Source organism: Chryseobacterium tructae (assembly GCF_030409875.1).
GTDB classification, from domain to species: Bacteria; Bacteroidota; Bacteroidia; order Flavobacteriales; family Weeksellaceae; genus Chryseobacterium; species Chryseobacterium tructae.
The window spans coordinates 1,960,831-2,018,501 of record NZ_JAUFQR010000001.1; the positions used below are offsets into that span (position 1 = coordinate 1,960,831).

The following is a 57,671-nucleotide window of genomic DNA, read 5'->3' on the forward strand; positions in this document are numbered from 1 at the left end:
AAAGAATTTAATTTAGGTTATATGAGATCATATGTTTTTGATCCTTTTATATCAAACATGGAAGAAATCAAAAATAAAAAAGCAAAAGAAATTTTTATTACTAATAAATCAGGTAAGAGAAAAGTAGGATTCTATGACGTTTACGAAATTCCTGGAGATAATTGAATAATATTTTATATAATCAATCTCACAAAACGATAATCATGATTAAATATAATTCCGCCGAAAATAATAATGTTTTGGATATTCCTCAATTAAGTAAACTATGTCTTACAAAGACTGAATACATTAGAAAAAAAAGTGATTCCCAATTAAAGAATAACTATTATCAAGCGGTAAAAAGTTTTTTTGACTGGTATACAACCTACTGTGATTCTATTCTTAAAAAAAAATATACAAATGATAAAATTGCGGAAACCTTATTTGTGTTAACATCAAAAAATCAACAACATTGGAAAGAATATCTAATTAAAAGTATTTATGTGTCAAAAGATTATGTAGAACATTTAAATAGTAAAATTACAAAAGATAATATTTCTATTTACGAACATACATTATCAAGTTTAATAACTGATTTGGAATGGTTAATAGCTAATTATGAAGTAAATTGTAAAAATTAGTGTCAAGTATTTCACTTAAGCGTTGGAGAAGAACTGATTTAAGTCCAACTGACATTTATTCTGCAGCAAGAACTCTTTTTTTTATTGAAGAGTTTAGTAATATTGAAGATTTATATTTAAGAGATTTAAAACCAAATGTGATGTTTCAAATAAGACAGTTGCTTGAAATTTTTGGAAAAAATATTGTAGGCTATTACTCTATAACACATAATAATCAACCAGTAAAAAAGTTTACTCAAATTGCCTGGGATTTTATAGATGAAGAATGTAAAAAAGATATATCAAGAATTAAATTACCTTTCGAAATAAAAACTATTACACTACTAAATTCTTGGGCAAATGATTTTGTTCATACTACCTTTTTGCATAATAGTTATATACAGTATTTTGCTATAAAAATGTTAAATGTATTGTTTTCGTCTTCAACTTCAACTTCAACTTCAACAAAAGGTATAACCATTTACAATGGTTGTAAAATAGAAAAATACGACATTGCAGATATTACTATATCTAACTACAACTCATTAAAAGATGATTTTAAAAATTTCTTATTAACAAAAAAACAAGGAATTGAAATAAATTGGATGCCGATAGATAAGGTAGGTGCATATATATTAAGTGTATAAAATATTATTCTCAAAAAACGATTCAATGGAGAAAAAAAATATCAAAATGTGTTCTTATTGTAACCTTTTACCGCTACGCTAAGATTCTTGACAGTTATACTAATGAAGAAGTAAAAAAATGGGAATTAAAAAATAATATTTACGCAAATAGATTGCGTAATAGGTATGTATTTTTGTCTTAATATTTATCAAAGTAAAAATTTATATTAATAGAATGGCTTGCGAATATCATATAGTTTGAATTGACGAAATGCATTTATTTAAAAGTCAACACAGAATAAAAAACATATCTCAAATTAAATGAATACACTAAAAATGGATGAATGGACTGAAGGAGAAAAGGCAAATAATAATTTTTTCGGCAATGCTGTTGGAATTGATATGCAACTTGACGAACTGAAAATATATCTTAAAGAAGTTCACAATTTTATTGAAATCACTCACATAAACCTTCAATCTGACAGAATGCAGGGTTTGGATAGCGAGACACTAGAGAATTTAAGTTATCATTTCGAGCACACACAAGGAGAAATTTTAAGAAAATCAATTATTATATCGATAGTTATTTTATTGGAAGCCGAAATCGATACATACTGTGAAGACTTTAGGAAACATAAAAAATTATCAATAGGTTACAATAATTTTAAAGGTGACTTGCTTGACAAATTCAAGACATTTACTTCCAAACTATTGCAGTCTGACTTCGACTTTCAAGGAATACTTTGGCAAGACATTGTTGGACTTTATGAGATTAGAAATTCATTAGTTCATAACTGCGGACTTGTTTCAGACTTTGGAAAAAGAAAGACAATCGAGAATTTTATTTGTAGAAACAAATCATTTGAAATTGATGACAACGAGAGAATAATTATTTCGCACCAAGCCTGCCTCGACAGTATCAAAATTGTTGAGACATTTTTCAATGAAATAACAGACTTTGCTTTGAGAGTATTTCCGGACAGACATCACTATATTGACAATGGAACAGAACCTTTTTAGCTTTGCAAGAAAACCTACCGCTACAGGCATTTGACAAAAGTGGTGGTTCATTGTCCGCATACAGTTTTTATGGTTAATCAAAGTTTGGTTCCGCACATCAACATCTATGATGAAAATCCCAACTTTCGCCAAGCGTCGAACTATTATAATTGCGACTAAAATCTCAAAAAATGATACAAATGAAGAAATAAAAAACATGGCAGTTAAAAAATAATTTTTAAGTAAATAGATTGCGTGGTAGGAGCGTATTTTTGGATTAAATAAATTATATAGTATTTAACCAAATTGTAGGTAACAATTTAATTACTAGTTTAGCAGACGCACCATTAATTATCGAAAATTTTATTAATCAGTAGATGAAAGCTTTGAATCATAATAAAGGAAAATCAATAAATTCAATTCCTGATTTGTCAAATTCAGAAAAATTTTCTTTAATGATTGAATCTAAAAATTCAACAGGTATCACTGTTCCATATCCTAAATTATCATAATTACCTTCGCCAGTTGGTAAATATGATGAAATGCCAATAATTTCTCCCTTATTATTAATTACAGGTCCTCCACTGTTACCAGCTCTAATTTTTGCTGTTATTAACATGAGATTTTCCTTTAACCAAAAATCTTGCGCTATTGCAGCAACAGTTCCTACTGAAGGCGTGTATCTTGAAGATATAGTAGCAACTTCACTTGTTTGAAACGAATGAAAACCTGGAACATTTGGAAATCCAATTGCAAGTACTTTGTCAAGAGTCTCTCCCTTACCGGACATTAAAAATGTTTCTGAAAATTGTAGATGGTTATCATTAAATTGAATAAATACTAAATCAATTTCCTTTTTTTTGTGGACATAAAATGTAGATTCTTTTAATTCTTCTTTAGAAACATTCTTTATTGCAATCTTTCTTGCTCCGTCAAAACAATGTTTAGCAGTGGCTATACCATTATGATAATTAAATGTAGTGCCTATAGACTGGTCTCCATTTTCAGTTATATTTAGTAATGGTTGTACTTTGTTAGAGGCATATTTATTAACATATGAGAACCAAATACTAGAGAATTATATGTTATATTGATAATATCTTTTGAAAGCGCAACCCTCAAATTAGCAAGAGTTTCTTCTACATCAAATGGCATAAAGTAGTACATATCTTCACTTGGAGGACCATATCCCTTTCTATTTAAATTCAGTACGTGATTTTCAGTAAGTATTTCACAAATTTTTGCAATGAAAATAGGTTGTGGAAATTCTGTAGGTTTAAACTTATCTTGGTAATATGTGCAAAATTCAAAAACCTTACGTGGTTCTATAATTCTGGTATTTCCCTCAATTTTGTAATTACAAAAAAATAAAAGCATTTCGCTAATCAAATCAGGATAAAAATCAGGATATTTATGAAATGGTATCATTAAATTAAAATTGTTTTTTATAAATGTAGATTAATCACTAATGATTGTTAACTACCTAACGCTTGAAGAGTACAATATTTTTATCTTGATGATTTTTATCACTCATCGATTTTATATTTCTTTATATCGAAATCAAAGTCAAAAAGTTCTTTTGGTGAAATACCAAAAGCTGAAGACATTTTTAACATTGTTTCTATTGTGGGATTACCTTTACCATTTTCAAACTTATTATAATTACTTGAATCAAATGTCGAATTTTGTGCTACTTCATCCATCGAATTGTACTTGGCAGCACGAATCCTTTTTAAATTTTCTGAGAACTCTAGCATAAATAATCTTAAAACTTCTTTGCTATCCATAATTTAACTATTAAAAAGCAATTTTGGATTTTTGAATAGAAAATTCATGGTAATATATTACCATATATTAAATTAAATCAATATATTTGTAAAATAGGTTACAATAAATGTAACTTTGCGATACTTCAACGAAATATTAGAAGCTATTGCTTAGAATCTCTAACTGAAACTGGTACTTTAAAGCAACGAGACGATAAGCAGGAAGCTCACGACCTAGGCGTGGGCTCTCTTATCTGTTGCACGGTATACCAGTACCTCAGTTTGGATAATGTAGAGTCCCATGCCGTTTTTTTAATGCAGTTCTGCTTTTCTACAATTATCTTTTTATTCTAAGCCGCTTTACAAAATAGAGGTATACTGATACGGTACAATGGGGTGTACAATCCATTGCGGCTTTAGGGCTTTCACGGGAACACAGATTTCATTCATATTCATATTTGACCTTGTAAGGAGGGGCTTTATGCTTTGTCCTGGGTTCCTCCTACATGGTTTTTGAAATGGGTATTTACACTAAAAAACATTGAAAAATAAAGAAATGGCTGTTGAATCGGGTAGGATGAAGGGAGGTAATCTACAGGGTATTGAGGAATTCTTTCAGAGTAACGATCTAATTGCAGTGAAAGGGATGCTCAGTTTCATAATGCAATATGCGGTAAATGGGAAAGACTGGTTGAAGGAAGAACCTTCTGTCGTTTTGAAGTTTTATGAATCACTGCGCTTATTGATCCATGAAGGTGATAGGATAAGCAGGAAGGCAGGGAAATGGAAAGTGAAGGAAGGGGAAGGAGTGGGCTCATTACTAATGATGGGTGCTCTGTCTCACGAAGAATATGAAAATCCACTCTTGGTTTTTGAAAGAGCTTTTGAGGAATATAATGTTCGGGAGTTTGATTACTTTATTTCCGGAATTGTCTATTACTCACTTAGAGTCTATAGATATGGGCCGGAAGGGAATCTGGTTGGACCTTATATCCATTTGAATAGAATGCTTGATGCGGCATATATTATTCTTCAGAGAGGAATTCAGAAGCGTAAGAATGGAGGGGGAAAGAATAAGAAACGAAATAAAAGGAAATAGAAAGGACAATTTAACAGCAGGAAGTAAAGACAAAAAAATAGAAAAATAAAACCATAGGAAAATGAAAAAGCCCTTTCCATAAAAGTTGACCGCTTGGCAGGAAAGAGCATTGTCTAATAAATTAAACTTATTCAAAAGTATGAAAAAAAACTTTTGCAGCCTGAGTCATGTTCAAATGGCTTTTGGGCTGGTATTGCTGATGTCTTGTTCAGCAATAGGACAGGTACGTGAGATTTCAGGTACCGTCATAGGGAAATCAGGTGCTTTAATCGGGGTTTCAGTATTTCAGGAAGGAACGGATCAGAAAGTTGTAACGGGTAGTGCAGGTGGCTATACAATAAAGGTTACCGGTAAAAATCCGGTACTGGTATTCAGGTATGATGAGTATCCGCTTAAAAAGGTGAAACTGGAAGATAGCGATGGTGTGGGTGAGGGAAATCGTATCGGTGAAAATAATACGCAGGGAAAGAAGATAATTAACGTTACCCTTAGCGGGAATTCTGAAGATACGTCTTTTGATAAAACCCAGGTAACAGGAATTGGAGAGATCGTGCTGAATGCGGGGTATTATAAAGTGAAAGAGAAGGAGAGTACAGGAAGTATTGCAAGGGTGGGAGCTAAGGAGATCGGAAATCAGCCCGTAACCAATGTCCTGTCAGCAGTACAGGGAAGAGTGACAGGAGTAAGCATTACCCAAAGCTCGGGAGTGGCAGGAGGCGGGTACGATATCCAGATCCGGGGTAGAACAGTTTGCGGAATCTGACCAATAGTGTGGTGGATGGCAATCAGCCTCTTTACGTAATTGATGGAGTTCCCGTAGGAGGGCAGTTGAACTCAGCTTTTTCGGTGGGGGTAATTCCACTGAAGAATATCAGTCCGCTGAATGCCATCAGCCCTAATGATATAGAGAGTATTGAAATCCTTAAAGATGCAGATGCAACAGCTATTTATGGATCGAGGGGAGCTAATGGGGTGGTGCTGGTGACAACTAAAAAAGGAAAGAAAGGGAGACTGGGCGGGATGATCAGTACTGCATACAGCATAAGCAGTGTGGGAAGCCGTATGAAAATGATGGATACAGAGCAGTATCTTGCTATGCGCAGAGAGGCCTATATGAATGATGGAATATCGGGATTTCCTGCCAATGCATATGATGTCAATGGAGTATGGAATCAGAGCAGGTATACCAATTGGCAGAAGGAACTGATAGGGAAGACAGCGGCAGGAAGCACCACTCAGGCAAGCCTTAGTGGCGGGACAGAAAATAGCAGTTTTTTAGTAAGCTTTTCCCACAATGACCAGACAATGGTATTTCCCGGTGACTTTCACTATAAGACCAATATATTGAATTCCTCATTCAGTCACAGCTCGGTGGATAAAAGATTCAGGATAGAGGCTTCCAATATGTTTTCATCACTTTCCAATAATGTCGTCAATACAGATCTTACATTAAAAGCACTAAGCCTGAGTCCCAATGCTCCGGCGCTTTATACAGCAGGTGGGAGCCTGAACTGGGAGAACAATACCTTTACCAATCCATTAGCGGCTTTGGAGAGTACCTATTCGAATAAAGTATTGCAATGGAACTCCAATGTGAATCTGTCATACCGGTTTGGAAAGACTTTGTATTGAAAGCCAATGGCGGGGTTAATTATCAGAATCTGGAAGAGCTTTCCTTACAGCCCAGTAGCATGTACAATCCTTCTTATGGAATGACTTCAGCAAATTCCTCTGCTTCCAAGAGCAGCAATACCATGTTCTCCTATATCATAGAACCTCAGCTTTCATGGGCGAAAAAGCTAGGACATCATGAGCTTGATATTCTGATAGGAACTTCTTTTCAGCAGACAACAACAAAACTGTCTTCAATGACAGGGGTAGGTTTTGCAAGCAATGCCCTTATTGGAAACATTGGGGCTGCTTCAACGAAGATCATCTCCAATCAAGTAGTGAATCCCTATAAATATGCGGCCATCTATGCCCGAATCAATTATAAATGGAAAGATCGGTATATACTGAATATAACCGGACGGCGTGATGCATCAAGCAGGTTTGGGCCTTCGAACAGGATCGCGGATTTGGAGCGGCGGGTCTTGCCTGGTTATTTACAAAAGAACCGATGTTTAGCTCATGGAAATGGCTGAGCTCAGGGAAGGTACGGGCAAGCTATGGGGTCACAGGAAGTGATTTTATAGGGGATTACCAGTTTTTGAATACCTACACGATAGGGGACTCGAATTATGACGAGGTAACAGGGCTTTATCCGTCAAGGCTTTATAACCCTGCTTATAGCTGGGAAAAGACAAGAAAGCTGGAAACAGCTCTTGAGCTGGGATTTCTAAAGGACAGGATCATGTTGACCACAGCTTTCTACAGGAACCGTTCAACGGATCAGCTGGTAGGAATTCCCCTGCCATCTATAACAGGTTTCTCAAATGTGACGGCCAACCTTGGTGCTACCGTTGAAAACAGAGGCTGGGAGCTGTCGCTTAATGTCAATGTTTTGAGATCAGCTCTTGTAAGATGGGAAACCGGATTTAATCTGAGTATTCCGGAAAACAAGCTGATCGCATTTCCGGGACTGGAAGGTTCTACCTATGCCAATACTTATAAGGTAGGGTATCCCACCTCAATGGTACGGGTGTTTGAGTATGAGGGGATTGATCCGGTTACGGGCCAGTACAGCTTCAAAGACTTTAATGGAGACGGGAAGATAACAGCCCCGGCAGATGCACAGGCCATAGAAAACATAGGCATGAAATATTACGGAGGCTGGCAGAACCAGATCTCCTATAAAAATATAAGCCTTTCGTTTCTGCTGTATTTCGTAAAACAGAGAAACTGGAACTATATACGGGGGATGGCCGTACCGGGCACTATGAACAATATGCCTGTTGATTTTCTGAATGTATGGTCAGCGGATAACCCAGGAGGAATGATAATGCCTTACTCAGCAGGTGGGAATGCAACTGTTAACGGACTGACAGCGAATCTTAGAAATAGCACGGCAGCCATAGGGGATGCCTCTTTCATCAGGCTTAAAAACGTGCAGCTTAATTACAGAATAGAGGGGCGGGACAGTTTCTTTAAGGATGCAGTACTCTATGTACAGGGGCAAAATCTCTGGACATGGACTAAATACTTTGGATTGGACCCTGAGTTCAGTGTAGCGGGATATCTTCCGCCGCTTAAAACCTTTGCTTTTGGGATACAGTTTAACTTTTAAATATCAAATCATGAAATACAATACTCATAGAATAATAGGGGCAGGACTCATTTTTCTGATATTCCTGTCCGGTTGTGAAAAACTGGTGGAAATTGATCTGCCCATGGACCAGATCAATACCGCTGCTGTGTTTGAAGATACCCACACAGCAGAGGCTGCATTGGCTAATTTGATGGCAGAAATAAGGGATAACTCCATGTTTTCGGGAGGAAGTAACGGCCTCGCAGCCTTTTTATCAAGCTATACTGATGAACTGGATGCCTACTTCATCAATAATATCAATGCAGCCCAGGATATTTATCATAACCAGCAGCTTTCAGGGAATATCAGCGTGGAACTGATATGGCGCAATGCCTATAAAGAAATTTATACCGCCAACTCCATTGTTGAGGGGCTGGAGAGGTCTTCATCCATACCGGTGAAGGACAGGCAGCGTATTGCCGGAACGGCTCTCTTGGTGCGTTCAATGATCTATTTTAATCTTCAGCGTTTATTTGGAGATGTACCTTACACGGAAACAACTGATTTTACAATCAATAAAAGCCTTCAGAGGATGCCGGAAAATCAGGTGCTGGATCACCTTGAAAAGGACCTTCTGAAATCTGCAGCTATGCTGGATGATGAGTATACATCAACAGAAAGGCTATATCCTAACCGTAAAGTGGCACAGCTGGTTTTGGCTGAAGTGTATCTGTCCCGACAAAAGTGGGCGGAGGCAGAACAGATGGGGAAGGAGGTGATCAACAGCCCAATGTATAGTTTTGAGGAGGATGTAAAGAAAGTGTTTTTAAATACAGGGAAACATATCCTTTGGCAGATGAAACCTCAGAATGAAAATGATGGCACCGCAGAGGCTTTGCAGTATTATTTTACCAATGCTGCACCTTCTTCCTATGCGCTTTCCGCGGATCTTATGGCCTCTTTCTCTGATGCAGACCTTAGAAAGCAGTTCTGGACACTTCCTGTGAGTTTTAACGGAAAGACATGGAACAGGGCCTATAAGTATAAAAACCTCGCCCCCAATACGACAGAGTATTCGGTTCTTTTCAGGTTGGAAGAGGGATATTGTATTCTGGCTGAAGCGATGGCCCGGCAGGGAAAACTCGCAGAAGCCACTGTTTATCTTAACCGTATAAGACAAAGAGCAGGTCTTGCTGCTGTTACAGCAGGGCTAACGCAGGAAATGTTTCTTAATGAACTCCTGGAGGAAAAGCGGCGGGAATTCTTTACGGAGAAAGGACAACGGTTCTTTGATCTGAAAAGAATGGGAAAGCTGCAGAAGCTTACCGCCCTAAAATCTAACTGGAAGCCTTACCACAGGCTTTGGCCCATACCCCTTAATGAACTCTTACTCAATCCTAATTTAAATCCTCAGAATGAAGGCTATTAAACTATTATACATCATGATCCTGCTTTTTTCTATAGACGCGATCAGCCAGACGGTTAAAAAAGACAGGTTTAATCCAAGGTATCACAATCTCCGGTATACGATAATGTTTCCGGAAACATCACCCGACGGAAAGTGGACCGCATTCCGGAAGACCTATGAGGAAAGCAGGGACACCATTGTTTTGGTAGATCGTAAAAAGCCTGAGAACGTGAAACAGTATGCAGGGGTAACCAAATTTCATTTTACAGGCCGTTCAAATCTTCTTTAATAAGAAAGGGCAGTGCTGAAATGATTAATCTTAATTCAGGAGTGAGTAAAAGCTGGAATCAGATCGTCAGTTCAGAATTTGTAAAGTCTCAGAATACATGGTTGGTATTACGGGGAACTTCATCTTCAGGGGCTGATCTGGAAATCTGGAAGGAGGGAGATCTGGCAGACAGCTATAAAAATGTTACAAGCTTTTTTGTAAATGGGAGTGATGTGTTTTTTGTGAAAAAGGAAGCCGGGAAAAACATGCTGTATGATCTGCGGAAGCCGGAAAAAGCAATCTATTCAACTGATCAGAAAATACTGGATTGCAGATGGTCGGACAAGGGGGGCAGTGCATGGATTACAGAAAAAAATGGAAAAACGGATCTGGTTTATATTAGCAAAACCCAAGAGGCATTTCATCTGAGCAGTGATAAGAGCCGGGACTTTAAAGCGGCCACAATTTCCCGGCTGGGAACCGGAGAGCGTTTTCTTGTCAGGCTCACCTATGGTGATGATCCAGATAAGCTTCCCGGTAATCCTGACATATGGAATGCGGATGATCATAAACTTGAACTGAAGTTTCATGGTGGGGAGTCGGAAGAAATAGCAGTCTGGGATCCGAAGCTGCACAGTCTGAGAATGGATACTGATGATAAAGCGCTGGAGAAATCAATATTGGAGACAGTACTTATGTTATCAGTTATAATTACTATAAAAATCAGGATTATGTACACCAGTACCCTGAGTTTGATTTGTATCGTTATGAAGTAGGGAATGGAAAACAGCAATATATCGGGAAGGGAGGGTATATCCTCTATTACGGATCTACAGGAAGATTTATACTGTCTAATCCCGGCAATAATTGGGTGCTTTATGATTTGTATACACTGGCTGAAAAAGAGTTGAAAATAGCGGATACGGGAGATCCCTATTTCTCAGAAGATGATCAATATATCCTGTTTGAAACAGAGGGCGGGTTGTTGCGGTATCAAACAGATACTGGTGATTTGGTGAAAATTTCCTTACTGGATGGGTTCCATTCTACCATTGTAAATCCAATTCAGGGAGAGGGTATAAGTGGTTATCCTAATGGAGGCCAGAATCTATATAATAGTAAGGAGCCCCTGATTATAAAAATGTATGATAAAAAGAATGATCAAACTGCCATCCTTTCGTATTCTTGTCAATCCGGGAAAAGGGTAATGCTGCAGGCTCCTACAAGAGAACGGATTGATAAAATAGAACATAAGAATGGCATCCTGCTGGAGGCTTGTATTGAGGATTACAATGTTCCTGCCTATATTAAAGTATTTAACGGCTCGAAAGCAAAAATCATTTATAAAAGCAACCGGGAGGACATGGAGGTTGGAAGGATTCGTAGTGAGAGGATAAGCTATAAAAGTTCTGAAGGAGTAGACCTTACCGGTATTTTGTATTACCCTTTGGATTTCACAGATCTAAAGCGTTACCCCATGATCACTATTGTCTATGCGAAACAAAGCCACTTTGGTAATCAGTATCTGCGAGATGGGTTTTTCGAACGTACGGAGGGTCTGAACATACGTTCTTATCTTGAGGGTGGGTATTTTGTGTTTCTTCCTGATATTGTTTTTGACAAAAGAGGGACTGGATTCTCGGCTCTGGATTGTGTGAACAGGGCTCTCGATGCTGTATCTGGATTGAAGTCCATTGATTTTAAAAGACTGGGACTCATAGGGTATTCCCATGGAGGATATGAGACTAATTTTATAGCCACCCATTCAGACCGGTTTAAAGCCTATGCCTCAGGAGCTGGAAACAGTGATTTGGTACGATCTTATTTTTCATATAATTACAATTTCCTGAGGCCTTTTTACTGGCAGTTTGAAAATGGACAGTATAAAATGCCTGGAAGTTTTAAGGACTATAAGGAACTGTATATTCAGAACAGCCCGATCTATAGTGTATCCGAAATCAGTGCGCCTATTTTCTTATGGACAGGAGTCAATGACAGAAATATAGACTGGAATCAGGTCATGGAGTTTTATATTGGATTGAAAAGAAATAAAAAAGAAGTCGTCGCCTTGTTTTATCAGGATGAAGCTCATGGATTCCTGAAGCGGTCCAATAAAATAGATATCGCCCGAAGAGTAGAGCAGTGGTTTGAATATCACCTTAAAGATGAGATAAAAGCTGATTGGATGAATGGATATGGAGAATATAATTAATTAGCAAATAAAGGATGCCTTTCGGGCATCCTTTTTAAATTATGGTTTTACAAAAAGTGCATTGGGACATGAAGTATCACTGATTCTCTGATAGAGTTGTTCAGGTCCATTTCCGAGATCTGCGGTACACATAACATTCCCTGATGTGTCACATTGAACATGAGCATTGACACATTTAATAGCTGCCGCAGGGCGGAATACGTATCCTGTCGCAGGGATTTTGGTGTTGCTTTTGCTGACATTGCTCGCAAGAGCAGATGTTGCGCCTATCATCACAATGGCGACAGGCAGAATAAACTTTTTCATAAGATTGGATTTGTCGTTTTGCCTACTCTGATCTAAGGTTTTCGGCTTCCCCTTTTTTGAAATCGTCCGTAATGGTCTGCGCATAACGATAGCGGACAATTTCATTACCTATAAGTGAATAGAAATACTTTGATGTTGCCAGCATTCCGGACATTTTATGGTTGCTGCGGTTTTGTACATAAAAACTTCCACTATAACTTTTATTTCTGGTGTTATACATATCAATAATAGCATTGGTCTTCCACTGGTCTCGATTTTCATAGTTTCCCATAAGATTAGATTGGTTAAATAAGATCCCTTTACACGCCGTTGCCATCTTGTTTACTACAATGGGCGGAGCAGTCATCTTTTTCCATTGGAAAGAATAGTACTTTGAACTTTTGCAATATTGGTGGTATCAATGGTGTTTTGCTCTGAAAAATAATTGTCAGGAGTTTTTATCGTAATGATCTTATTACGGTAGAAGTAGATGTAATAATAGGTATTAGTATAACTGTCTGCAATTAGCTGACCGTCTGTATCAAATAGACCGTCCTTTTGTTTTTTGATGATGTTGTTATTCAGATGATAATTGCCGGAAATTGATTGTAATATCCCTAAAGAACGCACTTTGATATTTGGATTAAAGGTTCTGAATGCTATATGAGTAGAGTCCAATATTTGTAGCTGGTCAAAATACATCTTTTTGTAAATCAGGGTTTTTGCAGAAAGATTATTGAGATTCCCACGATAAATGACAGGAACGCTTCCGTCGGCAAGGTAAAAATGGGAATCACGGATATAAAGCGTTAAAGACTTAAATTGGTGGTCATAATAATCCAGCGTAAGGGTATGTTGGGTGAAAGTAGTGAAAGTGGAATCAATCTCAGTGATGGTGAGCGGGCTGATATAGTTACCGAGTATTACTTTCCGTTACTGGTACCAGCAAAATAATAAGAATTAGCCTTTAAATCGAGATTCTTATCCTGTAAAATTGGATGATGGGAAAAACGCCTTATGAAATTGTTATTTTTCTTTATCATCTGTTCGGAGGAAAAGAAGAGGATCATTACCAGCGAAAAGCTAAGGATGATCAGAGAGATAGTCCATAAAGATGTTGTTAAAATTCTTTGTTTTAGTTTAACAGAAAGAAAAATGCCTATGATAGCAATGATAACACAGCCTATGTTAAAAATAAGGTGCTCATTCCAATCTAGTTTTTCGAGAATACCTCCACAGGAGCAGGGTATAAATTCACTATAATGAATAATGAGATAAATATAGGTAGTAAATGAGGTCATGAGTCCAAGCGAACTATATAAACCGTATAAACGATATTTTGGTAGTATTAGAGAAATGCATATCACAAGTTCTGCAATAATCACGGCATATGAAGTGATACCTGCATAGCTACTCAATAATGGTGATTGTGCAATCTGGACCTGAAAGTTTTCAAAATCAAGTATTTTGCTCACGGCAGCATACACAAACAACAAAACAAAGAAGTAGCTTATGATGCTGATGGACGTTGTTGATATCTTCATGATGTAAGTTTTAATTTATATTGCTCTTATCAGGATCCACTTTATTTTCTCTCCACAGTAATCCGGCATTTTGGAACCTTTAGAAATTGGACAGGTGGTTTTGAAATTCCCCATACTTTCCCAAATTCCACTTCTAGGACATGGTAAGCCTGTTTTACAGATAAGGGATAAGTGGTGGGGAATCATATTTTAATATTTTAAGGATTATTTTCAGTTATCCGCCAATCGTGAGTATCCTTTATTGGTGGATCTGCTGCCGGATTTATGTCTTTTAGTATTGTATCCTGATTTTTTTTGGAAAAATTTTTCCTGTTTTCAGGATTATGGATGATCTGTGATTCTGGTTCATCCATTATATCGTTCTGTCTGCAGCTTAAAGCTATTGCACTTACTGCTAAGATTAAAATGATCTGAGGAATATTCTTTTTCATATTAATATTGATTTAAGTTATTCCCAACCGGTCAGGGGTATTTATTAGAATTCTTAAACCAAAGGTATTTGGAAACCAGTCTATAAAAAACTGATATTGGATCAGCTTTTCAAAACAAGACGTCATCATTTATAAATGATGACGGTTAGAATTTTGTAAAATCTCTTTATTGATGAATGATTGATAGTAAATATTACATATTATTGTGATTTAATTAGTTATCTGGCTTTAGTTGTCTTTTTTTGGCTAAATTTGACTCTTTCAGCTAAAAACTAATCACTATGATGGCCTCAAAATGTATCATGATAACATTGTTGCTGTTTTTTTCCATCACTGATTTCCATGCAGAGGAAAACAGGAATGATTATGTTTGGCTCAGAAGTCAATACGAAAATCTTAAAAAGAATGACTCGACAGCTTTCAGGTATTTAAGGATTTATATATCAAAAGCAAAGAAGGATTCTGATTTTGCAAGGCTTTCGGAAGCTTATAAGTTTGCCGTATATTTCACTCCGTCCAATGAAGGAAAACTTTCCTATTCAGACAGTACTATCTATGCAGCATTGAGGTCAAAGCAGCCGGAACTTATCGGTGATGCCTATTTAGGTAAAGGAATCTTTTATTACTTTAACCTTAAAAAATATGAACCTGCCCTGGCAGAGTATCTGAAAGCTTATGAATATTCTAAAAATGGTAAGGATGAGTATTTACATCAAAAAATCATATATCACCTGGGGGTTGTAAAAAGTTATTTGGGATTTTATCAGGAAGCTTTAGAGTTGTTTAAACAATGCAGTGCCTTTTTTGAAAAAAAGAGTAAAGAAAAAAGCCATCCAAATACGTTATTCAATTTTAAAAGAGGCTATTATAATTCTATTCATCAAATGGTGATCTGTTATCGAAACCTTAAGGAATATGATATGGCAGACGTCCTTGTTGAAAATGCTTTACTGCAACTTGCTGATCAGGATAGATTTTTACTGGAAAAAAACTATCTGTTAAAATGCCGTGGCATTTCGGCGTATCACCATAAAAATTACGCTGGAAGTATACATGATTTAAATGCAGCTTTAGAAGAGATTGTAAAATCAAATGATTTTTCCTGGTTATCTGTTATTTATTATTATCTGGGAAAGAACCATATGGTGAGTAATGAAAATAAGGGTATTTATTATCTTGAGAAGGTTGATTCTATTTTCAACCGACATACATTTATCCTTCCTGAAGTAAGACCAGCATATGAAGATCTTATAATGTACTATTCAGAGAAAGGCGATCAGGAAAAGCAGCTGTATTATACGAAGCAGCTATTGAAGGTTGACAAGCTTATCGGCAAAGACTTCACCTACTTATCTTCAAAAATACACAGGGAGTATGATGAAAGATTACTCACTGAAGGCAAAAACAGATTGGAGAAAATGAGTTGGCGCCGGATGATGTACATGCTTGTATTTATTGTATCAACCATATTCTTTCTCTGTCTATTCCTTTTGAAGTATCAAAAGGAACAACATATAAAATTGAAGTATCTGCTACTGCAGGACAGACTAAATAATAAACAATATGATATGTTAATTATTGATAAACAGGATGTTATTGATAATTCTGTAAAAACTGGGCTCCCTGAAGAACTTTATAAAGAATTGGATCAAAAACTTCAGCAATTTGAAATTGAAAACGGATTTAAGCAAAGGGGATTGACATTAGGAATATTAGCTACAAAAATGAATACTAATACCTCTTATCTTTCAACTTTTATCAATGAAAATAAAGGTGAAAATTTTAAAACTTATATCAATAGGCTTAGAATTTCCTATATCACACAATTACTAAATTCGGAGAGGAAATACCTTTTGTATACGATTGAAGCTCTCGCTGAAGAATCGGGTATTTCGACTCGCCAGCATTTTTCAGATCTATTTTACGAAGTCAATGGATTAAGACCAACAGATTTTATTCGCAAAAGAAAACAAGAACTTAAAATGGAATAGAAACTTTTTTATTGTAAACTTTGTAAATTCCTGAAAAAAGGACATGGTAACAAAAACTATTTTTAAAAGAACTTCACAGTTATTGGAAGATCTGGATGTAAAGATTAACGAAGTCTACGCAGATGGGAATGATATGATCAAAATTTCTGAAAAGGCTTTACTCATCATTGACGAGTCTATAAGAAAATTGAAGCTTCTGGTTTCCAACCATCACTTTGATCATATTGCCGAGGAAGTATTTTTTTTTAAGAAGCTAAAACCACAGTTTATTTCAAAATTTATCTATTACTCTTCGGTACTGGATATTGAGGCCCATAAGCCGGCTGCAGGAAATAAAACTTTAAAAAAATATTATGAGGCAGAGCAGGAAGAGTTAAAAAACTTTTATTTGGAACATTCCGAATTCTACAGCTATTATAAACGTGAGGCGACTTATCTCGACCATAAGATATTTATCCGTAATTCATATGATTTGAAAATGAAGCTATCATCAGGTTTTTACAACTACGATCCCAATTTTACGACATCACACGATCATATGATCGCCAGATTTATTTCCAATCAGCAATTTGATCAATATTTAAAAAGGCAGATTGAAGGTTCTAATGAAGATACAGTATCAAAACTACTTTCTCCTTTGAGCTGGTCGGGATCAAAGGTCGGTCTTATAGAACTGATCTATGCCCTTTACCAGATGCGTTGCTTTAATGGGGGCAATATAGAATTAAGTGAAGTCATAAAATTTGTTGAAAAGTCATTGGATTGCGATCTCGGCAATTTTCATAAAACAGTCTTTGAAATCCGAACCAGGAAACAGGGACCTACCAAATTCATTCAACTGGTCGGGGACAATCTCAACCAGCATTTTATGACTCATGAAGCTGAATAACTGAATATCAAATTAAACCTCAAATCTACTGTATTTGAGGTTTCTATTTTAATCATTTTTTATTAAATATTGCAAATCAGGATCATTTTTTATTCGATCCATTTCATTCGTGATGATGTTAAGAATATCAGCCTTAATTTCTTTGTAATTATCTTGGATCTGTTTGGTCATCGAATCATTTCCGTCCTTATCAATAAAGGATCGAATCAGCGGTATTTTCTGAACGTTTTGAATTTCTTGAGAAAGCTTGGCAGTATCCACAACAATCTCTGAATGAAAAATCTTCTGTTCTATCCTTTCGTCAAAGTTATCAGATACTGCACCAACAAAAAATCCCTGGGTCAAGGTAGAAATTTTCGAAGCTGGAATCAAACTGTCTAATTGGGTAGAGAAGGAGGTAGAGGTATCATTCCTGTTGATAGATATACTTTGTCTTTTTTGCAGCACTTTTCCAAAGCGTTCAGATAAGGTTTTTGCTGTTTCTCCAACTACCTGACCGCTGAAAATATTGCCGACCGTATTCTGAATCACTTTGCTTTCCTTGTCTCCATAATCTCTTGTCAGCTGGGAAAAATCCTGAAACCCAAGACATACAGAAACTTTATTACTTCTTGCAGTAGCAATTAAATTATCCAAGCCTCTGAAATAAATAGTGGGAAGCTCGTCGATAATGACAGAACTTTTTAACTGTCCTTTTTTATTAATCAGCTTAACAATTCTTGAATTATATAATCCCAGAGCAGCAGAATAGATATTCTGACGGTCAGGATTATTACCTACGCATAATATTTTAGGTTCATTGGGATTATTGATATCCAAAGAAAAATCGTCTCCGGTCATTACCCAATATAATTGTGGTGAGATCATTCTAGACAAAGGAATCTTTGCCGATGCGATTTGTCCCTGTAGCTGATCCTGGGCACCTCCTTGCCATGCATCCATAAAAGGAGAGAGGTAGTTCTCTAACTCGGAATAGGATGTTAATATCGTAAATACCTCTTCATATTTCTTGTTTAGCAGTTCAATAGCGTGTGGAAAAGTGCAGTATCTGCCGTTTTCATAAATTTTAAGAAACCATATGATTGCCGCTAACAATATAATGGGACTTTCGACAAAGAAGTCCCCCTGTTTCTGGATCCAGCTTCTGTTAAGATTCAGCATAATGGTGTAGGCAGCTTCATATGCATCTGATATATCTGTCATAAAACTGGGATGTAAGGGGTTACACCGATGGCTTTTTCTGGGGTCGTCAAAATTGATGATATAGAATTTCGGCTTTGTTGTATAAGCATCGGAATGATTTAAAAGATGATTATATGCAATGGTTGACAAGTCATCGAATTTAAAATCGTAGATGTACATCGAAAATCCTTTTTCGATATGCTGTCTGATATAGTTGTTGACAATGGCGTATGATTTTCCTGAGCCTGGTGTTCCTAAAACAATGGTCGCACGAAACGGATTGACTACATTAATCCATCCCTGATGCCAGTTTCCCTGATAATAGAATTTTGTGGGAAGATTAACGGAGTATTCATTATAGAGTAATTGGGTTTCCTGCTGAAAACTTTCATTCTCACTGTTAAAAACGTCAGTCATTAAGTTATGCTTCAGAAGACGGCTTATCCAAACCCCTGCCTGCATTAGGAGAATATATCCGGATCCAGTTGTTAGGATATAAAGTACAGGAGTAAAACTGCTGGCAGATTGTAAAAGGATTGCGTTTAAAAAGAATAAGACAAAACCGATAGAAAAAACAATACTAATTTTTTTCCAAGTGATCTTTACATTTTTGACTCCCTTTGTTCCGAGGCAACTCAAAGCCAGTAAAACAGCTGCAAACAGCTTAGAATATATAGGATGAGAAAAAAGGCCTGCTGTCTTATTAAAATTATAAAGTATTTTATTGATGAGTTCCAGCGTCCATTGTTGCTTTGCAAAAAATCCGTAACAAAACCAATAGAAGTGTATTATTACTAGAATAATGCTTACCGCTCGCATAAACGCCATGATTTTGGCAAGTCCTCTTAAATCGTCTTCACCCTGCATATTACATTTTAGAAGCATAAATACAGGATTACATATTCTCAACTGTAAATGCGTCGTTGCAAGAATAAGTTGTCTGACTTTGGCTCTCTTAGTATATTAATAAGACAGCTTGTGCAATAGAAGATTATTTTTATCTTCTTTTTCTTTGGCGCTTTTTCATTTGAGATGCAAAAATTTGTTCCTCCTGATCCGTATTTGTATCTGACGACAGTAAGCTGGAAAAGAATCCGTCAAAAACTCCGCTGATACTATCCGTAAGAAATTGTTTTGTGCATATTTCCTGAGATAAATTAAAGTGATCGTTATGATCAGATTTTGTTTCACGCTTTATTTCTAACTCATTCCACAGTATATTGAATGAGTTGGCAGATAGTTCTTTACTCAGCTGGGAGCCATTCCAGACTAATTTCGAGTTATGGTCTATGAATGTAATTCCATATATTCTTCCCTGATTATTTTTTCTAATAACTGTAGCAATTCCCTGTTCCAAAAGTTGAGTTTTAAAAGAAGCTTCCGATTTACTCGTGCTCAGTGCAGTTTCTACCGTTCTTTTAAGAATATGTTTTGAAGGATCATTTTTCATTTTTAGTCTAGATTTTTCAATGAGCACCTGAATATTTTCTACCCCTGCATGTTTACCAAAAAGGGATGATTTAAAAGGATTGCTTACCTTTTTTCCATTTTGATCCGTTGCAAAATAGACGATTCCCTTTCTCTTCTTTCCATGCAGTTCTCCGCTAACCTCTTCACTTGAAATATTGAATTGAGAGAGTAAAGCATTATAAGCACCCATACTTTGAAAGCCATAGGTTTTAGGGATATACCTTATTACGGATGATAATTGTGTTTTGATATTCCCCTTAGTATAATCTACAGGTTTAAAAATAGAGCTTTGATTTAAATTTCTGTTCTCACCAGCGACTTTCAGGTTATATTGTTTTTCCAGTTTTCTGCAGGCTTCCATTGATCGCGGGTGATCATAGCGATCTGATATTTTCTTCCCATCGATCTGTACACAGGTGGTGACGATATGAATGTGAGTTCTATCAATATCCGTATGTTTAAAAACGACATAGGGTTGGTTCCCATACCCCATTTCCTGCATATATTGCTGAGCCATTTCTCTATAATCTTTGTCATCAACCTTATCGTTGGGGTCAGGATTAAGGGAAATATGTCTTACCGGTTTTTCAGTTTTGTTATTGGCAATCAAGTAGGGTTCAAAATACTGATGGAAAAATTTAACCGAATAAAATCGATCCCACAAATCGGGAATCTTATTAGTGAATAAAACCGTTCCATTTTCGTTGTCGACTTTTTGCTGATTGTATGAAAGGGCACCCCAAAGATTTTCACCTTTTCCAATTTTTGCGATCATTTATCAGTAGTTTTTTGAATATGGTTTTGATCAAATTCTTTCGTGAGTTCTATCACCTGTTTACAAATTACAGCTAGATCCTTGGTATGATTTTCCAGTTTAAAAAGATAGAAAGAAGCTTTTTTCTCCGTAAAATTTCGATATAAAATTTTTACAATCTGATTATAATTGTTTCCAATCGATTGAAACTGGTAAAAGAATTTAGTGAGTTGAGTATGATAATCCATTGTTGAAACATCCACTTTGACAATTTTTAATTCTCTCTGAAGCAAAATTGTTGTAATAAATTTTGCTTTGTTGCTCATGCCTGAAGATTCAAATAATTTTAGAAAACCGCTATTTTCTTCATCCGTAAGTCTAAATACATATCTATTTTTACTCGGGTTTAGCTTTGGCTTACGTCCACCTTTATTGTTTTTATTTTCGTTCATAATGTTCAATTTAATAATATCAAAATCACGACTTTGGAGTGGTTTTTAAAGCCCCAGCCAGGGCAAGTTGTTTTGAGGCACGAAAAAAGTTATGAGGCACTCAAAACATAACTTGCCCCTTTCGGGTGAAAGGAAATATCTTGAATAGAATAGATTTATAGCATTATACTATTCAGACACTTCAAAAAACTCTTCAATCTTCTGAAACAAAGTAAACCACAATCCATTAGAGAAACAGTATAGTAAACAAAGCCAAAGAAGGAAGTGTACTGCCAAGAATTACCATTAGATAAGCACTGAAATATAAATCTTTTTCATTTGCATTAGATGGAGGGCGGGACTAACTGCAAATCCGATAGAATCCTTTAACTCTGGAAATCCTGCATTCTTGCCATCAGGAATGTCAGCTGTCTGGATATCATTTTTGACAGATAGAAGTTAGAAATTCAATCTATCAGGATTGCAAGATGGATGAGATTCACTAACTAATGCTACAAGCCATTACAGCTTTCAGGGATCATAGCCAACATTCGTGATGGCGAAATATCATGCTTGATTTTATGATGTTTTGAAGGCTTGCTGTCCTTCAGTCTTTCAACTTTGGATTAACTAAAATTTAATATAATGAAAACAAAAAAACAACCCACAATTATTGCTTTTCCACTCAAAAGGGAGGCGTAGGAAAAAGCACATTTACAACATTAATGGCAAGCATCCTTCATTATCGGATGGGATATCAGGTTGCTGTCTTTGATTGTGACTTTCCGCAGTACAGTTTACTGCAGATGAGAGAGCGGGATTTAAAAATGGTGATGCAGAATGAGATTTTAAAAAAGATGGCTCACAAACAATTTACGAGTATTAATAAAAAAGCGTATCCCATTTTCCAGAGTAGAGCCGACCAAGTTTTAGAAGATATAGATGCTTATGTTGATGGCTCCGAAACAATTCCTGATTTTATATTTTTAGATCTACCGGGAACTGTGAATACCGCTGGTATTCTAAAAGCTTTGACGAAAGTCCATTATATTTTTTCTCCCATTACTGCGGATCGTGTTGTGCTGGAAAGTACGTTAAGTTTCACCGATGTTCTAACCAATGTATTGATGAAAGAAACTCAAACGGGAATTCGGGCAGTCCATCTTTTCTGGAATCAAGTGGATGGAAGAGAACGGACGTTGCTCTACAAAAACTACAGTAAAGTGATTTCAGATTTAGGATTGCCGCTTATGGAAACAACCATTACAGACAGTAAAAGATTTCGAAAGGAGGGGGAAACCATTACAAAGACTGTTTTCCGATCGACTTTACTGCCTGCAGATCCTAAGTTATTAGCTCAATGCAGGCTCGATCAATTTATAGAAGAATTTTTAAGAATTGTAAAACTATAAAAGTATGGAACACGATAATAACAGTAAAGATCACGGTATCGATGAACAATATCTGATGTCCATTATAGCAGGAAGTCCCAAGAAAGAAGTTCCTGTACAAAATGCAGATCCCCATAAAGAGAAAGCTGTAACAAAAAATAAGCTGAAGAGTCAGAAAAATAATGATATAACTTATAGGGAGCAGTTTCTTACGCATCATAAAATGACTAAGCGTGGTGATAAAAGTATTTATATCCGTCCTGAATATCACGAGCGCCTCTCACGCATTATTCAAATCATTGCCGCTGACCAGATTCCTCTATATGCTTATCTGGATAATATACTGGCTTATCATTTTGAAATGTTTGAAAAGGAAATCACTGATGATTTCAATAACAAGTACCGTCCCATCTTTTAATCGATCATCCTATGGAACAAATTATCATCATAGGTTTATTAATGATTCTTGTTTTAGTTCTTGTTAACAAAAAATTTTCAATCAATATCCGTGGAAAAGATAATGTTACTAAAACTAAGAATCTACCATCTATTATGGGTGATACAAAACAAAGAGAAAGACAAGCATCGCCAATCGATACGAATGGGAGACAAAATGAATCTATTTTACAAGCAGAATATATTTTTGAATCAGAAACCAGAGAAGCCGAATTTGACACTATGGGTCAGACTAAAAATCTGGATGATATTCTAGTCAAAAATGATGAATGGGAGCAGGAGAATGAAGATTGGAAATATGAGAACTCTACTATTGAAGGCGGGTTTGCTACAGGGGTTACCTTTCAGGAATTGAGTACTGTGGGTCAGTTGCTTCAACAAGACGTACTGAAACCTGACTTAGAACAACAAGCAGTCAACATTATTCAAAAAATTCAAGGAACCGAGCTTTTTGATCTTTTAGAGAACTCTTTAGGAGATGCTTCAAAAAGAATTGCCAGTTTATTAAACGAGAGTATTTCGAATAATGACAAGGCCATTCCTTATAAGCATAATAATTCTGTAGATGGTTTCGATATAGGGGAGTTTGTATAGATAAACTCCCTTTCTTCTATATTAATGTTCGTGTTAAGTATAAACCTTTTTCTTTAGCCATAAACTTATTCTAACAAGCAATATTAAAACTGGTACTTCTACCAAAGGTCCGATTACGCCGACAAATGCCTGTTCAGAGTAGATTCCAAAAATAGCAATAGCTACAGCAATAGCTAATTCAAAATTATTTCCTGTTGCTGTAAAAGCTATCGAAGCATTTTTATCATAAGGAATGTCAAATGATTTATTGATAAAGAAGCTCACAAAGAACATCAGTATAAAGTACACTATTAACGGTACAGCCACTTTTAAAACGTCTAATGGTAATTCTAAAATCTTATCTCCTTTGAGACTAAACATGAGTACAATCGTAAATAGTAGTGCATATAAAGTCAACGGAGATATTTTAGGAATAAACTTTCTATTATACCATTCTAAGCCTTTAGATTTGATTAATAAGTAACGGCTCAAAAAGCCTGCTAGAAAAGGAATCCCTAGATATATCAAAACACTTTCAGTAACGTCTCTCATTGATACAGTCACATTAAAATTAGCCAAACCTAATTTTTCAGGTAAAACATTGATAAAGAGCCAAACCATAAGACTGTAACTTAACACTTGAAATATACTATTTAAGGCTACTAACAATGCTCCATACTCACGATTACCTTTTGCAAAATCATTCCATACAAGTACCATTGCAATGCATCTCGCTAAACCAATAAGAATTAAGCCAATCATGTAATTGGGTTCATCTCTCAGGAAAATAATTGCTAATAAGAACATTAAAACTGGACCAATAATCCAATTAAGCAACAGCGAAATTCCAATTGCCTTTTTGTCTTGAAAAACTTTAGGCAACAATGAATAGTCAACCTTTGCTAAAGGTGGGTACATCATAATGATTAAGCCAATTGCCAATGGAATATTTGTTGTTCCGATAGATAAGGAATTGGTAATATTAGAAATACTAGGAAAGAAGTATCCTAAACCTATTCCTAAAAACATAGCCAAGAATATCCATAAAGTAAGGAATCTATCAAGAAATTTTAATTTTGGTTGCATTACGTTTGTTTAATCAATTCTTATTTTTTTATCTGTGAAAAGACAAAGAACATTTCTGAACCAATCTGTAAACTTCTTTCATTGTAAACCGCCGTTTGTTCAGGCGTATTATCCGAAATTTTAGGGTCTTCAAAAGTTATTGGAATGCGTTTATCTGCCCCTGCAATAAAAGGACATCCTCCATCTGCCTGAGAACAGGTCATAATCGCAACAAACCCATGGGTAGGATTAAATGAACTGTCATATCTCTTAGAAAAACCAATAATTGGGTGTTTATCTTCATCATACTTGATAGCGTATACAGGATTTTCTGTATCAGAAATTTTATTGATAAAAAGCCCCTGTTCTTGCAAAGTCTCTACAACTTTGGGAAACATGGCTGTTTCTTCCGTACCTCCTGAATAACAAGATACATACGGCAAATCATAATAAACGCTTGCAACTTGTGCCCAACTTGTGCCAAATGGCTTCTTCTTGAATTATGGGTACAAATAAAGTTAATGGTTACTTCTCTTTGTTCTTCAAACCTTTTTTGAATAAAATCAACTAAAGGTGCTAACGTAGCTTTTCTATCTTCACTGATTTCTTGATTTGTCAGTGATTCTATTGTTTTTAATAGTTTTTGATACATGCTATATTTGAATTTAGCAACAACCTGAATTTGGAGTGCAAAAAGAGGTTTGATTATTAGAAAGTTCAGATAAGTTTACTTTTTGTTTTTCAGCTGGAATTCCGCAAGCATCCTGAGCCAAGCACGCTGTTGTTTTATTTTTAAGAACAAAATTTTTCCCATTAAATTCCAAATCAAATTTGCCTATTGTAGTATTTTGATACTCAACTTCAATTTCGTCATTTTCAATACCTAGTTTTTCTTCTGATAGCTTAATAATATTTAAAAGTTTTGCGGGTTTTAGACGATGTTCAAAATCATCAGCATTCCACAATTGAAAGTTTACTACTTTTTCATTTCTAATTGTTCCGCCACAATCAATAAAATGTTTTGTTACAGTTCCTACTTCTGTTACATGGAAATGCTCAGGAACAAATGTTCCATTTTCTAATTGAAATTCAACATTATCCAATGTTGGTAAGATTTCTTTAATTTCAGATAGTTTCATAATTTTTTTTTATTGGTTAAATGCAATATTACGATATATTCGCATAAAAAAATGCCTTAACAGCATTTCTGATTTGTAGTCGTCAGAATTATATTTGAAAAATAATCTTTTAGTACTCCAAAAGTACTTTCATCAATACAGTAGCAAATCGCAGTTCCTTCAATGTTACCTTTTATAAGACCTGCATTCTTTAATTCTTTTAAGTGTTGAGAAACCGTTGCCTGCGCTAATGGCAATTCGTTAACAATATCACCACAAATACAAGTATTTACTTTCAACAGATACTCAATAATAGCAATTCTTGCAGGATGTCCTAATGCTTTCGCTATTATAGCAATTTTATTTTGTGAATCGGTAAAATGGTCAGTTTTTGTTACTCCCATAATTTCGTAGAATAATTATATCGCAATATTACGATTAATTTTTTGAAGTTCAAAAATTAATTTTAGTAGAATTGGTCATATTACTATTTAGGTGCCACTAAAAGCCATTCAGTTCCCACAGCTGAGATTTCCCGATAAGTCTGTTTTTCCAAAGCACATTTGCTCCTGAGTCCTGCAGAGTGCGGTTCTCATTAACAAAAAAATGTATACAAAATGGAAAAAAAGAGAAAAAAGCTGATCTATGCAATACTGGCAATTTTGGTTGCTCCGTATGCTTTTTCACAAGGTAATGGCAGTGCCGGAATCAATGAGGCTACACAGATGGTCACTTCTTATTTTGAACCAGCTACCCAATTAATTTACGCCATAGGTGCAGTCGTCGGACTCATCGGAGGCGTAAAAGTTTACAACAAGTTCAGCAGTGGAGATCCTGACACCAGTAAAACGGCTGCCAGCTGGTTCGGAGCATGTATTTTCTTAATTGTTGCCGCAACAATCCTTCGTTCATTCTTCCTTTAAAATGATGATTATGAATAGTTATCACATAAATAAAGGAATAGGAAGGACGGTAGAATTTAGGGGACTTAAAGCACAATACCTTTTTATTTTTTCAGGCGGATTGTTAGGAATACTCGTATCCTTAATGATCATGTATATGGCTGGAGTTAATACGTATCTGTGTTTAATTATCGGAGGTGTCAGCAGTGGACTTCTTATATGGCAAACCTTTACACTGAATGGAAAATACGGTGAGCACGGTCTGATGAAATTAGGAGCAAGCAAGAAGCATCCAAAATACATCATCAGTCGAAAGAGTATTTACAGGTATTTGAAAACTAACCGTAAAAGAACAGACGTATGAGAAATTCTTCCAAAGCAGCAACTTTGGAAAGTAAATTTCCATTGCTGGCTATTGAAAATGATTGTCTCATTTCAAAGGATGCTGATGTTACGGTTTGCTTTAAGGTTAAACTTCCTGAGCTGTTTACCGTTGCTTCCACTGAATATGAAGCCATGCATTCCGCTTGGTTCAAAGCTATTAAAACACTCCCGGATTTTACTGTGGTTCATAAGCAGGACTGGTTTATCAAAGAAAACTACAATCCTGATCTTTCAAGAGGAGATCAGAGTTTTCTTTCAAAATCATTTGAAAGACATTTCAATGAGAGACCCTTTTTAAATCATTACTGCTATCTGTTCATTACTAAAACCAGTAAGGAGAGAATGCGGATGCAGAGCAACTTTTCATCTCTATGTAAAGGAAAGCTCATTCCCAAGGAGATCAAAGACAAAGAAGTCATCAGTCGTTTTTTGGAAGCAGTCGACCAACTGGAGCGGATTATGAATGACAGTGGTTATATCCATCTGGAAAGAATGACAGAAGATGAGATATCAGGAACTTCAGAAAGGTCCGGACTACTGGAACAGTATCTGACACTATCCCGTGAAACCCATCCGTCATTGCAGGACATCAAATTAGGCTCAGAAGAAATGAGAATCGGCAACAATCGTATCAGTATGCATACGTTATCAGATACGGAAGATTTGCCAGGTATTGTTTCATCACACAGCCGTTATGAGAAGTTAAGCACAGACCACAGTGACTGTCTTCTATCATTTGCTTCTCCTGTGGGACTTCTGCTCAGCTGCAATCACATTTATAATCAATATCTATTCATTGACAACAGTGACGAGAACCTGAGCAAGTTTGAAATCTGCAAGGAATATGCATTCTCTGGCAAGGTATAGCAGAGCCAATCAGATCAACAAAGAATGGATTGAGAAGTATTTGAATGAAGCACATTCTTTCGGGTTACAATCTATCCGCGCTCATTTTAATATAATGTCATGGTCTGACAATCCTACTGAGCTCAAGCAGTTAAAGAATGATACGGGAAGTGCTTTGGCTTTAATGGAGTGTAAGCCCCGCCATAATACGACGGATACAGCTACCTTGTATTGGGCTGGAATTCCGGGCAATGCAGCAGATTTTCCAAGTGAAGAGAGCTTCTACACATTCATCGAACCTGCTGTATGTTTTTTCACAGAGGAAACCAACTATCAGGATTCACCTTCACCTTTTGGGATCAAAATGGCTGACCGTCTAACGGGAAAGCCTATTCATCTGGATATTTCAGATCTGCCTATGAAGCAGGGGATCATTACCAATAGAAATAAGTTTATCCTTGGTCCTTCAGGAAGCGGAAAATCTTTTTTCACCAACCATATGGTAAGACAGTATTATGAACAGGGCGCACATGTGCTATTGGTTGATACCGGAAATTCCTACCAGGGATTGTGTGAACTTATCAGGGGAAAGATGAAAGGAGAGGATGGTGTCTATTTTACCTATACTGAGGATAATCCGATCGCTTTTAATCCATTCTATACTGATGACGGAATCTTTGATATCGAAAAAAAGGAAAGTATCAAAACATTGATTCTGACACTATGGAAAAGAGATGATGAACCACCGACCCGTTCAGAGGAAGTGGCCCTATCCAATGCAGTCAGCGGATATATCGAAAGGGTTAAAATTAATGACCAGCATCCTTCTTTCAATGGATTCTATGAATACGTTAAAGATGACTATCAGAAAGTACTGGAGCAAAAGAAAGTCAGGGAAAAAGACTTTGATATTGCCAACTTTCTCAATGTGCTGGAACCTTACTATAGAGGAGGGGAGTATGACTATCTGCTCAATTCAGAGAAGCAGCTGGACTTGTTATCCAAGCGTTTCATTGTCTTTGAAATCGATGCCATTAAAGATCATAAGATTCTGTTCCCTATTGTGACCATTATCATAATGGAAGTCTTCATCAATAAGATGCGAAGGCTCAAAGGAATCAGAAAACTGATCCTCATCGAAGAAGCCTGGAAAGCCATTGCCAAAGAGGGGATGGCCGAGTACATCAAGTATTTGTTCAAAACGGTAAGAAAATTTTTCGGTGAAGCCATTGTGGTGACTCAGGAAGTCGATGATATTATCCAGTCACCTATTGTGAAAGAAAGTATCATTAATAATTCGGATTGTAAGATCCTTCTCGATCAGCGGAAGTACATGAACAAGTTTGATGATATCCAGACGATGCTGGGATTGACTGACAAAGAAAAATCTCAGGTTCTTTCTATCAATATGAATAATGACCCCCGGAGGCTTTACAAGGAAGTTTGGATTGGATTAGGTGGAACGCACTCAGCAGTCTATGCGACCGAAGTATCTACAGAAGAATATCTGGCCTATACTACAGAAGAAACGGAAAATGGAAGTGATGAATCTTGCATCAGAACTTGATGGTAATGTCGAAGATGCTATCAAGCGGATTTCTCTTAAGAGAATCAAATCGAATACAAAAGAAAATTAAATCATTTAAAAATTTACAACAATGAAAAATTTAATCATTAAAACCTTAATGGTAGCATTTTTTGCTGCCGTAACCTATACAAAAGCACAATTTGTCGTAACAGATCCCGCAAACCTGGCTTCAGGAATTTTGAATTCAGCCAATGAAATCGTGCAGACTTCATCAACGGTATCTAACGTTGTTAAGAACTTCAATGAAGTTAAGAAAGTATATGAACAAGGTAAAGAGTATTATGACCAGCTGAAAGCCATCAATAATCTGGTCAAAGATGCCAGAAAGGTTCAGCAGACTGTTCTTTTGGTAGGTGATGTTTCTGAGATGTATGTGAATAATTTCGGTAAAATGCTGAATGATCCCAACTTTAATGCTCAGGAATTAGCTTCTATTGCCAATGGTTATTCTGCGCTTCTAACCGAGAGTACGGAGCTATTGAAAGAACTCAAAGAGATCATCACTTCTAATGGTCTTTCTCTGAATGATAAAGAAAGGATGGATGTTGTTGACAGAGTCTATAAAGAGGTCAAAGCGTATCATAATCTGGTACGATACTACACCAATAAAAATATTTCGGTTAGTTATCTCAGAGCAAAAAAACAGAACAACACCCAAAGGGTATTAGATCTTTACGGAACCTCTAATCAAAAATACTGGTAAGATGGAACCGAGCAACTTACATGAAGTACTTCGTTCCGTTTATGAGGAAATGATGCCGATGTGCGCTGATATGGCGGCAGTAGCCAAAGGTGTTGCGGGATTGGGAGCTTTATTCTATGTAGCACTAAAAGTCTGGCAGTCATTGAGCCGTGCCGAACCTGTTGATTTGTTTCCCATGCTGAGACCTTTTGCCATAGGCATCTGCATTATGTTTTTTTCGACATTGGTTTTAGGAAGCCTTAATGGAGTAATGAGCCCGATTGTTCAGGGAAGCCATTCCATGTTGGAGAATCAGGTGCTGGATATGAATGATCTGCAGCAGAAAAAGGATCTTTTAGAACGAGAAGCGATGCTAAGGAATCCGGAGATGGCTTACCTTATTTCTAATGAAGAATTTGACAAAAAGTTGGAAGAATTAGGATGGTCACCATCGGATTTGGTTACGATGTCCGGAATGTATATTGAAAGAGAAATGTTTGCCATCAAGAAAGATATCAGAGATGGTTTTCGCGAGTTTCTTGAAATATTGTTCCAATCCGCAGCCTTAGTTATTGACACCATCAGAACCTTCTTTCTGATAGTCCTTTCCATCTTGGGACCTATAGCCTTTGCAATCTCCGTTTGGGATGGATTTCAGACCACTTTAAGTCAATGGCTGACAAGATATATCAGTGTTTACCTATGGCTACCTGTTGCTGATGTTTTCAGTGCCATTCTGGCCAAGATACAGACATTAATTTTAGAACAGGATATCGAAATGCTCGCAGATCCAAGCTTTATTCCTGATACTTCCAATACCGTTTACATCATCTATATGGTGATTGGCATCATAGGCTATTTTACCGTACCAACGGTTACAGGCTGGGTGATTCAGGCAGGAGGAGCAGGTAATTTCATGCGCAATGTTAACCAGACTGCTACGAAGTCGGGCAATGTTGCAGGAGCAGCAGTAGGTTCAGCAACAGGAAATATTTCAGGAAGATTATTAAAATAAAAATACAGTTCTATGGAATTTAAAACTTTAAGAAATATTGAGAGCAGCTTTAAACAGATCCGCTTGTTTACGTTTGTTTTTGCGGTGCTGTGCTTTGGAGTCGTAGGGGTCGTGGTATTTAAATCATACCAATTTGCCGAAGAACAACGTCAGAAAATATATGTTTTGGATAATGGCAAATCTTTAATGGTGGCTTTATCACAAGATATGTCGATCAACAGACCTGTGGAAGCAAGAGAGCATGTGAGACGATTTCATGAATTGTTCTTCACGATATCACCTGATAAGAATGCTATTGAAAGCAATGTAAAAAGGGCTTTCAATTTAGCTGATCAATCCGCATTCAATTACTATAAAGACCTTCAGGAAAAAGGCTACTATAACAGAATCATTTCCGGTAATATCCAGCAGAGAATTGAGGTAGACAGTGTCGTTGCCAACTTTGATACTTACCCTTATGACGTTAAAACATATGCAAGACAGTTTATAATCAGGTCCAGCAATCTTACCATCAGAAATTTATTCACTAATTGTTCATTGGTTAATTCTGTACGATCTGACAGCAATCCTCAGGGATTTACCATTGAAAAATTCAACGTCATTGAAAATAGAGATGTTGAAACTGTTGAACGCTAATAATACCGATATGAAAAAACTAAGAGATACAATCGAAAATTATATTGTAAAGGTTGAAAATCATTGGAAAGTTCTTCCAGTAGAGCGACAAAAATTCCTGACCAAGGTTTTCTTTGGCAGTTATGTTTTGCTGACAATTATTGTCATTATCAGTGTTTTCATTTCTACAAGTCAAAGAAGTAATACCATGTCTATCAATCATATTGATGGTATTTCTAAGAAATCGATCGAAAAAGATTCTGGACAGAATGATACAGTAGAATCACTCATTAAAAAATAGAATATGAAAGATTCACAGAAAATTAAAGTGACAGAAAATGATCTCTCACAAAATTTCAACGGAGTGAGTGATCCTCCCAAAGCTCAATGGGAAAGACTGAAGAAGCCCATCATCTATTTTTTGATGGCTGCTGTGTGTGCATCATGCTTTTACCTCATTTTTAAACCAAAAGCCCACAATACGATTATTGAAGAGAATGGTTTTAATGCCGCCATTCCGCAGGCAAAGGATGGTCAGTTGCAGTCTGATAAGCAAAAGGCTTATGAGCAGCAGCTGTTGGAGCAAAAGAGCGAAGAGAAAAGAAATGCTGTAACCACCTTATCCGATTATTGGAATGACCAAAGTGATTCAAATTCTAATAACAATCCATCAAGTGTAACGGCTAGAATGAATATTCTTCAGCAATCAGATCAGAATGCTCTAAACAGCTATCGCAATTCCCAACAGACCTTGAGCTCATTTTACAGTCGGGATGATCAGGAAGTCAATAATATGAGGAAAGAAATTTCAAGATTAAAGAATGAAGCGATGCAGAATAATGCTGCTCCCGCTGGCTTAGGAATAAATGATCAGCTAGAACTCATGGAAAAATCATATCAGATGGCAGCTAAGTACCTTCCAACGACTTCAAAACAGGAAGAGCCGGCACCAAAAGAAGAGGTCGAGAAGCCAACGGAAAAGAAGATTAAACTGACTTCCGCAAGGCCGGTACATTCCAATATTGTTTCTTCATTGTACAGAGAGCCATCGGATAGTGCCTTTATTGCAGGTTTAAATCAGAATAGATTTTATGATAGTCAAAATGATTCAGAGAACTTAGTTCAAGCAAAAAACGCAATAAGAGGTGTGGTCTATGAAACTAAGACTTTGGTCAACGAAAGTACATTATCCATAAGACTTTCTGAAGCAATGCAACTCGGACGAACTGAGATTCCATCGGGGAGTTTACTGATTGCTATAAGTAAATTTCAGGGCGGGCAGCTTCAGTTAAAAATATCCTCCATTCAATATCAAGGTAATGTTTATTCTGTAGAAATCAATGTTTATGACAATGACGGACAATTGGGTTTATATATTCCCCATTCACCGGAGCAGAATGCCGTAAACGATATTGTAGCCAATATGAGCCAGACTTCAGGTACTAATATTATGATGACCCAATCAGCAGGACAACAGATTGCAGCTGATCTGAGCAGGGGAGTAGTACAGGGATTGTCGGGCTATTTTCAAAAAAGAGTCAGACAATTGAAAGTAACTGTAAAAGCGGGCCATCAGGTATTACTCGTACCAAAAAATAACTAATCAAAAAATTAAAAAATGAATACACAAAAGAGCCATTATATTCTCATTATGCTATTATTTCTGTTGGCAAGCAAGATATTTGGTCAGGATTCTGTAACGACCTATGCTTCCTTGGAACACGCAAGATTAGAACCTTTCAAAATGCATGTCACCTACCATAAAACAAGTCACGTGATTTTTCCATCACCCATACGATATGTTGATCTGGGGAGTGAACTGTTAGTTGCCAATAAGGCAGAGCCTATCGGAAATATTCTCCGGATTAAATCGGCTGTGAGAGATTTTGAAGAGGAAACCAATTTTTCGGTCATTACTGAAGATGGAAAATTTTACAATTTTGATGTGTCTTACAGTTCTTATCCGGAAATACTCAGCTATGATTTAGTAAAGCTTCAAAGGGGTATTGAACAGCAATATGATACTGATGTATTATTTGAGGACCTTAAAGGAAGCTCAACTACTTTGACTGGGCTTATTATGGAAAATCTCTATGAGAAAAGCAATAGAACTACTAAGCATATTGTTTCAAAAAGTTACGGAATTGAGTTTTCAGTCAAGGCACTCCACGTTAATGAAAGCAAATTTTATTTCACATTGCAAATTGAGAATCAAAGTAATGTGACATATAGTATTGAATGGGTCAACTTTAAAATTGTTGATAAAAAGAATTTAAAACGAACCGTTGTTCAGGATAAGGTATTAGAAAAGGTTCGTACCTATTTCCCACAAATGAAAGCAGCTGATCATTCAAACATAAAAGGTGTTTTCCTGCTGGATCAGTTTACTCTTTTAAAAGATCAGGTGTTGGAAATTGAAATTCTGGAGAAGAACGGGGGAAGACATCAGAAGGTACAGCTTGAAAATTCAGATCTGATTCGTGCAAGATTGATAAAGAGTTTAACCATAAAAACAAAGTAAGATGAACAAAATATTTTTAGCAGTTATCCTAACGATTGCATTGAACAGCAAAACATTTGCTCAACAAATGATTCCTGGACAAGCAGGTGTTGAATTTTCTTATTCAGAATTTCCAAAATCTCCTGAAAAGCAAAATTATGCGCTAAGTGTGGGGCTTGTTTATTACCAAAGGAATGGTAATTATTTTTTCGGACTGGCAGAATATAACATAAAGTATTATGAATACACCAACTATAATATTCCGATAGATACGTTCCTGCTGGGCGGTGGTTACAGTTTTTATATATGGGGAGACTTCATGCGCGCAGTTAATCTGAATCTTGGAATCGGAGGTCTTGCAGGTTACGAACAGGTTAACAGGGGCAATGAATTGCTATATGACGGTTCATTGTTAACTGCAACAGGTAATTTTATTTATGGAGCAAATGGTAAGCTATCCATTGAAAGTTATCTGACGGATCATTTGGTTTTTCTGGTCAATGGACAACTGCGGTTTTTGAAAAATAGTCAAATGGCTCAGTTTCACTCTCTGCTGGGTGTTGGAATAAGATATAATTTTTAAAATCTTTAAAATGAAAAATATAATTAATAATAAGAAAGGAATACTCTTCAAATTTTTCATCATGGCAGTTATGGTCGGGTTACTTGTACAATCATGTGAAAAAGATGATTTAGAAATTCAACAGAATTATCCTTTTAAGGTATCCGTTATGCCTGTTCCTAAGGATATAGCTAAAGATGAGTATGTGGAGATTCGTATCAAAATTCTTCCTGAAGGTAATTTTGCTGACACCAAATATTATCTTCGATATTTTCAGTTTGAGGGAACAGGAAAGCTGCAGTATTATAACACTCAACCCTATTTTCCCAATGATATTTATCCTCTGTATGAGAAAGAGTTCAGATTGTATTATACTTCAACCTCCGAAGTTTCACAATCATTTACGGTATGGCTCTCAGACAGTTTTGGAAATGAGAATAAAATTGAATTTCAATTCAACAATAAGAAACTAAAAGGATAAATACAATTTCTTTAGCTTGCAAATTTGGTATCTCAATATATTTTCTCACCAAATAAAACCCTCCAAATTGAGTAGGGTTGGATAATTTGTACTACTTATAAAAATACTTTTGGGAATATATTTTAGAAGGAGGAAATTCTAAGACTGCTTATCCGACCTATTGTAACCCTATCACAATTATTAATAAGGAAAGGAGAAGTATTATTCTGTATTTGCGGAAAGATGATTGCCCCTAAAGGGCAACCATCTTTCCGCGACGCCACAAGAATCCAGACCGGGAATCGGTTCTGGATTCTTATTTTTCAGAAATTAAGTTTCTTATAAAATACCTTCATCGGAGAAAGAGAAGGAGTCTATTGAAGTTATTATACAATGATCAAGCAGGTTAATATTTAATAATTGTCCAGCCTCCTTTATTTTTTGTGTAACGTTTATGTCTTCACGAGAAGGCGTCAGGTTGCCGGAAGGATGGTTATGGGCTATAATAATTGATACGGCATTACATAATAATGCCCCCTGCATGATAATTCTGATATCAACAAGAGAAGAGGTAATTCCTGATTCTGATATTTTTTGTATTCCTAAGACCTTGTTAGCCTGATTCATATACATTGAGTAAAATGACTCTCTGTAGTCGATCTGATCTGCATCAAAATGTTCCCGGAAAATATCTGCAGCATCCTGGGAGTTCAGTACCTTTTTTTCAGTATTTCCTTTCCTTGTATAAATCAATTTGATCTCATTTACAATATTATATTTCATTGTTATTGCTCTGAGTACGGCAGAGCCTTTTGTTTCCCGTACTTAAGTTAAACAGCGCTTATTTAAAACACCTTTGAACTATTATGCACCTGATTTTTTTATCAAAAGTCTATCAATCTCTTCTCTGATCCATTCCTTACAAGCCTTTCAGGCTTCGTTTAATATTTTTCAAAAGAAAAACCGGAAAAAAGAAAGCAGATATGAAGTGTTGACAATGAAAAAGCCAAAAGGAAACGGAATAATTGGAGGGTACCTTCAGGGAGGAAACCGTTTATGCCGTAGTCTTTTGGCCGCATAAGCGACGGCAGGCAACAATACCTTAGCTGCCTTTTTACCGGTTATTTTTGGAAATGTTAGACCTTTCAATAAAAATCCAGTAGGATTAATGAATATAGAATCTTATTATAAAAATAATAAGATCTAAGGAGCGGGAGTTATTTGGACATGATTTGCCCAATAAAATCAATAAGTATTATTGATTAACTGTGTAGTTTTTCAGGGAAAATCAAATTGTACTGATTTTCCAATATAAATAATTTACGAACTTATCAAAATGCGCAACGGTGTCTCGTATTTCTGGTATGCATTAAAAGATATTTACCTGTTATGAGTGTTAGACAATTTAAAAGTATTTTGCTTAAACCTGAAAGGGTTAATCTTTTTATATATTTGTTTTATTTAGCTGAGGTTATCCAGTTCTAGTTTTAATCGATCTGCTTCGATAAGCTGTTTTAATTCTTTCTCATCGGGAAGGTATGTCTTGTATTTGCTTGCGAACAATTTTTCATTTTCAGACATAACAGAATATTTTACCACTGTTTCATCCTTTTCAGTACATAGAATGATGCCAATAGTTGGATTGTCATCATCCCTTTTTTTAAGATCGTTATACATCCTTACATACATATCCATCTGTCCTATAGCTTCGTGGGTTAATTTATGTGTTTTTAAATCGACAAGTACGAAACACTTAAGATAGTAATTATAAAAGACAAGATCTATAAAGAAGTCGGAGGTATCGGTAGCAATGTGCTGCTGTCTTGCAACAAATGCAAAACCTTTCCCCAACTCCATCAGGAATTGTTGAAGGTGAGAGATGAGGGCTGATTCTATTTGAGTTTCTGTCTGTGCTGTATCATTTGGTAATCCTAAAAATTCAAATATGTAAGGGTCTTTTATGAAAGATGAAACTTCTTTCTCATCATTATTCTCTGGAAATTTTAATAATCTGCCCAAGTACTGGCTGTCAATATTTCGTTGCAATGTTCTGGTATTCCAGTTTCCTTCAATGGAATGATCAATATACTGAATTCTATGATTCGGGTTATCAATTCTGCTTATAATTCTATAATGGGTCCAACTCAATTCGGTACGCACTGCGTTCCAAATTGGGAAAGAGTTAAAGAATGCCCTCATATTGCTCAGGTTTCTTTCATTGAACCCCTTGCCGAACTCAAGAGATAGTTGATTTGCTAAATTTTTAAGTAAATATTTTCCATAGCCAGCACGTTTTTCACCATTTTGCTCATCCTGGACAATAAGTTTACCTATTTCCCAGTACATCTTTAACAATATGGTATTACTAGTTCTGTAAAGGTTTGATTTTGAGTCTGCAATAATTTTAGCAATGGAATGATAAAGTTCTTGCTTAGGCTCCAGGTGCTCTTCTTTCATAGTCTCAAATGTACAAAAATTAGATGTTTTGGATAAAAAAAACTGGAGTTAATTAAATACAATAGAATGCCATCAAATACATTTTGAAGACACTTGGAAACTTTCAAGTATTGATGATTTTAAATTAATAAAATTAAGCCAATCATCATGAAAAAGCATAAAGAACGAAGTAAGAGATTATATTCGGAGGTAAAAAAATATATTCCCTCCATTGATTTAAAGAAAATTCCTCCTGATAAAGCCCTGGCAATTCTGAGGAAATCCGGTTATGATATTAACGAAGAACAATCGGAGGAAATAATGGAAGTTTTATATATTATTATAAAATTGACCCTCAAAGAATTTTTTACATCTGATTGATTATTTGTATTTTAGTGACATATTAGAATGATGAATTTCTATGGTGGCAACCTCTTCAGTGTTACCACCTAAAATTTTTTTTAATGAAATCATCAACACTATGAATATAGCAGATTTATACATCCGAGTTTCCACCGATGAACAGGCGGAAAAAGGTTATTCTCAAAGAGATCAGGATGAAAGATTACGTAGATATTGTGCGAACAATAATATTTCAGTTAATAGAGTAATCTATGAAGATCATTCAGCTAAAAGCTTTGAACGCCCTGAATGGAAAAAATATCTTGTTGAAATAAAAAAGAAAAGTCATAAAAGCAGCTTAGTCTTATTTACTAAATGGGACAGGTTTAGTCGTAATACAAGTGACGCATATCAGATGATAAGTTGCTTCAAAAGAATCACATCATTCCTCAAGCCATTGAACAGCCGTTGGATATGTCAGTTCCTGAAAATAAGTTGATGCTGGCAATTTATTTATCAACCCCTGAAGTTGAAAACGATAGAAGGGCATTGAATACCTTCCATGGGATGCGAAGAGCAAAAAAAGAGGGGCGACTGATGGGAATAGCTCCTTACGGATATATCAACAGAAGCCACGAAGATGGTAAAAAGTATATTGCAATAAAAGAACCGGAGGCTTCAAATATTATCTGGGCATTTAATGAAATTTCCAAAGGGCATATACCTGCTGATCATGTGAGATTGCAAATGAATAAAAGAGAAGGTGTTTTGATGTCTAGAAGTGCATTCGCCAAAGCCATGAGGAATCCGGTGTACTGCGGTAAAATTTATATCGAAGATTATAAACAGGAGGAAGCTTACTACATTAATGGTAAACATGACGCACTTATTAGTGAGAGATTGTTTAATCAGGTTCAACAAATAATGGACAAGAAAAGAAAAGTAGAAGGTCCCGGTGGAAGAGTGTTTGGCAACGAGCGTTTTCCGCTTAGAGGTCTGCTGACATGTCCTAGGTGTGGAAAGAATCTTACTGCAAGTGGCGCAAAGGGCAAGTCTAAAACCTATTACTATTATCACTGTCATTACAAATGTGGATTCAGATTTGATTCGGACAAATTAAACGAACTTTTTGAACTGGAAATTTCTAAGTTGGAATATAATCCAATCATTAAAGAGCTTATGAAAGAAATACTTTTAGATAACTATAAACAATTCACTTGCGATATAGAGGCTAAGAGGAAGTCAATTTCAAAGGAGATTAATTTGCTTGAAGAAAAAGTTGCTAGTGCAAGAGATAAATATCTTGAAGATAAACTTGATGAAGAAGATTATAAAGAGATCAAAAAAATTACCAAATGCAAAATAGAACAACTTGAACAGGAGATTCAACAGATGGTCTCAGAAAGTAAAGAACTTGACATAAAGACAAAAATAGAAAATGCACTTGATTCAATGGAAAACCTTGTAAACCTTTACCAGCAGGGCGATCTTCAAACGAAAAGAACAATAGGGTGTTTGATATTCCCCCAAAAAGTCGAATTTGACGGAAAAAGTTTTCAAACACCTAAAATGAATATTGTTGCTCAGTGTATCTACCAGTATAACAACGGATTAGGAAATAAAAAAAACCGACATCGAAGAGTGAAATCTTCAAATGTCGGTCTTGTGACCTCGACAGGATTCAAACCTGTAACCTTCTGAGCCGTAATCAGATGCGCTATTCAGTTGCGCCACGAGGCCGTTTGTTTTGTTATTGTTTAACGGTTGCAAATATACCACTTTTTTCCGTTCTTTGAAACATGAAACAGAAAATTTTACTTTTATTTACGGTATTTTCGCTAATTGCCTGTAAAAGAGAATCAAAAATTTCGTCCTCAGATTGGACGACTCTCTCAAATCGTATTCAATACAAGGAGCAAGACGGAAACCTGGAACTGAAATCGGGAAATTTCACCTATAATTTCAGACAAATCAAACTCCTTTCAAGAAAATTATCCTTCTTAATGCCAGTATGGCGGGGTATATTTCAGAGCTTGGAGTAGAAAATTTAGTCATTGGTGTATCCAGTCCTGAGTATATTTATTCAGAAAAAATCCAAAATCTGATTAAAGAAGGAAAAATTCAGAATGTAGGAAGCGATCAGAAGTATGATGTGGAGAAAATTATTTCCATGAAACCGGATGCTATTTTCACCAATTACATCGCAAGTTTTGATAATACTTACCAGTTATTGAAAAATAACGGAATTCAGGTCGTATTCCTTGATGAGTATATGGAACAGCTGCCATTGCAGAAAACAGCTTACATTAAGCTTTTCGGAGAACTGTTCGGAAAAGAAAAAGAAGCTGAAGCCAAATATCAGGATGTGGAGAAAAACTACAATGAGTTGAAGAAGCTTGCACTGACTGCAAAAGAGAAGCCCGTTGTCCTTGCCAATGAAATGTATGGTGATGTTTGGTATCTTCCGGGCGGAAATACTTCAGTAGCACATTATATTGCTGATGCTAATGCGAATTATATTATGAAAGATAATAAAGATGAAAAAGCATTGACAATGAGTTTTGAAGAAGTATATGCTAAAGCAGGAAATGTTCAATACTGGGTAAATGCAGGAAATCATGCTTCAAAAAAAGAAATGTTAGGAATGAATCCTTTCTATGGAAAACTCGATGTTTTCAATAAAGGTAAGCTTTACACAATGGCAGGAAAAGAGAAAGAGAAGGCCAATGATTTCTTCGAAAGTGGAGTGGTAAGAGCAGATCTGATCCTTAAAGATTATATTAAAATCTTTCATCCTGAACTTTTACCGGAGTATCAGCTTACTTATATGAAAGAATTAAAGTAACTCGGACTATTTTTGCTTATTTTTGCCTTTCCTTTTTATAAAGTTATGTGGAAAAGAATTAAACAATTTATTTTCATCGTTCTTGTATTGAACGTAGTTTTCATCATTTGGGGAAGATTTTTCAATCCACCCATTACCCTTACCCAGATAGGAGGCCTTTTTGAGTATGGAAAATTACACAGAGACTATATTTCCTATGATGAAATGGGGAGTAATGTAAAAAAAGCAGTGATTGCTTCAGAAGATCAGAAATTCTTTGACCATAACGGGTTCGATTATACAGCCATAGAAAAGGCAATGAAGCACAATGAACAGGGGAAAAAAATAAGAGGGGGAAGTACCATTTCCCAGCAAACCGCAAAGAATGTTTTTCTTTGGCAGGGAAGAAGTTGGGTAAGAAAAGGACTGGAAGCTGTTTATACTTTCATTATTGAGAAGGTATGGAGTAAAGATATTATCCTTGAAAGATACCTGAATTCTATTGAAATGGGGCAGGGCGTATTTGGAGTAGAGGCAGCAGCACAATATTATTTCGGAAAATCATCCAAGGATCTAAGTGCCTCAGATGCAGCCTGGATTGCAGCTGTATTGCCTAATCCAAAGAAATATGATCCCAAGAATCCATCCCCTTATCTGAGAAAGAAACATAATTGGATCATGAGACAGATGAGGAATGTGAGTTTGAAATAGTATCTTTGTACTAATGAAATTCTTTAATTCCAGCACAAATTTTGAGTCAGTTCTTAAAAAGTACTTTTCTTTTAAGAATGAAACCCTTTCTTTGGAGCCCTTTGCAGAGCTTTTAGAGAGTGTGAAAAGAGCTGACTTTACAGATGTGCTCAATTTTCTTAGAAGTAATCCCAATTTTGCTGAAAACTTCAAGCATTACATTCACAATATTTTTAAAGGAAGACCATTCAACCTGTCCTTGACAGAAGCTAATATTCTTTCTGAAAATGCCTTCTTTCCGGAACTTAAAAAAAGAATCCTGAACAAGGTTCTGCCACCGGTAGAAAATGAGAAAACGGTGTGGTACATGATTGACAATGTCAGTCTCCGACCTAATAAGGACTTAAAATACCTTCACAACCTTCCTGAAAATGAGATTGATGAATTTCTAACCCTTATTGGTGCGTCAGATTTTATCATTAAACCCAACGTGAAAAAGGAGCTTATTTTCTCGATGAATATCCTTTCATGGAGGGTGACGGGAATGGCTATGGAAGTGGAAGTGGTAAGGATGGCTCCCCAATATAGAAATCTAGACAACCCGTTTTTAGCTCTTCAGAATGAATTGGAGGCCTTGGCTGATGACCTTGTTAAAGATCCTGAGTTGCAACTGCATTCTAAAGACAGTAGGTATAAGCAAATCAAGATTTATGCAGAACAATGCCAGGAGTTTGTGAATATTGCTTTTAAGAATTCTGCTAAATACGGGATTTCAGGGAAGATCAATCAATCCTTGTTGAAAATTCGCCAACAAACCGAAAGAATTTATGAAATCGTACAGCTGTTGATTATTGACAACGAGGAAGATGTTTTGTTGAAATCAAAACAGCTGGTCTTTAATATATTGAACTATAAATCCCATAAAAATAATATTGCAGATCTTATCAACGACAGTACAAGATTGATCTCGCATCTTATTACCAACCACACTGCGGAAGCGGGAGCTCATTATATTACTTCCACCAGAAAGGAATATATGACCATGTTCTATAAAGCGAGTGGTGGGGGAATCATTGTAGGAGCGCTCTGTGTTCTGAAAATGCTGTACGGATATATTCCGGGAAGTGACTTCTCCCATGCATTTTTGTACTCTATGAACTATGCAATGGGATTCGTGATGATCTATCTGATGGGATTCACATTGGCAACCAAACAGCCTGCGATGACTGCTGCTACGATGACCAAAGTATTGTCTGAAGAAGGCAACAGCCAAAGAAATAATACGGAATTTGCCCATCTTGTATCGAAATTATTCCGAAGCCAGTTTATTGCTTTTGTAGGAAACGTTTTATTGGCATTTCCGGTAGCACTGGCTATTATTTATGGGTTGGATGTATTCTTCTCACAAAATCTTGCTGTTGACAGATCAGATAAATTATTAAAAGACCTTGATCCTTTCAAATCCAAAGCGATTCTTCACGCGAGTATTGCTGGTTTCTATCTTTTCATTTCAGGAATTATTTCAGGGAATATCGGGAATAACTCCGTATTCTACCAGATTCCGGAAAGGATTGCCAAGAACCTTTCTATCAGAAGCTTTTTCGGGAAGAAATTTGCGAAAGGATTGTCAAAATATTATGCTAAAAACTGGCCTGGAATTGTTTCTAATTTCTGGTTCGGAGTTTTCCTTGGGGCAACAGCACCTGTAGGAATGTTCTTTGGACTTGATCTCGATATAAGACACATTACGTTTGCTGCCGGAAACTTTGCATTGGGATTGTACGGGAAAGATTTCTCAGTAGATTCCTATACGTTTTGGATGTCTTTTTTTACCGTATTTTTAATAGGGTTCTTCAACTTCCTGGTAAGTTTCAGTTTATCCATGTTCCTGGCATTTAGATCAAGAAAGATGAACTTCGGACAGGTAAGTGAGATCTATAAAGAAATTTTTAAGTATTTTGTAAAACATCCGCTGAAATTCTTCCTGCCATTGAGTTCAGGATTGGATAAAAAAGCAGATGATCTGATGAGCAGTACGATTTCTAATAAATCGGAGAAATCAGAAGAACATTAATAGAAAATAAAAAAGCTACCATTGGGTAGCTTTTTTCTAATATGGTGTTGATGATTATGCGCTGCAATCAGGTGATTCAGGGCACAGTGCTGGTAATTGTGTCCAAACGGCACACACTGTAGGGTCTGAGCACAATACTGCACAACATATCATTTGGCCTGCACCTTGAACTTTTTTTAATGATTCTCTTGATAATTTCTTTGATGTAAGTACTTTTTTCATGGTAATTTAATATTAGTTTAGATTTTAAATATATCAATTATCATTGAATTATCTTACATGTTTTTTATAATATTTGCAGATCATCAAATTTATCTGCCCCGAACTTATCCTGAAACTTCTTCAGGTAAAAGCTTTTCCGCATTTTAAAATCATTTTTTAATAGGGGCGAATCGATTTTAATGATGATAGATTTCTTTTCAATATTCACACTTCTGATTTCATTAAAAAGACTCTGATCAAGATAATCTTCAAGGAAATCTTTAATATCAAAGGCTACAAGTTTATCTTCAAAACCATAGATCCTTGCGAAAGATTTCACAAGCTCTGATGACTGAAATTCACGTTTTTTATTCTTCTTCATACGTAGGTTTTCGGCTGCCGGTTTCTTTTATATAAACGCAGCCCATCAATCTTATAAATAGTGTTTTAAAATACTTTAGTTATTCTCAACAAATATTCAATTTATTCTTAATATCAATATATTACCTGATTCCATCCCATACAGAACGCTCATCAGCCCTGTCATCAACGGTAATTTGTGATACAATATCAAACGCATAGATACACGGTTATTAGTATCATAAGTGTCCCAGCCAGGGTTGCCATTTGTGGCAAAATTCACCCATGCTTTATGAACCGTGTCTGCTAATTGCTGTGGAGGATGATTGCCTAGCATATTGGAAAAACCAGGATTGCTTAGATTGTCAAATACAAAGGCAAGTTCAATACCATGACAGGCACCAAGTAAATTGTTACAGGCAGGAGAGCTCCATGAAAATTCATATACGTGCGTATTACCGTGTTTTTCCGCAACGCGCAGTGCAGGGATACGGTAAAACCAATCTGTAATAATTGCACTTAGTATATCACCGGGAGAACTGCCGGAGCGATTAGCTCGGTAGATTTGAGTAGCTTCTGCAGAGAGTCCATAGGCAGCAGCGATAGTATCCAATGCGGAATCTGTGATTTTTGGCAGGATACCCTCAGGGACAAGAAATAATCTAAATTCCTGACTATTGGTACCAATAAGGATATCTATTTCTTTACTGGAACCATTGGCAATACATTCTATTGGGGAGGCCGTTAATAAATGACCATCAATTACCGGTTCAAAAGGCATTAGGTTGAATGCAGCTTCACCCCATAACTCCATTAACGGCTTTGCCATAATTTCGGATCCTAATTGTCCTTGTGCTGCAAAAAGCTTTTCAAGGCTTACTTCTCCAATGGCCTCTCGTGTAGGGGCAACGCCAAGTATTTCTGCTAATCTTGTACCAATAAGCTTTGCGGATGTAGGACTGATTACTGAATGCCCCGCTCCTGATTCTGCAATCGCCCGTCGAAATAAGCCCTGCGCTTCTTTTATAGCAAGCAATGTACATACGCTCATTCCACCGGCAGATTCACCAAAAATAGTAACATTGTCAGGATCGCCGCCAAAGTTAGCAATATTGTCCCGAACCCACTTTAGAGCGGCAATCTGATCCAATATACCAAGATTAGGAACCCCATCTCCAAACCATAAAAATCCTTCAATACCTATTCTATAGTTGATAGTAACTAAAACAACACCATCCCGTGCAAAGCTACTGCCATCATAACCTGGAACAGCCCCTGATCCAAGAACAAAAGCTCCTCCATAAATAAAAACCATAACCGGCTTTTTTTCAGTGGTATCTAAAGTCCAGATATTAAGGTTCAAATAATCGTCCCCCGGAATTACAACATTAGGTAATAGTTCAGCAAAGGGGCCTGTATTAGGCGTTAACTGAGGTGGGGTCGGTCCATATTCTGTTGCATTTCTTATACCGGTCCAGGGTATAGGAGGTTGTGGAGGTTGAAAACGGTTGGCACCAATGGGTGGGGCAGCATACGGAATGCCTTTGAATGTTAGGATGCCTTTCTCGGTTTTAATACCGCTAACGTCTCCATACTGAGTAGTAACTGTGTGTAATGTTTCCATAATAATTGTAAAAAAGTATACTACAAGTTAGAAATATTTGGGTAAATCAAAGAAAATAAAGATGTTAATTATATTTCAGATAAGGTTCACATTCTGTGATATTCAAAAACAAATTTCCAAATAAAAACAAAAGTCTGCATTTTTAGGAAAAATTTAAAGGGAAAGTGTTTAATATTTCAATTGTAGATTTTTTTTCTGACTATCTGAAATTAAAAAACTGAAAATGCATCTCCCAAATAAATAGCTTTTAATCATATCTCAAAGATTATACTTTCTTCATTAATTTTCTTTACTACACTTTCAGTTCTTTCTCTGTGAGTATCTGTAATAAAGATCTGGCCGAAGCTTTCTTTGTTAACAAGCTCAATTAATTGAGAAACTCTTGTATCATCAAGCTTATCAAAAATATCATCTAATAAAAGAATAGGAGTCTTTTTAGTAAGTTCTTTAACAAGACTCATCTGAGCTAGTTTTAAAGAAATAAGGAAAGATTTCTGCTGTCCCTGAGATCCTATTTTCTTAATTAAAATATGATCCATTTCAAAAAGAAGATCATCTTTATGAATCCCTTTGGAAGTATAAGTTAACATTCGGTCTTTCTCAAGGCTTTCTTTCAAGAGTGTCTCAAAAGAATTTTCCAATAAATGAGATTCATAAATGACAGAAACAGTTTCTTTTCCGCCTGAAATAATCTGATAGAAATTCTGAACAATAGGATTTAATTGCTCTACAAATACCTTTCTTTTATTAAAAATTTTAGTTCCGAATCTGGTAATAGGATCATCATAGATATCCAGTGATTCCTTATCCCAGGTTCTGTTTTTAGCAAAATATTTCAGTAAAGCATTTCTTTGCTGAATCGTTTTTTGGTACTGGATCAGATCAAAAAGATATTCCGAGTCTGTTTGGGAAATCATAGCATCCAGAAACTTTCTTCTGCTCTCTCCTGAATCGGAAATAAGATTGGAATCATAAGGTGATATCATTACACTTGGAAGATATCCGATATGATCTGCAAGCCTGTCATAGCTTTTATCATTCTTTTTGATTACTTTCTTCGCTTCTTTAGGTTGGGTGATTCTGATGATATCCTCACTGTCTTCATTCAGGATCTCAGCGTCAATGGTGAAAAAATCTTCCTCTTTTTTGATATTGTTGAGATCCGTATTTCCCAAAAAGCTTTTACCCACTGATAGATAATGCAAAGCATCCAGGATATTGGTTTTGCCTGCACCATTATTGCCTACAAAACAGTTGATTTGTGGGGAAAATTCAAACTTTTTCTCAGAATGGTTTTTGAAATTATATAAGGAAAGCTTCTTGATAATCATTCGTCAAAAATACTCCATTATTAGTAAAAATAAAAAAGGAAGTGCAGAACAAGTTTCTACCCCGAATGAAAAATAAGTGTCATCTCTTTTATTTTCAGAGAAATAAATGAGAATATAGGTGATGATGCAAGATAGAAAAAATGCAGCAGCATAAAGAGGTTTAAGGTAAAAGATGCCAATTATGCTGCTTATGAAAACCATTCCATAGGCAATGTATTTCGTATTCTGAACCCCAATCATCATAGGAAAGGTTTTTACGGTATCACTATTCATATCTCGGATGTCAAAAGGGAGCACCAATGCGGTAATATAAAAAAAGCTGATCAGAAAAATAGGGACACTGAATTCGGGGAGTGTAAGCCAGCAATTGACCAATGCCCAGACCAATCCTACATAAAATACTTTCAATAAAGGAATCTTCCGGATATAAACATCCAGAAAAAAGCTATTATACAACAGTCCCAGCACTACAATAATAAACCACTTTAGTAGTCTTATTTCATTATGATTATGAATAATTAAAAAGGCACAAGCAATTCCTGCAACAGCATTTAATACCAGAATTTTTAAAAAATGCTTGGTGTACTGATATTTAGTATAAAGATAACCACTGAAATAGGTGATAAAAATAAACAGGACAGTAGGGAAACGGAATGTGTTTTGCTCTTTCATGAAAAATACTGCAAAAAGAGTTCCCATTAAAGAGACATAAATTTGGCTGTCAATGACGGTTTTTTTCAGTATTTTTATAATGTTCATTTATCAAAATTAATACATATGAAAAGATTTTCCAAGATATTTATGCTTTCGCTGTTATCATTGGGTTTTTCACCGGTTTTCGCACAGAAATATTATGATGACCAGTGGAAAAAAATAACAGAGAACAGTCAGAAAGGAGCTTATAAATCTAATCTTCCCATCATTTTAGACCTGGAAAACCAAGCTATGAAAGAAAATAACACCATTCAGCTGATCCGTTCCCTAAAAGCAGAATTCAGTATTGTCAATCAAACAGTAGATGATGATCAGAATGATGCTGGTTCAAAATTCTTTAAAAAACTTCAGGAGGCAGAAGGAAAACTTAAAGGAGAGGAAAAGCTAGTGTACAAAGTTCTTCTCAACGGTTTTTTTCTGGACTATTACAACCAAAATTCCTGGAAGATCAACGGCCGAACCAATATTAGTACACAAGATATTGCACAGATTGAGACCTGGACAAAGCTTGATTTTAAAAACTATTTAACTAAAAGCTATCAGGATCTGGATCAGCAGAAGCAGGATATAAAAAAAGTTTCTCTGGAAAAGTATAAATCTCTATTCTCAGAAACTAAGGATATTGCCTATTTCCCAAGCCTGTATGATTGGTATTCCCTGAAAAAGATTGCCTTTTTATCTGAGAATAATATTTTTACAAAAAATGAACTTGCGGAGAACAGAAAATCCATCAATGCAATCTTTGATGAATTGATTGCACAGAATAACGGGAATCCCAAGTTGTATTTCATGAAGAATAAATTGGTAGATAACTGTAATTTCAACCCATGTAAAGATAAACTTGAACAGCTTCAAGCACTTGTGAAATCTGATGTGCAAGGAGATTATAAAGTGGAAATCATGGGGGATATCATGGATGAGCTTATCATAAAAAAGAAGGCAAAAGAAGCTATTGCTGTTGCTTCACAAGCGAAAACTGAGTATCCGAAATCACCTTTTATCGAAAATATTAAGAGCAAAGAAGCTCAGATTACCAATCCGATATTGAGTGTCAAATATGAAAAGCAGACCCAAAATAATCTGCCGATTCATTTTAGTGCAGAATATCAGAATGTTTCAGAATTTTCTTTAAACATTTATGAGGTAAAAGAAGACTTTACTTCCTTGATGAAGTATGTACAGAATTCTTATGCGAATACCTATTTCAGTAAAGTAAAAAAGAAACTGGTAAGAAAAGAAACCTATCAGCTTTCAGATCCTAAAGATTATCAGCTTCATAAAACGTCACTGGAAATCAAACCACTTCCTTCAGGGATTTATGTGGTAGAGTATTCGGTGGCAGGAACAGAAGTAAAAGATAATGATCCGGAAAAGAATTTTTATTTTCTGGTTTCCGGAAACAAGATTATTTATCAGTCTAAATCTTCTCGAAAATCACTTTCAGATGATCTGAAATTGGTGAATAGTGAAAATGGAAAGCCTATTGCCAATGAAAGCCTTAGCTTTTATGAATTTGTAAATAGTAATTCCGTTAATAAAGTCGAAGGAAAAACGAATGAAAAAGGAGTTTTTAAATTTCCTGTTACCGCTAATAAAGATTATTACCGGGTTTTTCTGATTCAACAGCCTACAACCAATGATTTTCAGATTATGCAGGTTTATGGTAGCAATGGTGAAGATTATAACCCGAATAAAGAAGCCCGTTCCAAAGCACAGATTTTTACAGATAGAGCAATCTACAGACCTGGGCAGACTGTGTATTTCAAAGTTGTAAATACCCGTTTGAATAATGAAGTAGAATCTGTGCTTTCAGGAGTTAAGCAAAAGATTACTTTGATGGATGCTAACAACCAAGAAGTTTCTTCTCAAAGTTTTACAACCAATGAATTTGGATCCTATCATGGGAGCTTCATTTTACCAAAAGGAAAGCTAAATGGTGTGTTCTACCTTAATACTGATGGAAATACTCAAGGGTATAAGGATATCAGAGTGGAAGAATACAAAAGACCAAAATTCGAAGTGAGTTTTGATCCTGTAAAAGACGAGTATAAATACGGTCAGACTATAGAACTAAAAGGGAAAGCGATGATGTTCTCCGGAGTTGCTTTAAGCAATACGACCGTAAATTACGAGATCAAAAAGCACAATATCCGATGGAGGTATTTCTGGTGGTACCCAAGAGATAATGATAATGAAAACTCAATATTAGGAGAAGCCAAAACCAACGAGAAGGGAGAGTTTGTCATTCGTCTGGATCTTAAAAAAGATGAAAAATTAGAAGGAATACAGATTGATAATTATGAGATCAATGCTTCGGTTACCGATATCAATGGAGAAACTCAGTCAGCCAATACAAATTTGAAAGTTGCTTCAGTTTCTCACTACATCAAAGCTGATGAAATCAAGAATATATTCAGTGATGAAAATACAAAACTAAAGGTAGAAACTAAAAACTACAATGAACAGAATCTTAAAAAATCATATCAGGTTAAGTTATCGAAACTAGCTGCTCCGGATCGAATTTTTAGAGATAACTTTAAATCGGAAGTTCAGAATCGTCCACAATATTCAAAAGCGGAGTTTATCAGTAAATTCCCACACGATTTATTTGATAAAAATGATGAGATCAAAAACTGGAAGACAGAAAAAGTAGTGGTAGAAAGACAACAGCAGCCAGCTTCAGATACTCAATCCTCTGACCTTGATTTAGGAAAACTGGAGGCAGGAGATTACCAGTTGGAACTGTTCAATATCGAAGGAAAAGACACAATTAAATCAGCTCAATATTTTAGCGTTTGGGATAAAAATTCCCTGAAATCGACGCAGAAGACATTCTTAACGGTGATTGCCCCAAAAGAGGAAATCGCAAGAGGAGAGAAAACAAAAGTATATGTATATTCTGCAATTTCTGATGCATTAATCAATGTTTTTGTTCAGGATGGATCTGGTAAAACGGTTACAGAAACTCATCAACTGAAAAAAGGGATGTTAGAATATACTGCAGATATTCCAAAAGATAAAAATGTTACTTCGCTTAATCTTCAATTCCAGATTGTAGCATTTAATGATGTACAGACAGAAACGGCTGCATTGAAAATAAAGGATACTGAAAAACCTTTAAAAATAGAGACGGTTACTTTCAGAGATAAACTGGAACCTAATTCAAAAGAAAAATGGACGGTAAAAGTGACCGGAAATGATAATGAGAAAGTAAATGCAGAGGTGCTGGCCAATATGTATGATATGTCTTTAGACCAATTTGCCGTGAATACCTACAATTGGGATAAGCTATATACACCATTTAATATCATTACTTCTTACGATGTCAGAGAATATTTGTTGCAAAAAGATATCAAAACAGACTAAGATATTATAATGGAAATTATGTGACAATTCCTGAGTTTAACTGGTTTGATGGTGATATTTCATATGTTTTGGAAGGTAAAGTTGCAGGTATTCAAACTCGAAATGGGGTTAAAGCTCCAGCTTATGCCCCAGCCCCAGTTTCAGCAGCTCGATTTAAAACTGCCAGAGCCGCGTCTGTCGAAGATAAAATGGAAGCTGCAGGTAATATGGCTGAAGTTCAGGCTTCGGATGCAGATGGTGTTGTAGAACAGGCTGAATCCAAAGAATCTTTGGATAAAGTCCCTGTACGTCAGAATTTAAATGAAACCGCATTCTTCTATCCGGATCTGAAAACCGATGCAGAAGGCAACGTCAACTTTGAATTCACTTCTCCGGAAGCTTTAACGAAGTGGAAACTGATGTTCCTGGCTCATACCAAAGATGCAAGAACAGCTACCTTAGAGAAAGAAGTGGTAACACAGAAAGAATTCTCTGTGACACCAAACTATCCAAGATTCTTGAGAGAAGGGGATGAACTGAACTTACAGTCAAAACTATCCAATCTTACCAATAAGAAAATGAAAGGTTCTGCTGAATTGCAGATTTTAGATGCCTTCACCAATGAAAATATCTCTTCAAAATTCGGAATCACTTCAGGAACACAGAATTTTGATTTAAATGAAAACGGAAACGGAGCATTAACCTGGAAGGTAAAAGTTCCCAACAATGTATCTTCTATCATTTTAAAAATTGTAGCAAAAGCAGGAGCTTATTCCGATGGAGAACAACAGGCTGTTGCCGTATTGCCAAATAGAATGTTGGTTACTGATGCTGTACCTGTTTTTGTGAAGGAAGGAGAGACGAAGACTTTCGTACTGGATAACCTTAAAAACAATACCTCTACAACCGCTTCTAATGTTTCCAATACATTGGAATTGACGACCAATCCGATCTGGGAAATTATGTTTGCGCTTCCAAGTCTGAAAAATGACCAGAACAGCTCAGCGGATGTTGTTTTCAATAAGTGGTTTGCAGATGTATTGGCTTCTGAGATTTTCAAAGCTAATCCTAAAATGAAAACTGTTTTTGACGAGTATCAGAATAAAGGAATATTAAATTCAAATCTTGAAAAAAATCAGGAACTGAAGCAGTTGCTATTGGAAGAAACCCCTTGGGTACTGAATAGTAAGAATGAAAATGAACAGATGCAAAAGCTAGCCCTTCTGTTTGACACCAATACAATGAGAAATTCAATGAACCAGGATTGGAGTGATTTCAGTAAACTACAAAACCCTGATGGCGGATTCTCATGGTATGCAGGATATCCAAGTTCTTACAGTACATCATTATATATTCTTAAAAACCTTGGAAAAATGAATCTGTGGTTAAAAGACAATGTAAAAGACTACCAAAGTGCAGGGCAGGATGCTTTAGTCGCTAAATTGATTCAGTATGTAGATAATGAAATCAGTAAATATGCAGATATTAAAAAAGAAAGCGTTTGGAGCAATTGGGTACTTGATTATCTGGATACCAGAAACTATTGGGAAAAACAATATCCGTTAAAAGGGAAAGGAGCCAATTTGAAAACATTGGTAAAACAAAAGGCAAAAACTGCAAAGATCACCGACTTCACGTTTTTCGGACTTCACCGCGCGGCTTTATTAATGAATAATTATGGCGTAAAAGAGGTATCTGATAAGCTGATGAATTACCTTAAAGAAACTTCTACAGATACTAAAACACAAGGAGTATACTGGAAACAGAACCTAAATGACTGGGGTTGGTTTAGTTCTAAAGTCGTGAATCATGCGGGAGCATTGGAAGCTTTCAATACCTTGAAATCGAATGATCAACAATTCATTGAAGAGATGAAGATCTGGTTGGTCACTCAAAAAGAAGTAAATTCATGGGGAAGTTCAAGAGGAACTGCTGAAGTGATCTTTACGATCTTGAATTCAGGAAAATCATGGACAGGTGCAGAAAGTGATAAAGCAACCATCGTTTGGGGCGGAAAAGAAATTGTTCCTCAGACTCAGGCAACAGGATATGTGAAATCTACTGTAAAAACAGAGGCCATAGATAAGAACTTGGGAACCGTTACGGTTACCAAACCAGGGCCAGGTATTGTTCAGGGAGGATTATTCTGGCAGTATTATGAGGATCTGGATAAAATCAAATCATCTGAAAATTATATCTCTGTAACCAAAGAATTGTATAAAAAAGTGAAAACGGTAAACGGAGAAGAACTTCAGAAAATTTCTGCGGAAACTCCGTTGAAAGTAGGAGATAAGGTAACCGTAAGAATGATCCTGAATACAGACCGTGCCATGGAATTTATTCATATTAAAGATATGAGAGCAGCAGGATTCGAACCGATTGACGCACTATCAGGATACCAGTGGAAAAATAATTTAGGATATTATCAATCTACTAAAGATGCCTCCACAAATTTCTATATTCAATATATGCCAAAAGGTAAATATGTGTTTGAATATGATGTGGTTGCTAATGCATCCGGAAAGTTCTCAAACGGCATTACCACTATGCAGAACTACTATGCTCCACAGATGAATGCACACACAAAAGGAACCGGTGTTCAGATTTTGGAATGATTTTTGGCTATTAGGAAATACGTAAAATTTAAAACCAAATAAAATGAAATTTTCAAAAACTTTAATTACTGGATTGATATTGATGGCTGGGGTAAGTGCTTTCGCTCAAAAGAAAGCTGAAAAGTTTGAAAAACTACAGATTGAAATGTTCCCAAAAGCTAAAGAAGGATACAAGCAAGTATATATTCAGCTTCCTGTAGCGAAAAATGAAAGCGATTTAAAAGTAGAAGTTTTTGTAGGAGCTGAAAAAATGTTAGACTGCAATAATTACTCTTTAATGGGAGAAATGAAAAGCCAGGATCTTCAGGGATGGGGATACAACTATTATGAAGTAGAATCCAAAGGAGAAACAGCAGGAACATTAATGGCTTGTCCGGGACAGAAGATGACCAAAAAGTTTGTGACTCTTAAGCCGGAAATTGTAAGATATAACAGCAAACTGCCATTGGTATTCTACGTACCAAAAGATATTGAAGTTCGTTACAGAGTGTTAAGACCTGATAACGCAATGAAAAAAGCAGTTCAAAAGTAAAATTTGCAAGCTTATTATAAACAGAAAACTCCTTACAGTAATGTGAGGAGTTTTCGCTTTATATAGTTTTCTGAGGATTATGCCACCCAATGGTTGGTAATTTCCACATTCCAGCCTTTAGGTGTTTTTTTAATAAGATAAGTAATTCCTGTTGCAATCCCTTCGATCATAAAAATGTAAGTGTCTTTCTCCTGATCACACGGAAATATTTTGCTGTAGTAAGGATTCAGAATATTCATGTAGCTGAAGTTTCGGTATTCAGCAAACTCTTTTGAAGTCAGGAAAATGATTTTTTCATCAATAGGTTCTATTCCTTTCAGATTTTCATCATCCGTTACAATGATTTTATAATCTAAAGAGTATACAAAATCTTTCTTTCTTTTGGGGAGCTCGTCTCTTTGGGCTTTCAGATCCTCTTTAAATGTTGCCAGAGGAATGAAAAATTCTTCATGATAAGGATCATTATCCATTAAAAAATCATAGTTGCCATATAAAATTCCCTGCAGAAGTTTGGTGAAATCATTTTCATGAGTTTTATATTTAGGATTGCTGTCTTCTGCGTCATCGATACCGTCACCGTCAGTATCTTTTAAATAAGGATTAGTGAAAAGTTTTCTGGTTTCTTCAATATCATTGATGCCGTCCCCATCAGAATCTTTTAAGATTTCTGAGAGGTCAAGAGTCAGCAATGCATTATTCTTTACGAGAATATAGTCAGGCGTATTTCCATACACAGGAAGCTTGGTCATTCGGGTAATGTCTGCTTCAACCTGAATATGGTTTTGATCTTTCCATAAAGGATATCTTGAATTGGATTTTAAAAAATAAGGATCATTAGCAACCAATCCTGTAAAATAATTTTGCCAGCTTTTTCCATGGTCTTTGGAAACTCTTACATAATAGTCCTTTGATAGAAAAGAATCTGTGGTATATAGAATAGCGGTTGTCCCGTTAAATTTTTCCTTCTTAATAATAAGTGGGACAGGAATCTCATCTGTCTTTTTAGAAAACTCTTCCTTCCTGATAGTATACAAGGTATCAATGTCACCCAATGGTAGACTCTTTGTTCGCTGGTAAACAGGATCAATAATATTTTTTGATTGAGCGGCTTTCTTTATATATTTTACGGAAGTATATTGAAAAGGAGGAATAAGAACTTGTGCTTCGGTAACCGTCCGAAAAAATGTTGACGAGTGTGTAAGGCTGTCTTTTAGTTTTTCAAACTGTGTACACTTACATGCCTTTGCTTTCTGAGAAAATAGCAGGTGGAAAGGAAACAATAAAAGTGGAGTTAAAAATTTTTTCAAGGTTTTTTAGTTTTTAATTAACATTTAAACGGGTTGGGCAAGACTTTATTTTAAAGTACTTTAAAACTTAAACACTTTTTAAACTTATTTTAAATTCATGGTTTTGTTAAATTTTCTTTGAGTATTTTAACAATTTTTGCATTATATTTGTTATAAACATAAACCATGAAAAACAATTTATTGATTTTTACGTTTAGTTTTTTTGCTTTTCCTGCTTTTGGCTGGGCACAGTCTGCGCCGGATTTTAAAGAACTTCTGGATAGTGCAATGGTTCGGGACTCGAACCTGAAAATGCAGATTACCCAAAACAAACTTACCGATCTCGACGAGCATAAGCTAAAAGATATCTTTCTTCCTACTTTGGAACTAAGCGGTAAAGCAGGTTACCTAAACGGAACAGCAAGACTTACGTCCCCCGAAATTAATCTGGCTCCTTTTATCAATATCGCTGAAGGTGCTTTCAATAATAACTTTAATGTATCCGGATTTTCAGGAGTAGCCAAGGCAGAAGCTAAGATGCTAGTATATTCCGGTGGAAAGGTGAAATACCTGAAAAAAGCCGTTGAAGAAAAGAAGAAATCTGAAGATGTCCTGCTGGAAAAATCCAGAGATGAAGTGGTGGCAAGTATTTCAAGAGCTTATGATCAACTGGCACTGATTCATCAGTCTAAAAAGGTATTGGATGAAAGTAAAAGAAGACTGGATATCAACAAAAAAACAGCCGATAAAGCATTAGGATACGGTCTGATTACACCTTACGATCACAAAAAAATTGAACTGGCTCAGGCTACTTTAAATGCAAAAGTAGTAGAATATGAAGGGAAAAAAGAACTGCTTCTTACTCAGCTTTATATTTTGACGGGAATCAGCAGGGAGCGTCTGAGAATGATAGACCCCACCTTAACTCCTGTGGAACTTCTTGCCGCAGAAAGAGGAATTGAACAAAGAGCGGAAGTTCGAGCGCTTGAGCATGGGATTGCCGCCGCCGATTATAAAATAAAAGCAGAAAGAACCTGGATGATTCCAAAAGTTCAGCTGATGGCCTCTGCATACTATATCGGGCTTTATGGAAATCACATCAAGAGTTCCGAAAATATAGTGCCTGCCGTTCCCATTCTTGGCTATGAAGGTAAGAAACTGGACTGGAGTCCCAATAATGTTAATATTTTTCCTTTAATCACAGCCGGAGTTGGATTTAAATGGGAAATCTTTGATGGTAAAGAAGGAAAACATGCCGAAGAAACCGCTAAAGTAGGTAAAGAAGTACTGCAAAATCAAAAAGAAGATGCATTGAAGAAATTATCATTGAATTTGGCTAATAATCAAACCAATTATGATATTGCAACGGCTCAGATCACTTTAAAAGCGAAAGAAAAAGAATTGGCTAAAAGTGCACTGGTACAGGCTGAAAAAGAATTCAGATATGGAATGAGCAAATCATCCCAACTTATTGATGCCGAAAATGATCTCGAAGCCTCAGAACTGGAATACCAGAATGCGATCTTCAACCAAAGAAGAGCAGGAATAGAACTGATGAGGGCTACTCAGGAATTGGATATTACCAAATTTTATTTAATCCCATAAAAATTAAAATGATGCATAAAAATATAGCTATACTCTTTGTTTCTCTGTTTTTACTGGGAAGTTGTGACAAGAAAAATGAAAAGATTAAAGAACCTGAAGGAAAAACGAAAAAGGATGTCATCTCTTTTGCTCCAAAAGTAACCGGAAGGATTTTAAAAATATATGTTTCTGAAGGACAAACTGTAAAAAAGGGAGATACCCTGGCGCAGCTTGATGTACCGGAAGTGTCAGCAAAAATAGCTCAGGCTCAAGGGGCTGTGAGTGCTGCTGCAGCTCAGGAACAAATGGCAAAGAACGGTGCTACACCGGATCAGTTAAGACAGCTTCAGGCCAAATATAAAGGACTGAAAGAACAATATGATTTTGCTCAGAAATCTTATAAAAGAGCCAATAA

Annotated in this window: 60 protein-coding genes, 1 tRNA gene and 3 pseudogenes (2 of these 64 only partly in view); 39 read left to right on the forward strand and 25 right to left on the reverse strand. The window is 36.0% G+C overall.

Features of this window, described 5'->3' with window-relative positions; genetic code table 11:
* The 4 genes from QWZ06_RS09660 to QWZ06_RS09675 form a co-directional block, all read left to right on the forward strand.
* Positions 1–165, forward strand: the 3' portion of a protein-coding gene (locus tag QWZ06_RS09660; protein ID WP_290297553.1) for a hypothetical protein. 282 nt of this gene lie to the left of the window's left edge; the window shows 165 of its 447 coding nt (coding positions 283–447); its start codon lies beyond the left edge, outside the window; the stop codon is at positions 163–165.
* Positions 166–203: 38 nt separating this feature from the next.
* Positions 204–620, forward strand: coding sequence for a hypothetical protein (locus tag QWZ06_RS09665; RefSeq protein ID WP_290297555.1), 417 nt, complete (start codon positions 204–206; stop codon positions 618–620).
* On the forward strand, positions 620–1,246 hold the full coding sequence (locus QWZ06_RS09670; RefSeq protein WP_290297556.1) for a hypothetical protein: 627 nt from the start codon (positions 620–622) through the stop codon (positions 1,244–1,246). The genes QWZ06_RS09665 and QWZ06_RS09670 overlap by 1 nt, the downstream gene beginning before the upstream one ends.
* A gap of 300 nt (positions 1,247–1,546) precedes the next feature.
* Positions 1,547–2,245, forward strand: coding sequence for a hypothetical protein (locus QWZ06_RS09675; RefSeq protein WP_290297558.1), 699 nt, complete (start codon positions 1,547–1,549; stop codon positions 2,243–2,245).
* A gap of 370 nt (positions 2,246–2,615) precedes the next feature.
* Here the strand turns inward: QWZ06_RS09675 and QWZ06_RS09680 are convergent, their stop codons facing one another.
* The 3 genes from QWZ06_RS09680 to QWZ06_RS09690 form a co-directional block, all read right to left on the reverse strand.
* Positions 2,616–3,293 (reverse strand): S1 family peptidase, encoded by a 678-nt coding sequence (locus tag QWZ06_RS09680; protein WP_353960010.1) that lies wholly within the window; start codon positions 3,291–3,293, stop codon positions 2,616–2,618.
* On the reverse strand, positions 3,239–3,652 hold the full coding sequence (locus QWZ06_RS09685) for a hypothetical protein (RefSeq protein WP_290297559.1): 414 nt from the start codon (positions 3,650–3,652) through the stop codon (positions 3,239–3,241). The genes QWZ06_RS09680 and QWZ06_RS09685 overlap by 55 nt, the downstream gene beginning before the upstream one ends.
* Positions 3,653–3,750: 98 nt before the next feature.
* Entirely contained in the window at positions 3,751–4,011 is a 261-nt protein-coding gene (locus tag QWZ06_RS09690; protein WP_290297561.1) for a helix-turn-helix domain-containing protein, read from the reverse strand.
* Between the two features lie 520 nt (positions 4,012–4,531).
* On the opposite strand from QWZ06_RS09690, the gene QWZ06_RS09695 reads away from it, so the two are divergent.
* From QWZ06_RS09695 to QWZ06_RS09720, 9 genes are all read left to right on the forward strand, one after another.
* On the forward strand, positions 4,532–5,089 hold the full coding sequence (locus tag QWZ06_RS09695; protein ID WP_290297563.1) for a hypothetical protein: 558 nt from the start codon (positions 4,532–4,534) through the stop codon (positions 5,087–5,089).
* A gap of 139 nt (positions 5,090–5,228) precedes the next feature.
* Positions 5,229–5,852, forward strand: coding sequence for a TonB-dependent receptor plug domain-containing protein (locus QWZ06_RS27785; protein ID WP_353959948.1), 624 nt, complete (start codon positions 5,229–5,231; stop codon positions 5,850–5,852).
* Entirely contained in the window at positions 5,840–6,721 is an 882-nt protein-coding gene (locus tag QWZ06_RS27790; RefSeq protein ID WP_353959949.1) for a TonB-dependent receptor plug domain-containing protein, read from the forward strand. The genes QWZ06_RS27785 and QWZ06_RS27790 overlap by 13 nt, the downstream gene beginning before the upstream one ends.
* Positions 6,670–7,233: a hypothetical protein gene (locus QWZ06_RS27795; RefSeq protein ID WP_353959950.1), complete on the forward strand. Its 564-nt coding sequence runs from the start codon at positions 6,670–6,672 to the stop codon at positions 7,231–7,233. The genes QWZ06_RS27790 and QWZ06_RS27795 overlap by 52 nt, the downstream gene beginning before the upstream one ends.
* The gene (locus QWZ06_RS27800) at positions 7,209–8,315 is read left to right on the forward strand and encodes a SusC/RagA family TonB-linked outer membrane protein (RefSeq protein WP_353959951.1); all 1,107 of its coding nucleotides are present in this window, start codon (positions 7,209–7,211) and stop codon (positions 8,313–8,315) included. Before QWZ06_RS27795 ends, QWZ06_RS27800 begins: the two co-directional genes overlap by 25 nt.
* A 10-nt stretch (positions 8,316–8,325) precedes the next feature.
* A complete protein-coding gene (locus tag QWZ06_RS09705) occupies positions 8,326–9,705 on the forward strand; it encodes a RagB/SusD family nutrient uptake outer membrane protein (protein ID WP_290297566.1) in 1,380 nt (459 codons plus the stop codon).
* A complete protein-coding gene (locus tag QWZ06_RS09710) occupies positions 9,692–9,973 on the forward strand; it encodes a hypothetical protein (protein ID WP_290297568.1) in 282 nt (93 codons plus the stop codon). The genes QWZ06_RS09705 and QWZ06_RS09710 overlap by 14 nt, the downstream gene beginning before the upstream one ends.
* A gap of 20 nt (positions 9,974–9,993) precedes the next feature.
* Entirely contained in the window at positions 9,994–10,728 is a 735-nt protein-coding gene (locus QWZ06_RS09715) for a hypothetical protein (protein WP_290297570.1), read from the forward strand.
* On the forward strand, positions 10,710–12,164 hold the full coding sequence (locus tag QWZ06_RS09720) for an alpha/beta hydrolase family protein (RefSeq protein WP_290297572.1): 1,455 nt from the start codon (positions 10,710–10,712) through the stop codon (positions 12,162–12,164). The genes QWZ06_RS09715 and QWZ06_RS09720 overlap by 19 nt, the downstream gene beginning before the upstream one ends.
* Before the next feature lie 39 nt (positions 12,165–12,203).
* On the opposite strand, the gene QWZ06_RS09725 is transcribed toward QWZ06_RS09720, so the two are convergent.
* The 6 genes from QWZ06_RS09725 to QWZ06_RS09750 form a co-directional block, all read right to left on the reverse strand.
* Positions 12,204–12,470 carry a DUF6520 family protein gene (locus tag QWZ06_RS09725; protein ID WP_123911698.1) on the reverse strand — a complete coding sequence of 89 codons (267 nt, stop codon included), beginning with the start codon at positions 12,468–12,470 and terminating at the stop codon, positions 12,204–12,206.
* A 22-nt stretch (positions 12,471–12,492) separates the two neighbouring features.
* Positions 12,493–12,816 carry a hypothetical protein gene (locus tag QWZ06_RS09730; RefSeq protein ID WP_290297578.1) on the reverse strand — a complete coding sequence of 108 codons (324 nt, stop codon included), beginning with the start codon at positions 12,814–12,816 and terminating at the stop codon, positions 12,493–12,495.
* On the reverse strand, positions 12,813–13,151 hold the full coding sequence (locus QWZ06_RS09735) for a hypothetical protein (RefSeq protein WP_290297580.1): 339 nt from the start codon (positions 13,149–13,151) through the stop codon (positions 12,813–12,815). Before QWZ06_RS09735 ends, QWZ06_RS09730 begins: the two co-directional genes overlap by 4 nt.
* Before the next feature lie 221 nt (positions 13,152–13,372).
* On the reverse strand, positions 13,373–13,993 hold the full coding sequence (locus tag QWZ06_RS09740) for a MauE/DoxX family redox-associated membrane protein (RefSeq protein WP_290297583.1): 621 nt from the start codon (positions 13,991–13,993) through the stop codon (positions 13,373–13,375).
* A gap of 15 nt (positions 13,994–14,008) precedes the next feature.
* Positions 14,009–14,179, reverse strand: a complete 171-nt coding sequence (locus QWZ06_RS09745) for a hypothetical protein (protein WP_164464497.1) — start codon at positions 14,177–14,179, stop codon at positions 14,009–14,011.
* An 11-nt stretch (positions 14,180–14,190) separates the two neighbouring features.
* Positions 14,191–14,424, reverse strand: a complete 234-nt coding sequence (locus QWZ06_RS09750) for a hypothetical protein (protein WP_290297587.1) — start codon at positions 14,422–14,424, stop codon at positions 14,191–14,193.
* A 281-nt stretch (positions 14,425–14,705) separates the two neighbouring features.
* Here QWZ06_RS09750 and QWZ06_RS09755 point away from each other — a divergent pair, with 281 nt between their 5' ends.
* Both QWZ06_RS09755 and QWZ06_RS09760 read left to right on the forward strand, forming a co-directional pair.
* Positions 14,706–16,415 (forward strand): helix-turn-helix domain-containing protein, encoded by a 1,710-nt coding sequence (locus tag QWZ06_RS09755; protein WP_290297589.1) that lies wholly within the window; start codon positions 14,706–14,708, stop codon positions 16,413–16,415.
* A 43-nt stretch (positions 16,416–16,458) separates the two neighbouring features.
* Positions 16,459–17,304, forward strand: a complete 846-nt coding sequence (locus QWZ06_RS09760) for an RteC domain-containing protein (RefSeq protein ID WP_290297591.1) — start codon at positions 16,459–16,461, stop codon at positions 17,302–17,304.
* A 48-nt stretch (positions 17,305–17,352) separates the two neighbouring features.
* Here the strand turns inward: QWZ06_RS09760 and mobC are convergent, their stop codons facing one another.
* The 3 genes from mobC to mobA all read right to left on the reverse strand — a co-directional run bounded on the left by mobC (position 17,353) and on the right by mobA (position 21,162).
* Positions 17,353–19,353 carry a conjugal transfer protein MobC gene (gene mobC / locus QWZ06_RS09765; protein ID WP_290297593.1) on the reverse strand — a complete coding sequence of 667 codons (2,001 nt, stop codon included), beginning with the start codon at positions 19,351–19,353 and terminating at the stop codon, positions 17,353–17,355.
* A gap of 130 nt (positions 19,354–19,483) precedes the next feature.
* A complete protein-coding gene (gene mobB, locus QWZ06_RS09770) occupies positions 19,484–20,731 on the reverse strand; it encodes a conjugal transfer protein MobB (RefSeq protein WP_290297596.1) in 1,248 nt (415 codons plus the stop codon).
* A complete protein-coding gene (mobA, locus tag QWZ06_RS09775) occupies positions 20,728–21,162 on the reverse strand; it encodes a conjugal transfer protein MobA (RefSeq protein WP_290297598.1) in 435 nt (144 codons plus the stop codon). Before mobA ends, mobB begins: the two co-directional genes overlap by 4 nt.
* 704 nt (positions 21,163–21,866) lie before the next feature.
* On the opposite strand from mobA, the gene QWZ06_RS09780 reads away from it, so the two are divergent.
* The 3 genes from QWZ06_RS09780 to QWZ06_RS09790 are packed head-to-tail and all read left to right on the forward strand — an operon-like array spanning position 21,867 to position 23,582.
* Positions 21,867–22,553, forward strand: coding sequence for a ParA family protein (locus QWZ06_RS09780; RefSeq protein ID WP_290297601.1), 687 nt, complete (start codon positions 21,867–21,869; stop codon positions 22,551–22,553).
* A gap of 4 nt (positions 22,554–22,557) precedes the next feature.
* Complete coding sequence (locus tag QWZ06_RS09785; protein WP_290297603.1) at positions 22,558–22,950, forward strand: DUF3408 domain-containing protein; 393 nt, start codon at positions 22,558–22,560, stop codon at positions 22,948–22,950.
* An 11-nt stretch (positions 22,951–22,961) separates the two neighbouring features.
* A complete protein-coding gene (locus tag QWZ06_RS09790) occupies positions 22,962–23,582 on the forward strand; it encodes a hypothetical protein (protein ID WP_290297604.1) in 621 nt (206 codons plus the stop codon).
* 33 nt (positions 23,583–23,615) lie between these two features.
* Here QWZ06_RS09790 and arsB read toward each other — a convergent pair whose 3' ends face one another.
* The 4 genes and pseudogenes from arsB to QWZ06_RS09810 form a co-directional block, all read right to left on the reverse strand.
* Complete coding sequence (arsB, locus tag QWZ06_RS09795) at positions 23,616–24,647, reverse strand: ACR3 family arsenite efflux transporter (protein ID WP_290297607.1); 1,032 nt, start codon at positions 24,645–24,647, stop codon at positions 23,616–23,618.
* A 20-nt stretch (positions 24,648–24,667) separates the two neighbouring features.
* Positions 24,668–25,278, reverse strand: a pseudogene (locus tag QWZ06_RS09800) (arsenate-mycothiol transferase ArsC).
* Between the two features lie 13 nt (positions 25,279–25,291).
* Complete coding sequence (locus tag QWZ06_RS09805) at positions 25,292–25,765, reverse strand: DUF6428 family protein (RefSeq protein WP_290297609.1); 474 nt, start codon at positions 25,763–25,765, stop codon at positions 25,292–25,294.
* Between the two features lie 56 nt (positions 25,766–25,821).
* Positions 25,822–26,148 (reverse strand): ArsR/SmtB family transcription factor, encoded by a 327-nt coding sequence (locus tag QWZ06_RS09810; protein ID WP_290297610.1) that lies wholly within the window; start codon positions 26,146–26,148, stop codon positions 25,822–25,824.
* Positions 26,149–26,361: 213 nt separating this feature from the next.
* Here QWZ06_RS09810 and QWZ06_RS09815 point away from each other — a divergent pair, with 213 nt between their 5' ends.
* The 11 genes and pseudogenes from QWZ06_RS09815 (at position 26,362) to QWZ06_RS09865 (ending at position 35,319) form a co-directional block, all read left to right on the forward strand.
* Positions 26,362–26,667: a DUF4134 domain-containing protein gene (locus QWZ06_RS09815; RefSeq protein WP_290297611.1), complete on the forward strand. Its 306-nt coding sequence runs from the start codon at positions 26,362–26,364 to the stop codon at positions 26,665–26,667.
* Positions 26,668–26,677: 10 nt separating this feature from the next.
* On the forward strand, positions 26,678–27,010 hold the full coding sequence (locus tag QWZ06_RS09820) for a DUF4133 domain-containing protein (protein WP_290297613.1): 333 nt from the start codon (positions 26,678–26,680) through the stop codon (positions 27,008–27,010).
* Positions 27,007–29,513, forward strand: a pseudogene (locus tag QWZ06_RS09825) (TraG family conjugative transposon ATPase). The gene QWZ06_RS09820 and the pseudogene QWZ06_RS09825 overlap by 4 nt, the downstream one beginning before the upstream one ends.
* A gap of 21 nt (positions 29,514–29,534) precedes the next feature.
* Positions 29,535–30,167, forward strand: coding sequence for a DUF4141 domain-containing protein (locus QWZ06_RS09830; RefSeq protein ID WP_149385572.1), 633 nt, complete (start codon positions 29,535–29,537; stop codon positions 30,165–30,167).
* A 1-nt stretch (position 30,168) separates the two neighbouring features.
* On the forward strand, positions 30,169–31,161 hold the full coding sequence (gene traJ / locus QWZ06_RS09835) for a conjugative transposon protein TraJ (protein WP_290297614.1): 993 nt from the start codon (positions 30,169–30,171) through the stop codon (positions 31,159–31,161).
* A 12-nt stretch (positions 31,162–31,173) separates the two neighbouring features.
* Positions 31,174–31,797, forward strand: coding sequence for a conjugative transposon protein TraK (traK, locus tag QWZ06_RS09840; RefSeq protein WP_290297615.1), 624 nt, complete (start codon positions 31,174–31,176; stop codon positions 31,795–31,797).
* Between the two features lie 10 nt (positions 31,798–31,807).
* Positions 31,808–32,077, forward strand: a complete 270-nt coding sequence (locus tag QWZ06_RS09845; RefSeq protein ID WP_290297616.1) for a hypothetical protein — start codon at positions 31,808–31,810, stop codon at positions 32,075–32,077.
* 3 nt (positions 32,078–32,080) lie between these two features.
* Positions 32,081–33,379 (forward strand): conjugative transposon protein TraM, encoded by a 1,299-nt coding sequence (gene traM, locus QWZ06_RS09850; RefSeq protein WP_290297617.1) that lies wholly within the window; start codon positions 32,081–32,083, stop codon positions 33,377–33,379.
* Between the two features lie 15 nt (positions 33,380–33,394).
* Positions 33,395–34,297 (forward strand): conjugative transposon protein TraN, encoded by a 903-nt coding sequence (gene traN, locus QWZ06_RS09855; RefSeq protein WP_290297620.1) that lies wholly within the window; start codon positions 33,395–33,397, stop codon positions 34,295–34,297.
* A 1-nt stretch (position 34,298) separates the two neighbouring features.
* Positions 34,299–34,859: a conjugal transfer protein TraO gene (locus tag QWZ06_RS09860; RefSeq protein WP_290297622.1), complete on the forward strand. Its 561-nt coding sequence runs from the start codon at positions 34,299–34,301 to the stop codon at positions 34,857–34,859.
* 10 nt (positions 34,860–34,869) lie between these two features.
* On the forward strand, positions 34,870–35,319 hold the full coding sequence (locus QWZ06_RS09865) for a DUF3872 domain-containing protein (RefSeq protein WP_290297623.1): 450 nt from the start codon (positions 34,870–34,872) through the stop codon (positions 35,317–35,319).
* A 318-nt stretch (positions 35,320–35,637) separates the two neighbouring features.
* Here the strand turns inward: QWZ06_RS09865 and QWZ06_RS09870 are convergent, their stop codons facing one another.
* Both QWZ06_RS09870 and QWZ06_RS09875 read right to left on the reverse strand, forming a co-directional pair.
* Positions 35,638–36,081, reverse strand: a complete 444-nt coding sequence (locus tag QWZ06_RS09870) for a JAB domain-containing protein (RefSeq protein WP_290297625.1) — start codon at positions 36,079–36,081, stop codon at positions 35,638–35,640.
* Positions 36,082–36,759: 678 nt separating this feature from the next.
* The gene (locus QWZ06_RS09875; RefSeq protein WP_290297627.1) at positions 36,760–37,755 is read right to left on the reverse strand and encodes a PDDEXK nuclease domain-containing protein; all 996 of its coding nucleotides are present in this window, start codon (positions 37,753–37,755) and stop codon (positions 36,760–36,762) included.
* A gap of 147 nt (positions 37,756–37,902) precedes the next feature.
* Between QWZ06_RS09875 and QWZ06_RS09880 the strand changes: the two genes are divergently transcribed.
* The 3 genes from QWZ06_RS09880 to QWZ06_RS09890 all read left to right on the forward strand — a co-directional run bounded on the left by QWZ06_RS09880 (position 37,903) and on the right by QWZ06_RS09890 (position 39,777).
* Complete coding sequence (locus QWZ06_RS09880; RefSeq protein ID WP_290297628.1) at positions 37,903–38,115, forward strand: hypothetical protein; 213 nt, start codon at positions 37,903–37,905, stop codon at positions 38,113–38,115.
* A gap of 100 nt (positions 38,116–38,215) precedes the next feature.
* Positions 38,216–38,575 (forward strand): recombinase family protein, encoded by a 360-nt coding sequence (locus QWZ06_RS09885; RefSeq protein WP_290297630.1) that lies wholly within the window; start codon positions 38,216–38,218, stop codon positions 38,573–38,575.
* Complete coding sequence (locus QWZ06_RS09890) at positions 38,551–39,777, forward strand: recombinase family protein (protein WP_290297631.1); 1,227 nt, start codon at positions 38,551–38,553, stop codon at positions 39,775–39,777. The genes QWZ06_RS09885 and QWZ06_RS09890 overlap by 25 nt, the downstream gene beginning before the upstream one ends.
* On the opposite strand, the gene QWZ06_RS09895 is transcribed toward QWZ06_RS09890, so the two are convergent.
* Positions 39,743–39,816 (reverse strand) — tRNA-Arg (locus tag QWZ06_RS09895). The two genes, QWZ06_RS09890 and QWZ06_RS09895, sit on opposite strands and share 35 nt — an antisense overlap.
* 271 nt (positions 39,817–40,087) lie before the next feature.
* Here QWZ06_RS09895 and QWZ06_RS09900 point away from each other — a divergent pair.
* From QWZ06_RS09900 to QWZ06_RS09910, 3 genes are read left to right on the forward strand one after another with little or no spacing between them, the layout of a single operon-like run.
* Positions 40,088–40,921: an ABC transporter substrate-binding protein gene (locus QWZ06_RS09900; RefSeq protein WP_290297633.1), complete on the forward strand. Its 834-nt coding sequence runs from the start codon at positions 40,088–40,090 to the stop codon at positions 40,919–40,921.
* A 45-nt stretch (positions 40,922–40,966) separates the two neighbouring features.
* Positions 40,967–41,611: a monofunctional biosynthetic peptidoglycan transglycosylase gene (mtgA, locus tag QWZ06_RS09905; RefSeq protein WP_047096113.1), complete on the forward strand. Its 645-nt coding sequence runs from the start codon at positions 40,967–40,969 to the stop codon at positions 41,609–41,611.
* Between the two features lie 13 nt (positions 41,612–41,624).
* The gene (locus QWZ06_RS09910) at positions 41,625–43,664 is read left to right on the forward strand and encodes a transporter-like protein (protein WP_290297638.1); all 2,040 of its coding nucleotides are present in this window, start codon (positions 41,625–41,627) and stop codon (positions 43,662–43,664) included.
* Positions 43,665–43,718: 54 nt separating this feature from the next.
* Here the strand turns inward: QWZ06_RS09910 and QWZ06_RS28170 are convergent, their stop codons facing one another.
* The 5 genes from QWZ06_RS28170 to QWZ06_RS09930 all read right to left on the reverse strand — a co-directional run bounded on the left by QWZ06_RS28170 (position 43,719) and on the right by QWZ06_RS09930 (position 47,939).
* Positions 43,719–43,886, reverse strand: coding sequence for a bacteriocin-like protein (locus QWZ06_RS28170; protein ID WP_435384115.1), 168 nt, complete (start codon positions 43,884–43,886; stop codon positions 43,719–43,721).
* A gap of 64 nt (positions 43,887–43,950) precedes the next feature.
* Positions 43,951–44,247 carry a hypothetical protein gene (locus QWZ06_RS09915; protein ID WP_290297641.1) on the reverse strand — a complete coding sequence of 99 codons (297 nt, stop codon included), beginning with the start codon at positions 44,245–44,247 and terminating at the stop codon, positions 43,951–43,953.
* A gap of 96 nt (positions 44,248–44,343) precedes the next feature.
* Positions 44,344–45,849, reverse strand: coding sequence for a carboxylesterase/lipase family protein (locus QWZ06_RS09920; protein ID WP_290297643.1), 1,506 nt, complete (start codon positions 45,847–45,849; stop codon positions 44,344–44,346).
* Between the two features lie 251 nt (positions 45,850–46,100).
* Positions 46,101–47,180, reverse strand: a complete 1,080-nt coding sequence (gene recF / locus QWZ06_RS09925) for a DNA replication/repair protein RecF (protein WP_290297644.1) — start codon at positions 47,178–47,180, stop codon at positions 46,101–46,103.
* 3 nt (positions 47,181–47,183) lie between these two features.
* Positions 47,184–47,939 (reverse strand): UbiA prenyltransferase family protein, encoded by a 756-nt coding sequence (locus QWZ06_RS09930; RefSeq protein WP_290297646.1) that lies wholly within the window; start codon positions 47,937–47,939, stop codon positions 47,184–47,186.
* Between the two features lie 18 nt (positions 47,940–47,957).
* Here QWZ06_RS09930 and QWZ06_RS28175 point away from each other — a divergent pair.
* Together QWZ06_RS28175 and eco are read left to right on the forward strand one after the other, a co-directional pair.
* Positions 47,958–53,854 (forward strand): annotated as a pseudogene (locus tag QWZ06_RS28175) (alpha-2-macroglobulin family protein).
* A 43-nt stretch (positions 53,855–53,897) separates the two neighbouring features.
* Positions 53,898–54,386 (forward strand): serine protease inhibitor ecotin, encoded by a 489-nt coding sequence (gene eco / locus QWZ06_RS09940; RefSeq protein ID WP_290297647.1) that lies wholly within the window; start codon positions 53,898–53,900, stop codon positions 54,384–54,386.
* Between the two features lie 77 nt (positions 54,387–54,463).
* Here eco and QWZ06_RS09945 read toward each other — a convergent pair whose 3' ends face one another.
* Positions 54,464–55,693, reverse strand: coding sequence for a hypothetical protein (locus QWZ06_RS09945; protein ID WP_290297649.1), 1,230 nt, complete (start codon positions 55,691–55,693; stop codon positions 54,464–54,466).
* Between the two features lie 165 nt (positions 55,694–55,858).
* Here QWZ06_RS09945 and QWZ06_RS09950 point away from each other — a divergent pair, with 165 nt between their 5' ends.
* Both QWZ06_RS09950 and QWZ06_RS09955 read left to right on the forward strand, forming a co-directional pair.
* Positions 55,859–57,277: a TolC family protein gene (locus QWZ06_RS09950; RefSeq protein WP_290297650.1), complete on the forward strand. Its 1,419-nt coding sequence runs from the start codon at positions 55,859–55,861 to the stop codon at positions 57,275–57,277.
* 11 nt (positions 57,278–57,288) lie between these two features.
* Positions 57,289–57,671 carry the 5' end (the start) of an HlyD family secretion protein gene (locus QWZ06_RS09955; protein WP_290301331.1) on the forward strand. 574 nt of this gene lie beyond the right edge of the window, so only the first 383 of its 957 coding nucleotides appear in the window; its start codon is at positions 57,289–57,291; the stop codon falls past the right edge of the window.

Bases quoted from the DNA above. Each gene is read 5' to 3' on its own strand.
- QWZ06_RS09900 (WP_290297633.1), top strand. From the start codon at position 40,088: ATGGCGGGGTATATTTCAGAGCTTGGAGTAGAAAATTTAGTCATTGGT.
- QWZ06_RS09890 (WP_290297631.1), top strand. From the start codon at position 38,551: ATGTCAGTTCCTGAAAATAAGTTGATGCTGGCAATTTATTTATCAACC.
- QWZ06_RS09860 (WP_290297622.1), top strand. From the start codon at position 34,299: ATGAACAAAATATTTTTAGCAGTTATCCTAACGATTGCATTGAACAGC.
- traM (WP_290297617.1), top strand. From the start codon at position 32,081: ATGAAAGATTCACAGAAAATTAAAGTGACAGAAAATGATCTCTCACAA.
- QWZ06_RS09880 (WP_290297628.1), top strand. From the start codon at position 37,903: ATGAAAAAGCATAAAGAACGAAGTAAGAGATTATATTCGGAGGTAAAA.
- mobA (WP_290297598.1), bottom strand. From the start codon at position 21,162: ATGAACGAAAATAAAAACAATAAAGGTGGACGTAAGCCAAAGCTAAAC.
- QWZ06_RS09690 (WP_290297561.1), bottom strand. From the start codon at position 4,011: ATGGATAGCAAAGAAGTTTTAAGATTATTTATGCTAGAGTTCTCAGAA.
- traN (WP_290297620.1), top strand. From the start codon at position 33,395: ATGAATACACAAAAGAGCCATTATATTCTCATTATGCTATTATTTCTG.
- traK (WP_290297615.1), top strand. From the start codon at position 31,174: ATGGAATTTAAAACTTTAAGAAATATTGAGAGCAGCTTTAAACAGATC.
- QWZ06_RS09725 (WP_123911698.1), bottom strand. From the start codon at position 12,470: ATGAAAAAGTTTATTCTGCCTGTCGCCATTGTGATGATAGGCGCAACA.
- QWZ06_RS09810 (WP_290297610.1), bottom strand. From the start codon at position 26,148: ATGGGAGTAACAAAAACTGACCATTTTACCGATTCACAAAATAAAATT.
- QWZ06_RS09710 (WP_290297568.1), top strand. From the start codon at position 9,692: ATGAAGGCTATTAAACTATTATACATCATGATCCTGCTTTTTTCTATA.
- QWZ06_RS09675 (WP_290297558.1), top strand. From the start codon at position 1,547: ATGAATACACTAAAAATGGATGAATGGACTGAAGGAGAAAAGGCAAAT.
- QWZ06_RS09865 (WP_290297623.1), top strand. From the start codon at position 34,870: ATGAAAAATATAATTAATAATAAGAAAGGAATACTCTTCAAATTTTTC.
- QWZ06_RS09830 (WP_149385572.1), top strand. From the start codon at position 29,535: ATGAAAAATTTAATCATTAAAACCTTAATGGTAGCATTTTTTGCTGCC.
- QWZ06_RS09805 (WP_290297609.1), bottom strand. From the start codon at position 25,765: ATGAAACTATCTGAAATTAAAGAAATCTTACCAACATTGGATAATGTT.
- QWZ06_RS09930 (WP_290297646.1), bottom strand. From the start codon at position 47,939: ATGAACATTATAAAAATACTGAAAAAAACCGTCATTGACAGCCAAATT.
- mtgA (WP_047096113.1), top strand. From the start codon at position 40,967: ATGTGGAAAAGAATTAAACAATTTATTTTCATCGTTCTTGTATTGAAC.
- QWZ06_RS27800 (WP_353959951.1), top strand. From the start codon at position 7,209: ATGTTTAGCTCATGGAAATGGCTGAGCTCAGGGAAGGTACGGGCAAGC.
- arsB (WP_290297607.1), bottom strand. From the start codon at position 24,647: ATGCAACCAAAATTAAAATTTCTTGATAGATTCCTTACTTTATGGATA.
- mobB (WP_290297596.1), bottom strand. From the start codon at position 20,731: ATGATCGCAAAAATTGGAAAAGGTGAAAATCTTTGGGGTGCCCTTTCA.
- QWZ06_RS09820 (WP_290297613.1), top strand. From the start codon at position 26,678: ATGAATAGTTATCACATAAATAAAGGAATAGGAAGGACGGTAGAATTT.
- QWZ06_RS09750 (WP_290297587.1), bottom strand. From the start codon at position 14,424: ATGAAAAAGAATATTCCTCAGATCATTTTAATCTTAGCAGTAAGTGCA.
- QWZ06_RS09780 (WP_290297601.1), top strand. From the start codon at position 21,867: ATGGCAAGCATCCTTCATTATCGGATGGGATATCAGGTTGCTGTCTTT.
- QWZ06_RS09715 (WP_290297570.1), top strand. From the start codon at position 9,994: ATGATTAATCTTAATTCAGGAGTGAGTAAAAGCTGGAATCAGATCGTC.
- QWZ06_RS27785 (WP_353959948.1), top strand. From the start codon at position 5,229: ATGAAAAAAAACTTTTGCAGCCTGAGTCATGTTCAAATGGCTTTTGGG.
- QWZ06_RS09740 (WP_290297583.1), bottom strand. From the start codon at position 13,993: ATGAAGATATCAACAACGTCCATCAGCATCATAAGCTACTTCTTTGTT.
- QWZ06_RS09685 (WP_290297559.1), bottom strand. From the start codon at position 3,652: ATGATACCATTTCATAAATATCCTGATTTTTATCCTGATTTGATTAGC.
- recF (WP_290297644.1), bottom strand. From the start codon at position 47,180: ATGATTATCAAGAAGCTTTCCTTATATAATTTCAAAAACCATTCTGAG.
- QWZ06_RS09950 (WP_290297650.1), top strand. From the start codon at position 55,859: ATGAAAAACAATTTATTGATTTTTACGTTTAGTTTTTTTGCTTTTCCT.
- QWZ06_RS28170 (WP_435384115.1), bottom strand. From the start codon at position 43,886: ATGAAAAAAGTACTTACATCAAAGAAATTATCAAGAGAATCATTAAAA.
- QWZ06_RS27795 (WP_353959950.1), top strand. From the start codon at position 6,670: ATGGAACTCCAATGTGAATCTGTCATACCGGTTTGGAAAGACTTTGTA.
- QWZ06_RS09755 (WP_290297589.1), top strand. From the start codon at position 14,706: ATGATGGCCTCAAAATGTATCATGATAACATTGTTGCTGTTTTTTTCC.
- traJ (WP_290297614.1), top strand. From the start codon at position 30,169: ATGGAACCGAGCAACTTACATGAAGTACTTCGTTCCGTTTATGAGGAA.
- QWZ06_RS09915 (WP_290297641.1), bottom strand. From the start codon at position 44,247: ATGAAGAAGAATAAAAAACGTGAATTTCAGTCATCAGAGCTTGTGAAA.
- QWZ06_RS09705 (WP_290297566.1), top strand. From the start codon at position 8,326: ATGAAATACAATACTCATAGAATAATAGGGGCAGGACTCATTTTTCTG.
- QWZ06_RS09790 (WP_290297604.1), top strand. From the start codon at position 22,962: ATGGAACAAATTATCATCATAGGTTTATTAATGATTCTTGTTTTAGTT.
- eco (WP_290297647.1), top strand. From the start codon at position 53,898: ATGAAATTTTCAAAAACTTTAATTACTGGATTGATATTGATGGCTGGG.
- QWZ06_RS09870 (WP_290297625.1), bottom strand. From the start codon at position 36,081: ATGAAATATAATATTGTAAATGAGATCAAATTGATTTATACAAGGAAA.
- QWZ06_RS09735 (WP_290297580.1), bottom strand. From the start codon at position 13,151: ATGTATTTTGACCAGCTACAAATATTGGACTCTACTCATATAGCATTC.
- QWZ06_RS09785 (WP_290297603.1), top strand. From the start codon at position 22,558: ATGGAACACGATAATAACAGTAAAGATCACGGTATCGATGAACAATAT.
- QWZ06_RS09885 (WP_290297630.1), top strand. From the start codon at position 38,216: ATGAATATAGCAGATTTATACATCCGAGTTTCCACCGATGAACAGGCG.
- QWZ06_RS09730 (WP_290297578.1), bottom strand. From the start codon at position 12,816: ATGACTGCTCCGCCCATTGTAGTAAACAAGATGGCAACGGCGTGTAAA.
- QWZ06_RS09745 (WP_164464497.1), bottom strand. From the start codon at position 14,179: ATGATTCCCCACCACTTATCCCTTATCTGTAAAACAGGCTTACCATGT.
- QWZ06_RS09875 (WP_290297627.1), bottom strand. From the start codon at position 37,755: ATGAAAGAAGAGCACCTGGAGCCTAAGCAAGAACTTTATCATTCCATT.
- QWZ06_RS09815 (WP_290297611.1), top strand. From the start codon at position 26,362: ATGGAAAAAAAGAGAAAAAAGCTGATCTATGCAATACTGGCAATTTTG.
- QWZ06_RS09910 (WP_290297638.1), top strand. From the start codon at position 41,625: ATGAAATTCTTTAATTCCAGCACAAATTTTGAGTCAGTTCTTAAAAAG.
- mobC (WP_290297593.1), bottom strand. From the start codon at position 19,353: ATGCAGGGTGAAGACGATTTAAGAGGACTTGCCAAAATCATGGCGTTT.
- QWZ06_RS09920 (WP_290297643.1), bottom strand. From the start codon at position 45,849: ATGGAAACATTACACACAGTTACTACTCAGTATGGAGACGTTAGCGGT.
- QWZ06_RS09845 (WP_290297616.1), top strand. From the start codon at position 31,808: ATGAAAAAACTAAGAGATACAATCGAAAATTATATTGTAAAGGTTGAA.
- QWZ06_RS09760 (WP_290297591.1), top strand. From the start codon at position 16,459: ATGGTAACAAAAACTATTTTTAAAAGAACTTCACAGTTATTGGAAGAT.
- QWZ06_RS09665 (WP_290297555.1), top strand. From the start codon at position 204: ATGATTAAATATAATTCCGCCGAAAATAATAATGTTTTGGATATTCCT.